Annotated in this window: 54 protein-coding genes and 1 pseudogene (2 of these 55 only partly in view); 29 read left to right on the top strand and 26 right to left on the bottom strand. The window is 70.9% G+C overall.

Annotated features, from left to right (window positions below; genetic code table 11):
* Positions 1-1,916: the start of a glycohydrolase toxin TNT-related protein gene (locus tag AHOG_RS28930; protein WP_157737041.1), read on the bottom strand. Its footprint begins 2,389 nt before the window's first position; only the first 1,916 of its 4,305 coding nucleotides appear in the window; its start codon is at positions 1,914-1,916; its stop codon lies off the left edge, out of view.
* Between the two features lie 65 nt (positions 1,917-1,981).
* Complete coding sequence (locus AHOG_RS25615) at positions 1,982-2,470, bottom strand: hypothetical protein (RefSeq protein WP_093943603.1); 489 nt, start codon at positions 2,468-2,470, stop codon at positions 1,982-1,984.
* Positions 2,471-2,587: 117 nt separating this feature from the next.
* Here AHOG_RS25615 and AHOG_RS25610 point away from each other — a divergent pair, with 117 nt between their 5' ends.
* The 4 genes from AHOG_RS25610 to AHOG_RS25595 are packed head-to-tail and all read left to right on the top strand — an operon-like array spanning position 2,588 to position 6,150.
* The gene (locus AHOG_RS25610; RefSeq protein ID WP_093943602.1) at positions 2,588-3,967 is read left to right on the top strand and encodes an MFS transporter; all 1,380 of its coding nucleotides are present in this window, start codon (positions 2,588-2,590) and stop codon (positions 3,965-3,967) included.
* Entirely contained in the window at positions 3,964-4,980 is a 1,017-nt protein-coding gene (locus tag AHOG_RS25605) for a DMT family transporter (protein ID WP_245856443.1), read from the top strand. Before AHOG_RS25610 ends, AHOG_RS25605 begins: the two co-directional genes overlap by 4 nt.
* A 25-nt stretch (positions 4,981-5,005) precedes the next feature.
* On the top strand, positions 5,006-5,863 hold the full coding sequence (locus tag AHOG_RS25600) for a bifunctional methylenetetrahydrofolate dehydrogenase/methenyltetrahydrofolate cyclohydrolase (RefSeq protein WP_184451135.1): 858 nt from the start codon (positions 5,006-5,008) through the stop codon (positions 5,861-5,863).
* Complete coding sequence (locus AHOG_RS25595; RefSeq protein ID WP_093943599.1) at positions 5,860-6,150, top strand: DUF3017 domain-containing protein; 291 nt, start codon at positions 5,860-5,862, stop codon at positions 6,148-6,150. The genes AHOG_RS25600 and AHOG_RS25595 overlap by 4 nt, the downstream gene beginning before the upstream one ends.
* Here AHOG_RS25595 and AHOG_RS25590 read toward each other — a convergent pair.
* Positions 6,109-6,699, bottom strand: coding sequence for a GNAT family N-acetyltransferase (locus AHOG_RS25590; RefSeq protein ID WP_093943598.1), 591 nt, complete (start codon positions 6,697-6,699; stop codon positions 6,109-6,111). The genes AHOG_RS25595 and AHOG_RS25590 overlap by 42 nt on opposite strands.
* Before the next feature lie 659 nt (positions 6,700-7,358).
* On the opposite strand from AHOG_RS25590, the gene AHOG_RS25585 reads away from it, so the two are divergent.
* Positions 7,359-8,315, top strand: a complete 957-nt coding sequence (locus AHOG_RS25585; RefSeq protein WP_093943597.1) for a malate dehydrogenase — start codon at positions 7,359-7,361, stop codon at positions 8,313-8,315.
* A 428-nt stretch (positions 8,316-8,743) separates the two neighbouring features.
* Here the strand turns inward: AHOG_RS25585 and AHOG_RS25580 are convergent, their stop codons facing one another.
* The gene (locus tag AHOG_RS25580; RefSeq protein ID WP_093943596.1) at positions 8,744-8,941 is read right to left on the bottom strand and encodes a DUF1918 domain-containing protein; all 198 of its coding nucleotides are present in this window, start codon (positions 8,939-8,941) and stop codon (positions 8,744-8,746) included.
* A gap of 152 nt (positions 8,942-9,093) precedes the next feature.
* Between AHOG_RS25580 and AHOG_RS25575 the strand changes: the two genes are divergently transcribed.
* Positions 9,094-10,047, top strand: coding sequence for an inositol monophosphatase family protein (locus tag AHOG_RS25575; protein ID WP_311770203.1), 954 nt, complete (start codon positions 9,094-9,096; stop codon positions 10,045-10,047).
* Between the two features lie 429 nt (positions 10,048-10,476).
* Here the strand turns inward: AHOG_RS25575 and AHOG_RS25570 are convergent, their stop codons facing one another.
* Positions 10,477-10,875 carry a bacteriophage spanin2 family protein gene (locus AHOG_RS25570; protein WP_093943595.1) on the bottom strand — a complete coding sequence of 133 codons (399 nt, stop codon included), beginning with the start codon at positions 10,873-10,875 and terminating at the stop codon, positions 10,477-10,479.
* 107 nt (positions 10,876-10,982) lie between these two features.
* Entirely contained in the window at positions 10,983-11,786 is an 804-nt protein-coding gene (locus AHOG_RS25565) for a metal-dependent hydrolase (RefSeq protein ID WP_093943594.1), read from the bottom strand.
* A 133-nt stretch (positions 11,787-11,919) separates the two neighbouring features.
* Between AHOG_RS25565 and AHOG_RS25560 the strand changes: the two genes are divergently transcribed.
* The 3 genes from AHOG_RS25560 to AHOG_RS25550 all read left to right on the top strand — a co-directional run bounded on the left by AHOG_RS25560 (position 11,920) and on the right by AHOG_RS25550 (position 14,403).
* The gene (locus AHOG_RS25560; RefSeq protein ID WP_093943593.1) at positions 11,920-13,137 is read left to right on the top strand and encodes an NADP-dependent isocitrate dehydrogenase; all 1,218 of its coding nucleotides are present in this window, start codon (positions 11,920-11,922) and stop codon (positions 13,135-13,137) included.
* 119 nt (positions 13,138-13,256) lie between these two features.
* Positions 13,257-13,877, top strand: coding sequence for a hypothetical protein (locus AHOG_RS25555; RefSeq protein WP_093943592.1), 621 nt, complete (start codon positions 13,257-13,259; stop codon positions 13,875-13,877).
* A 208-nt stretch (positions 13,878-14,085) separates the two neighbouring features.
* Positions 14,086-14,403, top strand: coding sequence for a hypothetical protein (locus AHOG_RS25550; protein WP_093943591.1), 318 nt, complete (start codon positions 14,086-14,088; stop codon positions 14,401-14,403).
* Positions 14,404-14,476: 73 nt separating this feature from the next.
* Here AHOG_RS25550 and AHOG_RS25545 read toward each other — a convergent pair whose 3' ends face one another.
* Positions 14,477-15,124, bottom strand: a complete 648-nt coding sequence (locus AHOG_RS25545) for a DUF1707 SHOCT-like domain-containing protein (RefSeq protein WP_093943590.1) — start codon at positions 15,122-15,124, stop codon at positions 14,477-14,479.
* 181 nt (positions 15,125-15,305) lie between these two features.
* On the opposite strand from AHOG_RS25545, the gene AHOG_RS25540 reads away from it, so the two are divergent.
* Positions 15,306-16,103: an exodeoxyribonuclease III gene (locus AHOG_RS25540; RefSeq protein ID WP_093943589.1), complete on the top strand. Its 798-nt coding sequence runs from the start codon at positions 15,306-15,308 to the stop codon at positions 16,101-16,103.
* A 145-nt stretch (positions 16,104-16,248) separates the two neighbouring features.
* Here the strand turns inward: AHOG_RS25540 and AHOG_RS25535 are convergent, their stop codons facing one another.
* Complete coding sequence (locus tag AHOG_RS25535) at positions 16,249-16,629, bottom strand: hypothetical protein (RefSeq protein ID WP_157737040.1); 381 nt, start codon at positions 16,627-16,629, stop codon at positions 16,249-16,251.
* A 568-nt stretch (positions 16,630-17,197) separates the two neighbouring features.
* On the opposite strand from AHOG_RS25535, the gene AHOG_RS25530 reads away from it, so the two are divergent.
* From AHOG_RS25530 to yhjD, 3 genes are all read left to right on the top strand, one after another.
* Positions 17,198-17,857, top strand: coding sequence for an RICIN domain-containing protein (locus AHOG_RS25530; protein ID WP_093943587.1), 660 nt, complete (start codon positions 17,198-17,200; stop codon positions 17,855-17,857).
* Between the two features lie 792 nt (positions 17,858-18,649).
* Positions 18,650-18,904: a hypothetical protein gene (locus tag AHOG_RS25520; protein ID WP_093943585.1), complete on the top strand. Its 255-nt coding sequence runs from the start codon at positions 18,650-18,652 to the stop codon at positions 18,902-18,904.
* 146 nt (positions 18,905-19,050) lie between these two features.
* Complete coding sequence (gene yhjD / locus AHOG_RS25515) at positions 19,051-20,139, top strand: inner membrane protein YhjD (RefSeq protein ID WP_093943584.1); 1,089 nt, start codon at positions 19,051-19,053, stop codon at positions 20,137-20,139.
* A gap of 112 nt (positions 20,140-20,251) precedes the next feature.
* On the opposite strand, the gene AHOG_RS25510 is transcribed toward yhjD, so the two are convergent.
* The 5 genes from AHOG_RS25510 to sdhC form a co-directional block, all read right to left on the bottom strand.
* Positions 20,252-21,598, bottom strand: a complete 1,347-nt coding sequence (locus tag AHOG_RS25510) for a D-alanyl-D-alanine carboxypeptidase family protein (RefSeq protein WP_184451136.1) — start codon at positions 21,596-21,598, stop codon at positions 20,252-20,254.
* 581 nt (positions 21,599-22,179) lie between these two features.
* The gene (locus AHOG_RS25505; protein WP_093943583.1) at positions 22,180-22,980 is read right to left on the bottom strand and encodes a succinate dehydrogenase iron-sulfur subunit; all 801 of its coding nucleotides are present in this window, start codon (positions 22,978-22,980) and stop codon (positions 22,180-22,182) included.
* Positions 22,980-24,761, bottom strand: coding sequence for a succinate dehydrogenase flavoprotein subunit (gene sdhA / locus AHOG_RS25500; RefSeq protein WP_093943582.1), 1,782 nt, complete (start codon positions 24,759-24,761; stop codon positions 22,980-22,982). Before sdhA ends, AHOG_RS25505 begins: the two co-directional genes overlap by 1 nt.
* Before the next feature lie 153 nt (positions 24,762-24,914).
* Positions 24,915-25,337 carry a succinate dehydrogenase/fumarate reductase transmembrane subunit gene (locus tag AHOG_RS25495; protein ID WP_093943581.1) on the bottom strand — a complete coding sequence of 141 codons (423 nt, stop codon included), beginning with the start codon at positions 25,335-25,337 and terminating at the stop codon, positions 24,915-24,917.
* 1 nt (position 25,338) lies between these two features.
* Positions 25,339-25,776 carry a succinate dehydrogenase, cytochrome b556 subunit gene (gene sdhC, locus AHOG_RS25490; protein WP_093943580.1) on the bottom strand — a complete coding sequence of 146 codons (438 nt, stop codon included), beginning with the start codon at positions 25,774-25,776 and terminating at the stop codon, positions 25,339-25,341.
* A 410-nt stretch (positions 25,777-26,186) separates the two neighbouring features.
* On the opposite strand from sdhC, the gene AHOG_RS25485 reads away from it, so the two are divergent.
* The 6 genes and pseudogenes from AHOG_RS25485 (at position 26,187) to AHOG_RS25460 (ending at position 33,971) form a co-directional block, all read left to right on the top strand.
* A complete protein-coding gene (locus AHOG_RS25485; protein ID WP_093943579.1) occupies positions 26,187-27,344 on the top strand; it encodes a BMP family lipoprotein in 1,158 nt (385 codons plus the stop codon).
* 385 nt (positions 27,345-27,729) lie between these two features.
* A complete protein-coding gene (locus AHOG_RS25480) occupies positions 27,730-29,331 on the top strand; it encodes an ABC transporter ATP-binding protein (RefSeq protein ID WP_093943578.1) in 1,602 nt (533 codons plus the stop codon).
* A pseudogene (locus tag AHOG_RS25475) lies at positions 29,331-30,380 on the top strand (ABC transporter permease); the annotation flags it as partial. The gene AHOG_RS25480 and the pseudogene AHOG_RS25475, both read left to right, overlap by 1 nt.
* A 287-nt stretch (positions 30,381-30,667) precedes the next feature.
* On the top strand, positions 30,668-31,960 hold the full coding sequence (locus tag AHOG_RS25470; RefSeq protein WP_093943577.1) for an ABC transporter permease: 1,293 nt from the start codon (positions 30,668-30,670) through the stop codon (positions 31,958-31,960).
* Between the two features lie 106 nt (positions 31,961-32,066).
* Entirely contained in the window at positions 32,067-32,480 is a 414-nt protein-coding gene (locus AHOG_RS25465; RefSeq protein ID WP_245856442.1) for a cytidine deaminase, read from the top strand.
* 180 nt (positions 32,481-32,660) lie between these two features.
* Positions 32,661-33,971: a thymidine phosphorylase gene (locus AHOG_RS25460; RefSeq protein ID WP_093943575.1), complete on the top strand. Its 1,311-nt coding sequence runs from the start codon at positions 32,661-32,663 to the stop codon at positions 33,969-33,971.
* Positions 33,972-34,258: 287 nt separating this feature from the next.
* Here the strand turns inward: AHOG_RS25460 and AHOG_RS25455 are convergent, their stop codons facing one another.
* The gene (locus AHOG_RS25455) at positions 34,259-35,458 is read right to left on the bottom strand and encodes a coiled-coil domain-containing protein (RefSeq protein ID WP_245856441.1); all 1,200 of its coding nucleotides are present in this window, start codon (positions 35,456-35,458) and stop codon (positions 34,259-34,261) included.
* A 359-nt stretch (positions 35,459-35,817) separates the two neighbouring features.
* On the opposite strand from AHOG_RS25455, the gene AHOG_RS25450 reads away from it, so the two are divergent.
* Both AHOG_RS25450 and AHOG_RS25445 read left to right on the top strand, forming a co-directional pair.
* Entirely contained in the window at positions 35,818-36,906 is a 1,089-nt protein-coding gene (locus AHOG_RS25450; protein WP_093943574.1) for an adenosine deaminase, read from the top strand.
* A gap of 142 nt (positions 36,907-37,048) precedes the next feature.
* Entirely contained in the window at positions 37,049-37,738 is a 690-nt protein-coding gene (locus tag AHOG_RS25445; protein WP_157737039.1) for a hypothetical protein, read from the top strand.
* Between the two features lie 60 nt (positions 37,739-37,798).
* Here the strand turns inward: AHOG_RS25445 and AHOG_RS25440 are convergent, their stop codons facing one another.
* On the bottom strand, positions 37,799-38,353 hold the full coding sequence (locus AHOG_RS25440) for a TetR/AcrR family transcriptional regulator (protein ID WP_093943572.1): 555 nt from the start codon (positions 38,351-38,353) through the stop codon (positions 37,799-37,801).
* A gap of 630 nt (positions 38,354-38,983) precedes the next feature.
* Positions 38,984-40,267, bottom strand: a complete 1,284-nt coding sequence (locus tag AHOG_RS25435; protein WP_093943571.1) for a primosomal protein — start codon at positions 40,265-40,267, stop codon at positions 38,984-38,986.
* Between the two features lie 197 nt (positions 40,268-40,464).
* On the opposite strand from AHOG_RS25435, the gene AHOG_RS25430 reads away from it, so the two are divergent.
* The gene (locus AHOG_RS25430) at positions 40,465-41,076 is read left to right on the top strand and encodes an SMI1/KNR4 family protein (RefSeq protein ID WP_157737038.1); all 612 of its coding nucleotides are present in this window, start codon (positions 40,465-40,467) and stop codon (positions 41,074-41,076) included.
* 69 nt (positions 41,077-41,145) lie between these two features.
* On the opposite strand, the gene AHOG_RS25425 is transcribed toward AHOG_RS25430, so the two are convergent.
* The 5 genes from AHOG_RS25425 to AHOG_RS25405 all read right to left on the bottom strand — a co-directional run bounded on the left by AHOG_RS25425 (position 41,146) and on the right by AHOG_RS25405 (position 44,853).
* A complete protein-coding gene (locus AHOG_RS25425) occupies positions 41,146-41,889 on the bottom strand; it encodes an ABC transporter permease (RefSeq protein WP_093943569.1) in 744 nt (247 codons plus the stop codon).
* Entirely contained in the window at positions 41,886-42,809 is a 924-nt protein-coding gene (locus AHOG_RS25420) for an ABC transporter ATP-binding protein (RefSeq protein ID WP_093943568.1), read from the bottom strand. Before AHOG_RS25420 ends, AHOG_RS25425 begins: the two co-directional genes overlap by 4 nt.
* On the bottom strand, positions 42,806-43,141 hold the full coding sequence (locus AHOG_RS25415) for a transcriptional regulator (protein WP_093943567.1): 336 nt from the start codon (positions 43,139-43,141) through the stop codon (positions 42,806-42,808). The genes AHOG_RS25420 and AHOG_RS25415 overlap by 4 nt, the downstream gene beginning before the upstream one ends.
* Positions 43,138-43,851: a hypothetical protein gene (locus tag AHOG_RS25410; protein WP_157737037.1), complete on the bottom strand. Its 714-nt coding sequence runs from the start codon at positions 43,849-43,851 to the stop codon at positions 43,138-43,140. Before AHOG_RS25410 ends, AHOG_RS25415 begins: the two co-directional genes overlap by 4 nt.
* A gap of 351 nt (positions 43,852-44,202) precedes the next feature.
* The gene (locus tag AHOG_RS25405) at positions 44,203-44,853 is read right to left on the bottom strand and encodes a TetR/AcrR family transcriptional regulator (RefSeq protein WP_093944807.1); all 651 of its coding nucleotides are present in this window, start codon (positions 44,851-44,853) and stop codon (positions 44,203-44,205) included.
* Positions 44,854-44,953: 100 nt separating this feature from the next.
* Between AHOG_RS25405 and AHOG_RS25400 the strand changes: the two genes are divergently transcribed.
* A complete protein-coding gene (locus AHOG_RS25400) occupies positions 44,954-45,580 on the top strand; it encodes an FMN-dependent NADH-azoreductase (protein WP_093943565.1) in 627 nt (208 codons plus the stop codon).
* Between the two features lie 20 nt (positions 45,581-45,600).
* Complete coding sequence (locus tag AHOG_RS25395) at positions 45,601-45,945, top strand: DMT family transporter (protein WP_093944806.1); 345 nt, start codon at positions 45,601-45,603, stop codon at positions 45,943-45,945.
* A 170-nt stretch (positions 45,946-46,115) separates the two neighbouring features.
* On the opposite strand, the gene AHOG_RS25390 is transcribed toward AHOG_RS25395, so the two are convergent.
* The 3 genes from AHOG_RS25390 to deoC are packed head-to-tail and all read right to left on the bottom strand — an operon-like array spanning position 46,116 to position 49,433.
* The gene (locus tag AHOG_RS25390) at positions 46,116-47,009 is read right to left on the bottom strand and encodes an aldehyde dehydrogenase family protein (RefSeq protein ID WP_093943564.1); all 894 of its coding nucleotides are present in this window, start codon (positions 47,007-47,009) and stop codon (positions 46,116-46,118) included.
* Positions 47,002-48,435, bottom strand: coding sequence for an aldehyde dehydrogenase family protein (locus AHOG_RS25385; protein ID WP_093943563.1), 1,434 nt, complete (start codon positions 48,433-48,435; stop codon positions 47,002-47,004). The genes AHOG_RS25390 and AHOG_RS25385 overlap by 8 nt, the downstream gene beginning before the upstream one ends.
* Before the next feature lie 8 nt (positions 48,436-48,443).
* Positions 48,444-49,433 (bottom strand): deoxyribose-phosphate aldolase, encoded by a 990-nt coding sequence (gene deoC / locus AHOG_RS25380; RefSeq protein ID WP_093943562.1) that lies wholly within the window; start codon positions 49,431-49,433, stop codon positions 48,444-48,446.
* Positions 49,434-49,756: 323 nt separating this feature from the next.
* Between deoC and AHOG_RS25375 the strand changes: the two genes are divergently transcribed.
* The 3 genes from AHOG_RS25375 (at position 49,757) to AHOG_RS25365 (ending at position 50,657) form a co-directional block, all read left to right on the top strand.
* A complete protein-coding gene (locus tag AHOG_RS25375) occupies positions 49,757-50,014 on the top strand; it encodes a hypothetical protein (RefSeq protein ID WP_093943561.1) in 258 nt (85 codons plus the stop codon).
* Positions 50,011-50,286 (top strand): hypothetical protein, encoded by a 276-nt coding sequence (locus AHOG_RS25370; protein ID WP_093943560.1) that lies wholly within the window; start codon positions 50,011-50,013, stop codon positions 50,284-50,286. The genes AHOG_RS25375 and AHOG_RS25370 overlap by 4 nt, the downstream gene beginning before the upstream one ends.
* Positions 50,287-50,471: 185 nt before the next feature.
* Positions 50,472-50,657, top strand: coding sequence for a hypothetical protein (locus AHOG_RS25365; RefSeq protein WP_093943559.1), 186 nt, complete (start codon positions 50,472-50,474; stop codon positions 50,655-50,657).
* Positions 50,658-50,798: 141 nt separating this feature from the next.
* Here the strand turns inward: AHOG_RS25365 and AHOG_RS25360 are convergent, their stop codons facing one another.
* On the bottom strand, positions 50,799-50,987 hold the full coding sequence (locus AHOG_RS25360; RefSeq protein WP_245856440.1) for a DUF397 domain-containing protein: 189 nt from the start codon (positions 50,985-50,987) through the stop codon (positions 50,799-50,801).
* Between the two features lie 453 nt (positions 50,988-51,440).
* On the opposite strand from AHOG_RS25360, the gene upp reads away from it, so the two are divergent.
* Together upp and AHOG_RS25350 are read left to right on the top strand one after the other, a co-directional pair.
* Entirely contained in the window at positions 51,441-52,064 is a 624-nt protein-coding gene (upp, locus tag AHOG_RS25355; RefSeq protein WP_093943557.1) for a uracil phosphoribosyltransferase, read from the top strand.
* Positions 52,065-53,234: 1,170 nt separating this feature from the next.
* Entirely contained in the window at positions 53,235-54,830 is a 1,596-nt protein-coding gene (locus tag AHOG_RS25350; protein WP_093943556.1) for a glycosyl hydrolase family 18 protein, read from the top strand.
* 119 nt (positions 54,831-54,949) lie between these two features.
* On the opposite strand, the gene AHOG_RS25345 is transcribed toward AHOG_RS25350, so the two are convergent.
* On the bottom strand, positions 54,950-55,312 hold the 3' portion of the coding sequence (locus AHOG_RS25345) for a TetR/AcrR family transcriptional regulator (protein WP_093944805.1). 243 nt of this gene lie beyond the right edge of the window; 363 of the gene's 606 nt are visible here — the last part of the coding sequence; the start codon falls outside the window, past its right edge — the gene reads right to left on this strand; its stop codon occupies positions 54,950-54,952.

Raw genomic sequence — 55,312 nt, 5'->3', positions numbered from 1 at the left:
ACGTGGTCGTCGGAGTATCGGTCGTGGTCGTCGGAGTACCCGCGCTCCCCGGCGTAGCCCTGGTCCGCCGAGTAGTCCGACTCTCCCGAGAGGCCCCGTTCGTCGGGGTAGTCCTGTTCCGTCGGGTAGCCCCGGCCTGCGGCGTAGCCGCGCTCTTCCGGATAGCCCTGTGCTTCGGGATAGCCCCGCTCGACAGGGTGATCCTGTTCCGCGGCGTAACCGGTCTCACCGTGCTGACCGAGATCGTCTGCGGCGGTGCGACCGGGACGGAGACCTCGGCCGTCGTGCGGGTCTCGAACGTCCGCCTCTCGCACGCCTGCCGCGTCGCCGATCGCAGTCCCGAAGCGGCCCTCCTCGGCGGACGTGTCCTGGTATCCGGGCCCGTCCTGGTAACCGGGCTCCTCCGGATATCCGGCTTCCTCCTGGTAGCCGGGCTGCTCGCGGTACCCCTCGTCGTAGTAGCCGTCGGAGTACGCCTGCCGGTCGTCGACGACGCCGAGGTCCTCGTGCACGTGGTCCTGCGACGGCGGGCAGCCCGCCCTGCCCTGCCGCGCGGACGCCTCGACGTCGGTGGATGCCCGGCCGGGCTCGTCGTCGAGGTCGACGGCGGCGGGAAGCACGCCCGTCACGTCGCTCGCCAGCGAGTCGTAGGGGTCCTCGACGTCCGGCTGCGGTACGGCGGCGGAGGCCTGCACGGCCGTGCCGTTCTGCCGCTCGCCGCGCGGGTCGGGGAGCACCTGATACAGCAGGTCCGTCGCGGCGTCCCGGGTCTCCTGGTGGACGCCGGGCAGCCGGAACTCCTGGGCCCTGATGTGCTCCACCAGTTCCGGCATCGGCGGGACGCCGTGTCTTGCCAGGTGGTATCCGACGGCGGCAGGCCAGATCCAGAATCCGTCCGTGTGCCAGCTGATCGGGACCGACGGCCTGCCCTCGCTCACGAACGGATCGGCGGCGAGGCCCTGCGAGGACAGCACGACGGGGGCGGTCCGCAGATAGCCGACGAGCTTCTCCCGCTCGCCCGGATCGACCGACGGCCGGTTGATCAGCGGCCTGCCGTCCTCACGGGTGCCGTCGAAGACCCTCGCGAGCTGGAAGTCGGGCGCGGCCTGCTGGTCGACGTCGTCATCGTCGGTGTAGTCGTAGTCGTTCTCGTCCAGATAGGACTCGGGCTGCGGCGGGAAGTCGCCGTCGAACTCCGGTGAGTACTGCTGCGCGGGATAGGACTCCTGGCCCGCGCCGTCGAAGCGGTCGGGGTGGAAGTCCGCGTCCTCGCCGGTCGCCCGGTCGAATTCGGCGCCGTTCGCGCCCGCGCCGCCGTGCCCGGGCACGGGGCCGTCCGAGGGCATCTCCGGCAGATAGTCCGTGTGCGCCTCGTCGTCGTGTCCCTGCCGTCGGATCGAGGGATCGGGTCGGGACGGCGTGGCGAACTGATCCTCCGGGAAGCCGCCCTCGCCCCGGTCGAAGTCGGCGGGCTGCCGCTCCGGCCTGCCCATCGCGTGCCAGAACCACGGGGGGATGCGCTTCTCCGGCCGGGGGTACCGGCTCAGCTCCTCCTCGAAGGCGGTCGGCGGCAGCGGCGGCTCCCACGGGACCTGCTTGTCGAGGTTGACGTCGATCCGGTAGTTCGACGGGCGCTCCACCACGTACAGCGCCGAGAGCCAGGTGCCCTTCTCGGGGTCGTACATGTTCTGGCGCAGTCGCTCGAAGAGCGGCCCACAGTCGGCGGGGGGCTCCCACGGGGACGACGAGCCGTCCTCGCTGATCACCTTGCCCACCGAGTCGGTGAAGCCGCCCATGGCTCGGTACTCCACACGGATCTGCTGCCACCCTGGCGGTGCGGCCTGCAGCAACGCCATGCCGATGTCACGAGCGAGTACTGCCTGATCTTCCGGACTGTTCGCCGTCGGACGGGACATGACCACATCCTCTCTGACGGACGTTGGATCGTGGGGACGGGGCGCGGGAAAACCGGTACCAGACACTACGCGGTGGAGATGCCGTCGAGCCGACGAACGCGCTGACTACGGGCGGTATCGCGCTGCTCACGGAGCCAGGGCGGCGTGTGTTCTTCCGACCTCGGGAAACGCTGGAGATCGAGGAGATAAGCCGAAGGGGGGATGGGGGTCCGCCAGGAAGGCGCGGAATTGTAATCAAACTCCATTGTGCAATTACCTGATCGGTTGATCACACAACTTGCCGTGAACCATGTTCCCTCCTTTGCCCGTCTCATCCCCTCCCGCAGGTGATCAAACAACATGACGCACTCGATCGGGTGATCCCAACGGATGACCTCGCCCGTGGTGGCGGTGGCCTCCAGGTCGGCTTCGCCGATCTCCACCGTGGCACGGTAGTGGAGTCTGATCTCCTGCCAGTCGGGTGGTGCCGACGCACGCAGCGCCCGGCCGATCTCCCGGACGATCTCCGCGTGTTCCGCGGAGTGCGACGTGGTGTTGGTGCGGTGTTCGGTCATGTCGTCCCCTCCTCGTCAGGGAGTGACGGTCGTCCGTGATCGAGCCTACGTGCCGGAGGTGAACCTCCGCCCGGCCGAGAACGTGAACAGCGCCGTCAATCGATCGGAAGTGTCGGCATGGACGGGCAGACTGTGCTGGTGTTCACGCCCTACCGTCTGCTCGCCTCCGTCGGGCGCCTGCCGACACTGCTCTTCTGGTCCCTGTTCGGGCGGCTGCACACCACCGCGACCGCGCTCGCGTTGACCTTCCTGGTGACCGACTGGACCGGTTCGTACACCCTCGCCGGGGTGGTCGCGGCCTCGTTGACCATCGGAACCGGCATCGCCGGCCCGCTGCGCGGCCGCGCGGCCGACCGGAAGTCGGTGACGAGACTGCTGGTGGTGACGGGGGTCTGCTACGGCGGCGGCCTCTTCCTGCTGGCGGCGCTGCCGGGCGGCCTGTGGCTCGCGGCGCCGGTGATCGCCTTCCTGACCGGACTGTCGATGCCGCCGGTCAGCCAGGTGAGCCGGTCGGTGTGGGCGAAGGTCGAGCCGGAGCCTGCGAGGAACGCCACCTACGCCGTCGAGGCGACGCTGACGGAGCTGCTGTTCATGGTCGGGCCGATGCTGGCCTCGCTGGCCGTGGCCTTCGTCAGCCCGCCTGCCGCCGTGGTGCTGTGCGGGCTGTTCGCGGTCACCGGCGCACTCGGCTTCGCCGCCGCCCTCGCGCGCTCCGAGCTGCGGCCGATGCCCGCGGAACACGAGCCGGCGCAGTCCCCCGAGACCGACCCGGCCGCCGAGACCGACACCAATGCCGACGCCGCCGCGACCGCCGCAGGCGCGACCGCGCGGGTCGCCGACGCCGCGGCCGGGCCGGGCGCCACGGCCGTCGCAGGCCCGTCGACGGTCCTGCGCACGGAGTTCGTGCTGCGTGCGCCGGGCGTGCTGCCCACCATCGTCATGGCGATGATGATCGTCGCCGCGCTGATCGCCGTGGACCTGGTCGTCATCGCCTGGGCCAGGGAACGGGGGACTCCCGAGCTGGCGGGGATCCTCGTCGCGGTGTGGGCGGCGGGCTCACTGGTGGGCGGCCTGATCGCCGGCGGGCTGCGCCGCAGGCCGAATCTTGTGCTGCGCATGGCACTGGTGACCCTCGGACTCAGCGCACTCATCCCCGTGCTCCCGCCGGTCTCGCCGGAGCCCTCGGTCTGGCTGGTCGGGCTCGTCCTCGCCGCGGGCGGCGCCGCGATCGCCCCGGCCTTCGGCGCCGCCAACAGCAGGCTCGGCGAACTCGCTCCCACGAACCGGCGGGCCGAGGCCTTCGGCTGGCTGGCCTCCGCCTCCACCGCGGGCTCCGCGCTGGCCGCCACCCTCATCGGCTGGGTGCTCGACGTCGGCTCGCTCGGCATGGCGGCGGGGGCGTCCTCGGTCTTCGGGGTCCTGGCGGTGTTAGTCGCGTTACAGATCCCGGCCAGGCCTGCTGCGTCGCCGTCCGGGGCGCAGGATGTCGTGACGTGACCGGACAGCGGAACCAGCCCGCCCCACCGCGGGGTCCCGACGAGCTAGCGAGCATCGCGGCCCGGCCCATGGCGGCCGTTCCCGCGTTGATCGCCGCCGTGGTCTCGGGCGGGGCCGTCGCGGCGCAGACGCGGATCAACGGCGAACTGGCCGACCGCGTCGGCAGCGGCTTCACCGCGGCCCTCATCTCCTTCGGCGTCGGCCTGGTCTTCGTCGGGCTCCTGGTCCTCGTGCTGCCGTCCGGGCGGCGGGGCATGCGTCGGATCGCCGCCGCGCTGCGTGCCCGCGACGAGTCGGCGGGACCCGTGCTCCGGCCCTGGCAGTGCCTCGGCGGTGCCTGCGGCGCGTTCCTCGTCCTCAGTCAGGGGCTCACGGCCGCCGCGATCGGCGTGTCCATGTTCACCGTCGCCGTGGTGGGCGGTCAGGTGGCCAGCGGCCTGCTGGTGGACCGGTTCGGCATCGGCCCCGGCGGGGTGCGTGCCATCACGAACCTGCGAATCGCCGGTGCCGTGGTCGCGGTGCTCGCCGTGCTGATCGCGGTGTCCGGCCGCATCGGTGATCCGCGGACGCTGATCCTCGCGGTGCTGCCCGCGCTGGCGGGTGTGGGCATCGCCTGGCAGCAGGCCGTGAACGGCCGGGTGCGCGCCGCGGCGGGCGCGTCGATGCCCGCGACGCTGGTGAACTTCGCGGTGGGCACGGTGATCCTGATCGTGGCCTTCCTGATCTCGACGCTCATCACGGGGCTGCCCGCCGAGCTGCCCCGCGAGCCGTGGCTGTATCTGGGCGGACTGATCGGCGTGCTGTTCATCGCCCTCGGCGCGATGGTGGTGGCCAGGATCGGCGTGCTGCTGCTCGGGCTGAGCTCCATCGCGGGCCAGCTCATCGGCGCCGTCCTGCTGGACCTCCTCGTGCCGTCCTCCGCAGCCGAGTTGACGGCGAGCACGCTGGTGGGAAGCGGACTGACCCTGGTGGCCGTGGTGCTCGCGATGCTGCCCGGCCGCCGACGCGCCTGACGGCCCGTCTGGGACGATGACATCCGTGACCGCGACCATTCTTGACGGCAAGGCCACCCGAGACGCGATCTACGACGACCTCCGCACGAGGGTCGCCGCGCTGGGTGACGCGGGCGTGCGACCTGGACTGGGCACCGTGCTCGTCGGCGCGGACCCCGGATCGGCGGCCTACGTCCGCGGCAAGCACCGAGACTGCGCGAAGGTGGGCATCACCTCGCTGCGTCGCGATCTGCCGGACGACGCGACGCAGGAGCAGGTCGCGGCGGCGATCGACGAGTTGAACGCCGACCCGGCCTGCCACGGCTACATCGTCCAGCTGCCGCTGCCGCGCGGCCTGGACACCGGCGCGCTGCTCGAACGCATGGACCCGAGCAAGGACGCCGACGGTCTGCACCCGGTGAACCTGGGCAGGCTCGTGCTCGGCGAGCAGGGCCCGCTGCCGTGCACGCCGCGCGGCATCGTCGAGCTGCTGCGCCGCTACGAGGTCGCCATCGACGGGGCCGAGGTGGTGGTGGTCGGACGAGGCGTCACCGTCGGCCGCCCGCTCGGCCTGCTGCTCACCCGGCGCAGCGAGAACGCGACCGTGACCCTGTGTCACACCGGGACGAAGGACCTGGCCGCACAGGTGCGGCGCGCCGACATCGTGGTCGCGGCGGCGGGCAGGCCGAGCCTGATCACCGCCGACATGGTCAAGCCCGGCGCGGCCGTCCTCGACGTCGGGATCACGCGCACCGAGCAGGGCCTGGTGGGAGACGTCGCGCCGGCGGCCCGCGAGGTCGCGGGCTTCGTGGCCCCGATGCCCGGCGGTGTCGGCCCGATGACCAGGGCGATGCTGCTGACCAATGTGGTCGAGGCCGCCGAGCGGGCGGTGCGTTCGGCGTGAACAGCCGAGGACGCGATCACGTCGGCACCTCCCAGCTCTCCTTCCTCCTGGTGCTGGCGATCGTCGTGTTCGGCTTCGTCCGCGTGACGATGGGCTACTGGCGGGAGGGCGCGGCGCTGGTCGGCTTCGCCCTCCTGCTCGCTGCGGGCCTGCGAGTCCTGCTGTCGGACGAGCAGGCCGGACTGCTGAAGATCCGAGGCTCCGGTGTCGACATGCTCTGCTACGGCGTGCTGGGCAGCCTGGTGCTATTCGTGGCGCTGACCATCGAGGGTGGTCCCTTCGGCTGACCTGCGTCGCCGGGGCGGCGTGCCGGGAGCGGGCTGCTCACGGGAGGCCGCGGCCATCATCATCCGCAGGATGGGGCTGTCGGAGCCGAGCCACGCGGAGCGCCGTTCCAGGTAGACCTGGCGCAGTCCGGGCACGTGTTCGACGGTCCTGGTCGGGGAGAAGCCCTTGCGTTCGTACAGGGCCAGGACCGGGGCGTTGGCCTCGGCGACGGTGACCATCGTCCGTCGTGGACGCTCGACGGCCTCCAGCGTGTCGAGGAGCGCTGTCGCGTAGCCCCGGCGGAAGGCGCTCGGTGAGACGACCAGCCTGCGGATGTCGAGTGTGCCGTCGAACGGGCGCGTCCAGGACACCGCCGCCGCGAGTCCGTCCTCGTTGTAAAGGCCGAGGAAGCTCTCCCCGCTGTTCTGGAGTTCCTCCAGCGTCTCGGTGCGCTGGGGGATGGCCTCGAAGCCGATCAGCTCGGCCTCGACCTGGTACGCGGCGCGCTGAATCTCGAGGATCGCCTGTGCCGTCTCGACATCGGCGAGGGTGAGAGCCCGGATGGACATCTTCGGAGGGTGCTTCGGCTGAGTCGTCTCCACGCGCGACACGGTAAACGTTCGCCCGTTCGGATGTCAGGCTCGGTCTGTCGTGACAGGGAGCCGTCACGGTCCTACTGCTGAGTCCCGAGTGGAGTGAGCTGGGCCATTCAGGTGATCTGGGTGTCGCGGAGTGGTGGTGTTGCCCGACGAGACCGACTCGCTCCGTGATCCGCAGGGGTCGTGAGCGTGGTTCGGGTCGGCGTCCTCGTGCCGCCGCCGGGACGACCGTCGCAGGTCAGCACGGCGATTCGGGCGACTGCGGCGGGATGGCTCGATCCGGTCGACTTCGGGGGTCGCCGCTCGATCGGTCGTACGCCTGCGATCGGCGACGGCTGCGGGCGGCCGCGCGGCGCGCCCCGCCCGCCCCCGACGGCGGCCGGGTCCGGCGACACGCAGGCGGCCTCGCGAGCCGTGCCGACGACGCCGACCGCGCCGGGAGAGAGCCTGCTCACCAGATGCGGTCGGGGAGCAGGCCGCCTTGATAACCTCGCCGCGTCGGGCAGCCGCCCGACGAAGCGGTCCCGGTGCCGTGGCCGTCGCCGACAGGTGATCTCCACGCTCCTGCCTTCTCCAGACCTTCGCCGCGCCCAGGACCATTCCGCCTGTGATCAGGGAGGACCCGTCCAGTGGCACGTTCCGGCAAGGTCGCCGTCGTCGGCGCCGGTTTCTACGGTTCGACCACCGCTCAGCGGCTGGCCGAGTACGACATCTTCGAGACCGTGGTGTTGACCGACATCATCGACGGAAAGGCCGAGGGGCTGGCTCTCGACCTGAACCAGTCGCGCCCGGTCGAGGGCTTCGAGACCACGGTCGTCGGCAAGACCACCGGCCTCGACGGCTCGGGCTACGAGGTCCTGGCGGGCTCCGAGATCGTCGTCATCACCGCGGGCCTGCCGCGCAAGCCCGGCATGAGCCGGATGGATCTCATCGAGACCAACGCGAAGATCGTTCGTCAGGTCGCGGAGAACGTCGCGAAGCACGCGCCCGAGGCCGTGGTCATCGTGGTGTCCAACCCGCTGGACGAGATGACCGCGCTCGCGCAGCTGGCGACGGGCTTCCCGAAGAACCGCGTTCTCGGCCAGGCGGGCATCCTGGACACCGCCCGCTTCACCAACTCGGTGGCCGAGGCGCTGTCGGTGCCCGTCTCGTCGGTCACCACGCTGACGCTCGGCTCGCACGGCGACACGATGGTCCCGGTGCCCTCGGCCTCGTCGGTGGACGGCAAGCCCCTGTCCGAGGTGCTGCCCGCCGAGAAGATCGACGAGCTGGTCACGCGCACCCGCAACGGCGGCGCCGAGGTCGTGGCGCTGCTGAAGACGGGTTCCGCGTACTACGCGCCGTCCGCGGCGGCCGCCCGGATGGCCAAGGCCGTGCATGAGGACGCGGGCACGGTGCTGCCGGTCTGCGCGTGGGTCGACGGCGAGTACGGCATCTCCGGCGTCTACCTGGGCGTCACGGCGGAGCTGGGGCGTGAGGGCATCCGCAAGGTCGTCGAGCGCGACCTCACCGACGCGGAGCTGACCGAGCTCAAGGCCGCCGCCGAGGCCGTCCGCGCGAAGCAGGCCGACGTCCAGAGCCTCTGAGCCCGCGGGGCCGTCTTCGGCCGCGCTCGGTACCGGAGGACCACGGCATGGCGCCGCCCGGATCGCCTCAGGCGATCCGGGCGGCACCGTCTCCGGGCAGCCGCCGCCTCCGTGGCACCGTCTCCCGCCGAGCGCCGTGCGGGACTGCCGGCCCCTGTGCCCGCCGCCTCCGAGACCGCTGTCCTTGCCACCGCTGCTGTCTCCCGGGCGGGCCCGACTGCCTGCGGGGCGCATCCCGGGACGAGTCGGAGCCGCATCGGAGCGCCAGCACGCTGCCCGGTGCATCGACGATCCGCGGCGGCCTCGGATCGTCGCGCCGGTCAGCCCCGACTCGCTCGAAGCCATTCCGCTCGGACCTGCCTCGGTCGGCGTCGCGACCCGCGGCGCGTCCGTTCTCGCGGCCTCGTTCGTCGGCCCGGCCGTGCGGTTCAGGCGGGCGTCGAGCCGCGCTGCTCGATCTCGCAGTCCGGCCCGGGGTACACGAGTGCCTCCGTGCCGTCCGGGTAGACCACCAGGTACGGCGGCTCGCCGTTCGAGCCGCGTACCTCTCGGATCTCGGCGAACCGGTCCGGCTGTCCGACGACCCGGCCGTGCAGATGAATCTGATCTCCGACTGCGGCGTGCATCGGCCTCACCTCCAACCCCTGGCTTATCCACCCGGCGCGTGGGGAAAACCTCTGGACGTGCCGATCGGTCCGGCCGCGCCCGGCCGGTCGTGCTCGACCACGTCGGTGCCGCCGGCTACGGTGCGCGGGTGGCCCCCGGGGAGAAGTCTGGTGTGAACAGGTCCATCGTGAACGAGTCCGGCAGGCAGGAGTCCGGCAGGCAGGAGTCCGGCACAGCGGAGCCGGGTACGGAGAGGTCGGGCGCGGAACGGCGGTCGGGCGGTCGTGCAGGCGGCTCGGCGCTGATCGACTGGCCGATACCGGAGCCCGCGTTGCCCGCGGCGGTGCACCCGGTGCTGGCCGACGCCGCTCGTGCGGCCTCGGCGGCCTACGGAGCGGCCCGACGGCGGCACACCCGTGCGGAGCTGGGCACCGAGGTCGCCATGGGCGCCGACGGCACCCCGACGATGCTCCTCGACCGGCTGGTGGAGGAAGCGGTGGCCGACGTCGCCCACAGACACGGCGTCAATCTCCTCAGCGAGGAGGCGGGATTCGTCGACAACTCCTCGGCGGTGACCATGGTGGTCGATCCGGTCGACGGTTCGAGCAATGCGGCCACCGGGGTCCCGTTGTCCTGTTTCGCGGGCGTCCTGGCGATCGATGGTGTCGGAACCGAGGCGGTGACCACGTGGCTGGACACCGGCCGAGCCTGGCACGCCGTGGCGGGCACGCCCACGCCCTTCCGGACCACCGGACGGACCAGCCTCACCGGGGCCGAGGTGTGTCTGCTGCGTCCCAGGCCCGAGACCGTGCGGACCTGGCAGCGGGTGGCGCTGCGGGCGGGCCGGGTCCGGGTGCTGTCCACGACCTGCCTGGAGGCGGTGCTGGTCGCCGAGGGGTCGATCGACGCCTTCGCCGATGTCGGCGCGGGGGTGCATCGGATCATGGACCTGGCCGCCGCGATGGTGATCGTGCCCGCCGCGGGCGGGGTGGTCGTCGATGCCCTCGGCAGACCGCTGGAGCTGAATCCGGACCTGAGCCTGCGCTGGTCGGGAATCGTCGCCGCGACGGAGGAGCTGGCGGGGGAGCTGATCGACGAGATCGGGGCGGCTGACACGACGGACTGACACCGGTGGTCGTGGCCCACGCCGGGGCCGAGGGCCGCCGGGCCGGGTCCCGTCGCCGGAGACGCCCATGCCCTGCCGGGGCAGGCCCGCTGCCAAGACGAGCGGTCGGGACGAGCTCCCCGCCGGGACCGGTCGACGGCGCCGTCCGAGTCCGCGCGGGCATCCGGGGGAACCCGGCGGCGTCCAGCGGAAGCGGCGGCATGCGGCGCACCCAGACCGATCGTCGATGAGTCTGAGACGGGGCCGGTCATCGATCTGCGAGTGGTCGGCGGGGCCGGTGAGCGTCGTGGCCGCTCGGTGGGCCGAGGCACGGCTCGGCGACGTCACTTGTCAGCGGGCCGGGCGACGGCGCGCACCCGTCGCCGGTCCGGCGGCACGCGGCGCGCCGGGCCCGAACCGCCCGAGACGGCGTCACCCGGCCTGGTCTCCTCAGGTGCAGATCTCCTGAAGCTCGGCCAGCCGGTCGGCCTGCTGCTGCGCCCAGCCCTCGACGTCTTCGGCGCTGATCTCCGTGTTCGCCACCGACTCCAGCGATGCGGCCATGTCCCGGAGACCCTGGGCGACGTCGGCGTCGGTGGTCTCGGTGGCGAGGCGCTCCAGCTCGTCGATCCGGTCCCGAGCGGCCTGGGCGGCCTCCTCGGCGGTCGGCACCTGCGGATTGAAGTCGGCGAGCCCGAGTGCCTCGGCGCAGACCTGTACCCGGTTCAGACCCTCACCCGCCTGGCCGAGTTCGTCACGGAGGTTCTCCGCCTCCGAGCACCCGGCGAGAAGCACGCACAGCGACGCCCCTGCCAGGGCGACACGCAGGGTGGATGGTCGAGTGGCCATCGTCGATCAGCTCCTCGCGGCAAGGGTGGGGATACCGGTCCATGCTACGGAGATGATCTTCCCGATGGGGATCACCCGATCGTGGAAAGCCGAGCCGGGCAGGCGGATCAGGAGATGAGACCGATCTCGGCCAGCCAGGGCGCGGCGCCGACCCGGTAGGCGACCACGGCCGAGAAGATCACCGCGGCCCCGGTCAGCAACGGCAGGAGGACCTTCATCTCGACCTTGCCGCCCGTGCTCATCCGCATGGCCTCAGGTGGGCGGATCGGATACCAGGTCTTGCCCGCGATCGGGATCGGCCAGAGCATCGAGCAGCCCTGCGAGGTGATCGCGTCGCCGAGGAAGTGGGCGACGCAGCCGATGATCACCGCGATGCCGAAGATCGCGGCGTTGTGCTCCTCGCCCCCGGCCCACCAGGTGCAGAGGACGGTCAGGACCAGCGAGGCACCCGCGATCAGCATCGCGTCGCGTTTGGGGCACCACTTGTGCATGATCCCGCGGATGGCCAGGCCCGCGTAGAAGAACATCACGACCGCCGTCGCGGTGCCGTTGCTGGCCTGCACGATCGCGGTGACGGCGAGGCCCATCAGCAGCGCGAAGACGATGGTGTGGGTGAATCCCCGGTGGCCGCCGTCGCGGTCGGAGTCCTTCTTCGTCCTGGTGAGCTTGTAGATGAAGGAGCTGAACGTCACGGCCGCCTTCGACAGCCCCTGGCTGATGGCGCCGAAGGTGCGGGTGACGGTGGAGCTGGGGTGATCGATGTCGGGCAGCAGCGCGGCTCCGGAGGCCAGCGTCGCGCCGATCACCCAGCTCTGCGGGGAGAGCTGTCCGACGGTTCCATCGCTGGCTAACGCGGTGACGGCGGCCCAGGCCGCCAGCCCACTGATCGCATGTGTCGGCCCTGTAGCCATACCGCCCCTCCAAGATCACTCGGAAGGAGGGTAGACCTTGCAAATCCGTGGGATGTGAGTGATCCCAAGTAGTTACCAGTACGCTTGTACCGCTTGCGTCCTCGCACGGATCGGGAGAGGAGTGCCCGCGATCATGGGCAAGATCAAGGTACAGGGCAAGGTCGTCGAGCTCGACGGCGACGAGATGACCAGGATCATCTGGCAGTTCATCAAGGACCGGCTGGTCCACCCCTATCTCGATGTGGACCTGGAGTACTACGACCTCGGCATCGAGAGCCGCGACGCCACGGACGACCAGATCACCATCGACGCGGCCAACGCGATCGCGAAGCACGGCGTCGGCGTGAAGTGCGCCACCATCACGCCGGACGAGGCCAGGGTCGAGGAGTTCGGCCTCAAGAAGATGTGGCGCAGCCCCAACGGCACCATCCGCAACATCCTCGGCGGCGTCGTCTTCCGCGAGCCGATCATCATCGAGAACATCCCTCGGCTCGTGCCCGGCTGGACCAAGCCGATCATCATCGGCAGGCACGCGCACGGTGACCAGTACAAGGCCAGCGACTTCAAGGTCCCCGGCCCGGGCACCGTGACGATCAGCTACACGCCTGCCGACGGCAGCGAGCCGCTGGAGCTGGAGGTCGCGCAGTTCCCCGAGGGCGGCGGCGTCGCCATCGGCATGTACAACTACCGGAAGTCGATCGAGGACTTCGCTCGGGCGTCGCTGGCCTACGGTCTCCAGCGCGGTTACCCGGTCTACATGTCCACCAAGAACACCATCCTCAAGGCCTACGACGGCATGTTCAAGGACGTGTTCGAGGAGATCTTCGAGAAGGAGTTCAAGGCCGAGTTCGACAAGCAGGGGCTCACCTACGAGCACCGGCTGATCGACGACATGGTCGCGGCCGCGCTCAAGTGGGAGGGCGGCTACGTCTGGGCCTGCAAGAACTACGACGGTGACGTGCAGTCCGACACCGTGGCGCAGGGCTTCGGCTCGCTGGGCCTGATGACCTCGGTGCTGATGACTCCGGACGGCCGCACGGTCGAGGCCGAGGCCGCGCACGGCACGGTCACCCGGCACTACCGGCAGCACCAGCAGGGCAGGCCGACGTCGACCAACCCGATCGCGTCGATCTTCGCGTGGAGCCGGGGTCTGGCGCACCGGGGCAAGCTCGACTCGACCCCCGAGGTGATCGGGTTCGCCCAGAGCCTGGAGCAGGTCGTCATCGAGACCGTCGAGAGCGGCAAGATGACCAAGGACCTCGCCCTGTTGGTCGGCAAGGACCAGGCCTTCCAGACCACCGAGGAGTTCCTCGCGAGCCTGGACGAGAATCTGGCGAAGAAGCTGGCCTAGGCCCACCGCCTGGCCGCGATCCTGTCGAGGGGCGCCCCGACGTCTGGCGGACGTCGGGGGCTCCTCGGCTGTTCTCGGGCGCGTCGGCCCCGAGACCTCGATCGACGCTGGGGGAGACGATGAGTGCGACGGTGCGGATCACCGATCCGAGAGGCCGAGAGTGGACGGTGCGCCGGATGCTCGGCGGCTGGCAGCCGGTGATCCGGCCCGTCGCCATCGCGGGCGCGCGGTTCGGAGGCGGCGGGGACCGCGTCGCGCCGCGAGAGGACTACCGCCGACGTCGGGACCGGCGTCGGGAGCGGCGCGAGCGCCGTCGAGGCGCGGGCGAGACGATCCTGGCAGGCGTCGGCACCGTGCTGCTGCTGCCCTTCCTGCTGGTCGCGGCCTGGATCGTCGAGTTCGTGTACGGCCTCGGTCTCCTGCTGCGGTTCCTCTTATGGCTCTGCTGCATGCCGCTCTATCTGGCCGAACGGCTGCTGCTGCTGATCACCATTCCGCTGTTTCAGGCGGCTCGACATCTCGGCTGGGCGCGATGGCCGGTCGAGATCGCGCACGTGGCGTCCCGCGACACCCGAGGACGGCGGTTCCGGGGTCGCTTCGACCGGGAGCGCTTCGTCCTGCGCACCCACGCCGACGTGGAGCTGTTCTTCCAGACCGTCGTTCCCGGCCTCGCCGAGGGATACGGGCTGCCCGCCGGGGCGGTCCGTGCGCGCCTGTCGGAGCGGTTCGCGTCGCGCTGAGCCCCACCGATCTCGCCCAGGCGCCGCCACGGCCACGCTGATGACTCGTCGTCGGCGTCCCGGCCCACGCCTCCCCCACATTGAGGTCGTTTGTCACCTGGCCGGGTGGTCTCGGGCGCTTCGGTTCTTCGTCTCCGCCCCTGCCGTTCTATATCTGGACTCGATTTCGGGATTACCAGGCGAGGCACGGACCGGGGGTGGACGGCGGATGCCGAAGCGAACTCTGATCATCATCGCGGCGGCGGTGATCGGCCTCGCCTATCTGGTCGACCGCCAGGAGCCGTCCGAGGCGGACGACGCGCCGAGAGCGCCCCTGTTCGGCACCCCGTGCGACTTCGAGGTGATCGATGCCGCGGTCCCGGTGCACGCGGGCCCCGCCGCGAATCACCCCGTGATCGGCGAACTCACGTCGGGGATGGTGATCGGCGCCCACCAGGTCGAGCAGGAGGGCTACCGGCAGCTGGGCAGGGACCGCTGGGTGCCCGCGGGCGCGCTTCGGCACATCTCTGGTGAACTCTGCCGCTGAGCCGTCCGCCGCCGAGGATCATCGGCACCGACCACGCGGATCGCCTGCCTTGTCGGGGGAGCGGCCGTGCGGATCAGCGGAACCAGCGGGAGTACCGGACGGTGACCGGGCCGTACTTGTTGGCGCCGGTGATCGCGACGTGCAGCGTCCGACCGGTGCGGACGGACGGGACCTTCAGCGACTGCCAGCCCCACCGGGAATGGAAGCCGTCCAGGTCGGCGGTCGCCTCCGCCGGAAGGATCACCTCGACACCGCCGTACTTGACGTCCAGCACCAGCTCGACCTCCGGGGTCGGGATGGTCGCCGCCGTCAGGTCGAGCTTGACCGAGCCGTACTTCGACTCGACGATCAGCCGCGCGGGCACCAGCCAGCTCCCGGTCCGTTCCAGCCCCATCGCGCTCGCCTGAAGACGGACCTCGGCGGGGCCCGTGACGTTCGGAGCGAGCGAGGCGGGCTGCGGGCGGGCGGGCAGTGCCTGACCCGCGACGGCGGGCGACCCGGCCGTGGGAGGCAGATCGGCGACGAGCGGCGTCAGCTCGTCGATCGTCTTGGCGGCGTAGGCGCGGGCAAGCCGCTCGTCGAGCTCGCCGACGTCGAGCCTGCCCTCCGCGAAGGCCTGTTGAAGGCGAACGGCGAAGGTCTCCCGCTCCGCGTTGGACGCGCGGATCGAGATGGGCTGACCCGCGTTCCCCGTTGCACTGCCTTCGGCGTTCGCATCCATGAGGGCAAGGGTAACGCCGGACCGCCCGTTCGAGTGAGCGAACCGACGCCGTCTCGACCACCGATGCCGTCGGTGACTTCGAGGCCGGACCTCGAGCCCGACTCCGACGGCGAGTGCTGTGAGAGCGACGACACAGCGCGGCCCGAGGGGGACCCCTGACCGGCGCGGTTAGGCTCGGGCCGTGCTCACCGTCTCCACCGTGAACGTCAACGGCCTGCGGGCCGCAGCGAAGAAGGGCTACGTCGAGTGGCTCGCCGCGACCTCGGCGGACGTGGTCTGTCTCCAGGAGGTCCGGGCAGAACCGGCGCAGCTGCCCGCCGCGCTGCGCGAGCCCGCGGGCTGGCACATCGTGTCGGCACCCAGCTCGCTCAAGGGCCGGGCAGGCGTCGCACTGCTGACCCGGGTGGAGCCGACGGCGGTGCGGGTGGGCTTCGGCGTCGAGGAGTTCGAGCAGTCCGGCCGGTACGTCGAGGTGGAACTGCCCGGGCTGGTCGTCGGCAGCCTCTACCTGCCCAGCGGGGACGTCGGCACCGAGCGGCAGGCGGAGAAGGAGCGCTTCATGGCGGCGTTCCTGCCTTATCTCGTCGAACTGCGGGCCAAGGCCGCCGCCGACGACCGTGAGGTGCTGATCTGCGGCGACTGGAACATCGCCCATCAGCGGATAGACCTGAAGAACTGGCGGGGCAACCAGAAGGAGGCGGGCTTCCTGCCGGAGGAGCGGGCCTGGCTCAGCCGGGTGTACGACGAGGCCGGTTACGTCGATGTGATGCGTGCCCTGCATCCGGAGGGCCCCGGGCCGTACTCCTGGTGGTCTTATCGGGGTCGGGCGTTCGACAACGACAGCGGCTGGCGGATCGACCTGGCGTGCGCGACGCCCGAGCTGGCTGCGACCGCGGTGTCGGCGGTGGTGGAGCGGGCGGAGACTCATGAGCAGCGCTGGTCGGACCACGCCCCGGTCACGGTCGTGTTCGACCGGTAGCGCGCCGGACATCGAGCCGGGGACGGTCGACCATGCGGCCCGAGCAGGCCGCGCCGCCGTCTCCCGTACCGTCGGAGCGCGCGGTGGTCGAGTCCTGCCCGCGGTCGCCGCGACGGGAGGCGCTGCGCGGCGGTTCGATCGGCCGCTATTCGACTGGTTTCGTTCTCGGCATCGGCTGCACGCTCATCCGTCGAAGACCGGATCGGAACACCGCCACCTCGTCCGGCGCTATCCGGTGCGCCACCATGCTCCACGGGACCTTGCCGCCGGTCGGCGAGAGTCGCATCCAGGCGAAATACTCGGTCGCCCCGACCGAATCGACCTCTGGATCGGCCGGCACAACCTCGTCGGGTTGTTCGTCGGCATCGCGATCGGGCGGCGAGGCCACCGTGTGAACGGGCCGCACGGACCGTTTTCCGATCAGTTCCGCCACGTCGACATCGACGCCTTCGGCGAGGAGTACCGTCTCTTCTCCGGTGCCGCCTCCGGTGGGAACGGCGATGTACACGTCGACCGGTGCGGGCATCGCGAACCTCTCTGCCTGACGACGCCGACGGCGCGGCGCACGCGGATCATGGCGGATCGTGTCGAGGTCCTCGGCGCCGGGGTGGTCGGTGTTGTCGAGGGTGAGCGCCGACCCGCCTCGGCTCGGTGCGGAGATCACCATGACGAGGATGTGCTCGGTATCTTGCCCACCATTCTCGAATCACGTGAATAGAGGACTTCGGGTTCGATGCGATCCGCCGAATGGTCTCAGGTCGCGGCAGGACGATGAAATCGTCGGCTACCGGAGGCGGCGTCGCGGTGGCGGTGGTGTCGGAGATAACCCGCTTGACCGGATTCGGCCTGCCCGGAATGATCTGGCGAGGTCGACATCCTCCGGCCGGCTGCCGCAGGCGGGAAATTCCGCCTGTACCGCCGCCGGAATTGTCAGTCCGGTCCGGTACAACTGTCTTCGCCGGTCGGCCGACAGGTGTACGACGCAATAGTTCGCCTTTTCCGTTCTCCCATCCGTCTCGTGGATCGATGGCGGGTCGCCGTGCGTTCTCGCCTGCGGCCTGTGTCGAGGCGCGGGCACCTCAAGGAGTGAATCAGTGAAGAACATCGCGCGACGCGCGGTTCGCGCCCTAGTCCTGGCGGCGACGGCGGTCATGCTCATGAGCACGGTTCCCGCCTCGGCGCAGGACGAGCCTGCGTTCGGCGACAAGGGTGCGGTCACGTTGAACGACGTCACCGCCGACGAGGTGGTCACCGCCGACGAGGTCGCCACGATGAGCGGCCCGTCGCCGCAGTACACCGTGCTGGTCCCGAAGCACACCGACCCCTGGTGGACGGGGAACTACGACGTCTCACGCTGCGCCGACCTGGCCAACGGCTCCACGGCCAACAACGCGCCGGTGATCCTGTGGAACTGCGCCGGGACGAACAACCAGCAGTGGTCCGAGATCGCCGTCGTCGACCCGGGCTATGTCGGCGCGTCCTACATGTTCGTGAACCGCCGGACCGGCAAGTGCATGGACCTCGCGGGCAGCTCCACGGCCAACGGGGCCCGTGTCATCCAGTACAACTGCCACAACGGCTGGAACCAGCAGTGGGAGGCGATCGAGGTCGGCGACTACCTGTACCAGTTCCGCAACCGGCGCACCGGCAAGTGCCTCGACGTCGCCAACGGCTCGACGGCCAACGGCTCGGCGCTGGTCCAGTGGACCTGCCACGGCGGGGCCAACCAGCAGTGGACCAGCTACATCGCCTGATGACGCGGCTCCGGCCGTGACGGCCGCGTCGGCGCGGGCCGCCGAGCGGCGTCCGGCCGGCTGATCGACGACGTGGCCTGCCCGCATCATGCGGGCAGGCCACGTGCGTCTCGCGGGTGGTCCCGTCGAACGTGGACGTCGCGGCGCTCCGCGTGACGGCCGGCGATCCCGAACGGGTCAGGCCGACGCCGTCGGGTGGTCTCGGGGCGGCCGGTGAGGTGGCCGCCGCTTCCGCAGGCCGGTCGGGCGGCCGGGCCCGCCGCGTCGGGTATGCCCGGGCGTCTGGAGACGGGCCGGCCGGGGACGAGCCTGCCGAGCCCGGTCGGCCGGAAGTCGGCGCGCCGCGCGCCGCCCGGCACGGCGCCGCACCGTCGGTCTGCCCCGCCCGGGCACCGAGGGCAAGGCGTCGCGGCGGGCGGACCCGCCGTCGGGTCGAACCGCCTCGCGGCGCATCCCGATGTGCCGATCACTGCCCGGGAACACCGCAAACGGTCACTATCCGCGAGCGATTCGCGGCCGATCTTCACCCACGGTGTGATTGAGCCGTGATGGGATACGTGATCGCGGCGCTGGGGTGTCGATGTTCCCGGGGTGCCTGCGTAGGCGGTGATGATGCCCACTAACCTATGCCCGTGCCGTCGCGGGTTCCCCGGTTCGGCTCCGAGGATGAAGCACGGAGGGTAGGTTTTTCCTACTCCGTTTCGACGTGATCATCCATTCGAGTGGCTTCGAGTGTGTCGGCGTAGGCCAACAGGGGCGTACCCGAGCGGCAACGGTTCAGGAGGCATCTTCGTGAGCACGGCGCGTGCGGTCTCGCGGACGGCGACGACACTGATCGCGACCCTCGGCCTCACGCTCTGCGCGGTCGGCGCGGCGAGCGCCGCCCCCGCCGCCGAAGACGCCGCCGCGGTGCCGGTGCAGGAGGCGTCCCTGAACCTCGGCATGGCCTACGGCGGGCCGGTCGGTCTCGTCACGGTCGCGTTGGGCCTCGGCGGCCTGATCGTCGGTGTGCTGCGCCGCAGGAGGGTCAGCCGCAAGCAGAGCTGACGTCCCGCCCGCCGGTCGGCCGGGTCGGCCCGGATTCTCGACCGCCCCTGCGGGCCCCGGGGTCTCTCGGGGCGCCCGGCGGCAGGCCGGGGCGGCAACCCGCCACACGTCCGGCAGGCACGACCCGCCGCGGTCAGACTGATCGGATGAACACCGCTGCGTCTCCGAGCCCGTCGGCGTCGGCATCCGAAGCCGAGCAGGACGATTCACGGCTTGCCCGACTACGGCGGCGACACCCGTGGGTCGATCACCTGCTGTGCGCGGTCGGCCGCTACCAGGACCGTCATGGAGACCACTACGCGGCGGCGATCACCTACTTCAGCGTCCTGGCACTGGTGCCGATCCTGATGGTCGCCTTCGCCGCGGCAGGCTTCGTGCTGTTCAACGACGCCGAGCTGCTGGGCAGGCTGGAGGACTCGATCGCCGGGGCGCTCCCCGGCGGTCTCGGCGAACTCGTCGGGACCACCATCGACCGCGCCGTCGAACAGCGTCAGGTCGTCGGCGCCCTCGGTCTCCTGACAGCGCTGTACTCGGGCCTGGGCTGGATGGCGAACCTGCGGGCCGCCATCACGGCACAGTGGAACGACACCAGGCAGGCGCCCGCACTGCACCGCAGACTGCTCGGCGACCTGGTCTCGCTGGCGGGCCTCGGCCTGGCGCTGCTGCTCTCCTTCGGACTCACCGCGCTCGGCGGCGGATTCGCCCACGGCGTCCTCGATCTGCTGGGCGTCGAACGGAGTCCGCTCGCCACCGTGCTGCTCATCGTGGTCGGCTCCGTGCTGGCGTTGACCGCGAACGGACTGGTCTTCCTGTGGGTGCTCGTCCGTCTGCCGCGCCGGACCGTGTCGGTGCGGGGCGCCTGGAAGGCGGCGCTGCTCGCCGCGATCGGCTTCGAACTCCTGAAGCGGGTCGGCGCCTTCTATCTGACGCTGATCGGCGACTCGCCCGCGGGCGTCGCCTTCGGATCGGTGATCGGCCTGCTGGTGTTCGTCAACCTGGTGTCCCGATTCCTGCTCCTGGTCACGGCCTGGACGGCGACGGCGCCGGAGAACCGGGACCGACGGCCGACGAGTCCGCCCGCGCCCGCGGTGATCAGCCCCGCCGTGACCGTGCACGCCGGGCCGGGTCCGCGTTCGGCGGCGATGCTCGTCGGGGCGGGCGCGGTGACGGCGATGGTGACCACGCGGCTGCTGCGCGGTCGCTGCGCCCCGACCCGGAGCAGACCTCGACGTTGACCCGTCCGCCGGAGGGGGCCCGGCCGTGTCATCCGTCGGTACGGCGAACGGCCCCCGCGAACCGTTCATCGGTTCCGCAGGGGCCGTCCGAGAGCGACCGAGACCGCTGCCCTCAGGCGCGGCCGTCCTTCGGCCACAGCCAGTCCTCGGTGGCGCGTTGCGCCTCCTCCTGCTCCTTGGCCGCTCGGCGTGCGGCCGCGACCTTGCGGGCCCGCCGGTCCCGCAGCGTCAGGAAGGCGAAGAAGAGGATCGCCGCGCCCGCGAGCCCGGTGAGGGGCAGCCCGATGGTGCCGAACATGGAGGCGTCGGGGGCGGCCTGTGCCGCGGCCTCCTCCGTGCCCGTCTCGCCGTCGTCGCCCGCGCCCGGCGTGGCGCCGCCGGGCTCCTCGTCGCCTGCCTGCTCGGAACCCGCGGCGTCGTCGGTCTCCTCGGGGCCGTCGGCGATGACGAGACTGCCGACCGGGTCCGTCTCGCCCGCGAAGGAGAAGCCGTAGTCCAGCAGCGTCGCGGCCTGCTGTGCGATGCCGGTCTCCCCGGTGGCACGCAGCAGCGAGACGACCAGCCTGCGGCCGTCCCGCTCGGCGGCGCCCACGAAGGTGAAGAGGGACTCCTCCGTGCTGCCGCCCAGGCCGCCGAGCGTGCCGTCGTAGGCGCCCAGCAGCTCGCTGGCGTTGATCACCACGCCGCCGGGGACGCCAGGGAGGTCGAGCTGTGCGTTGCGTGCCGCCTCGGCGAACTCCGGTTCCTGAAGCGCGGTGCGGAAGAACAGCGCCGCGTCGAAGGCGGAGATGCTGGCGTCGGGGTGGTGCAGGCCGGACTCGGTGCCCGCGCGGGTGTCGAGGGCGCCGACCTCCTGGGCCACGCCGTTCATCGCACCGAGCGCCTCTCCGCCGCCGCCCAGCTGACGGGACAGGGCGTGCGCCGCGTCGTTGCCGGAGCCCATCACGAGGGCCTGCACCAGCTGTCGGACGGTGTACTCCGTGCCGGGGGCGAGGTTGACCTTGACGCCGACCTGGTCGATGTCCTCCTGGGTGGCCACGACCATGTCGTCGAGGTTCAGCTCTCGAAGCGCCGTCAGCGCGGTGAGGACCTTGATCGTCGTCGCGGGGTAGTGCCTGGCGTGCGGGTCGCGGGCCGCGAGCACCGCGCCGGTGTCCAGGTCGGCGATCACCCACGCTTCGGCGGTCACACCGGGGGGAGGCGCCTCGACGTTCTCGGGCAGCACGTCGCCGCACTCGCCGAGACGAGTTCCGCCGGGCGGGGACTCCGGCACCGGCAGCGGCGCGGCGGTCTCACCGCCCGATGGCGGTGGTGCCTCGCGATAGGGGCAGTCCTGCCCCTGCGCGGGTAGTGGATGCCATTGCCCAGGAACGGCGGCGTGACCGACGCCCACCCCTGAAAGGATGACACCCAGAGCGGTGGTGAGAGCGACCGTGAATCGACGGACCGACACAGACACGAGCCTCAGGCTAGCCACCCCGCCGCGAGCGTCCTCATCCGACACCACCGGGAACCTCCGAGATCCTCATGTCGACACAGAACGAATGCCCGGCCGGTCTCTCGCGAGCCGGGCGTGGATCGATCACTCCGGGCAGCCGCGGCCTCGGTCGCGTGCGTCCGCGGACGAGCGGGCACGCTCGACGGCCGACGCTGGATGGCGAACCGACCGGGGCTTCCCGCGCGGCCGCCGTGCCACACCGCGTCATCGACCACACAGGTGATCTACGGATACGTGATCGGACAGGGGGCGAGCGGTGTCACGGTTCGCCGTGACGCCGCGCCGGCTCCGTCGCCGACACGGCCATCGTGGCCCGAGCCGACGGGGTCCGCGCGATCGACGTCCGCACCGCATGCCTTCGGGCGACACCGACACCGCCGCCGTGTCGCGGACCGTATGCGGCGTGTCGCGTCGAACGGCTCATGGCCGACCGGTCCGGCCGGACCGCGCTCGATCAGGCCGCGCTAGTCGAGCGCACTCGGCCGGCCGTGCTCGGCCCGCCCCACTCGGGCTGGAGTCGGGGCGGACCGTCGAGCGACGGATCAGACCCGGCGGAACAGCAGCGCCCGCTTGACCTCTTGGATCGCCTTGGTCACCTGGATGCCGCGAGGGCAGGCGTCGGTGCAGTTGAACGTCGTGCGACACCGCCAGACGCCCTCGGCGTCGTTCAGGATGTCCAACCGGTCCTCGGCGGCCTCGTCCCGGCTGTCGAAGATGAAGCGGTGGGCGTTGACGATGGCCGCGGGGCCGAAGTAGGCGTCGTCCGTCCAGTACACCGGGCACGACGAGGTGCAGGCGGCGCACAGGATGCACTTGGTCGTGTCGTCGAACCGCGCGCGGTCGGCGACGGACTGCACTCGCTCCCTGGTCGGCTCGTTGCCGCTGGTGATCAGGTACGGCTTGATCGCCCGGAACGCCTCGAAGAACGGCTCCATGTCGACGATCAGGTCCTTCTCGACCTTCAGGCCCTTGATGGCCTCCACGGTGATCGTGGTCTTGCCCTTGGACGAGGCCAAGTCCTTGACCAGCACCTTGCAGGCGAGCCGGTTGACACCGTTGATCCGCATGGCGTCGGACCCGCAGATGCCGTGGGCGCAGGAACGTCGGAAGGCCAGCGTGCCGTCCTGGTACCACTTCACGTGGTGAAGCAGGTTCAACACCCGGTCGGTGGGCAGCGCCGGGACGTCGAAGGACTCCCAGCGCGGCTCGTCGTCCAGCTCCGGGTTGAAGCGCATGATCTTGACCGTGACGATGGTCGAGCCCTCCGGAGCAGGCGGCGGGGCGCCCGGATCCCGCTGCTCCGGCTCGGTGGCTTCCGGGGTGCTCGTGGTGGGGGCAGACATCAGTACTTGCGCTCCATCGGCTGGTAGCGGGTGAGGACGACCGGCTTGTAGTCGAGCCGGATCTCGGCGGTCAGCCCGTCGAGTACGGCGGTCTCGGCACCCTGATCCGTCGGCTGCCGGTAGGCCATCGTGTGCCGGAGGAAGTTGACGTCGTCGCGACTGGTGTAGTCCTCGCGAGCGTGCCCGCCCCTGGACTCCTTGCGGTTGATCGCGCCCACCACCAGCACCTCGGCCAGCTCCAGCAGGAAGCCCAGCTCGATGGCCTCCAGCAGGTCGGTGTTGAACCGCAGCCCGGCGTCCTGGATGGACACCCTGGCGTAGCGCTCCTTGAGCGCCTGGACGTCGTGCAACGCCTGCTTCAGCGTCTCCTCGGTCCGATACACCGAGGCGTTGGCGTCCATCGTCGCCTGCAGCTCGGTGCGGATGTTGGCGACCCGCTCCCGCCCGTCGGCGGCGTGCAGGCGTTCCACCATCGCCGCCACGGGCGCGGCGGGGTTCTCCGGCATCTCGACGAACTCGCGGCCCGCGACGTACTCGGCGGCGGCGATGCCCGCCCGACGGCCGAAGACGTTGATGTCGAGCAGGGAGTTGGTGCCGAGCCGGTTCGCGCCGTGGACCGAGACGCAGGCGCACTCGCCCGCGGCGTAGAGGCCGGGAACGACGTTCTCGGAGTCCCGCAGCACCTCGCCGGTGATGTTGGTCGGGATGCCGCCCATCGCGTAGTGCGCCGTCGGGTACACCGGCACCGGCTCGTCGACCGGGTCGATGCCCAGGTAGGTGCGCGCGAACTCGGTGATGTCCGGAAGCTTCGCCTCCAGGACGTCGGCGCCGAGGTGGGTGAGGTCGAGCAGCACGTAGTCCTTGTGGGGGCCCGCGCCGCGTCCCTCCCGGACCTCGGTCGACATCGCCCGAGACACCACGTCCCTGGCTGCGAGGTCCTTCATGGTGGGCGCGTAGCGCTCCATGAACCGCTCGCCGGAGTCGTTGCGCAGGATGCCGCCCTCGGCCCTGGCGCCCTCGGTGAGCAGGATGCCCAGTCCGGCGAGGCCGGTCGGGTGGAACTGGTAGAACTCCATGTCCTCCAGCGGCAGGCCCTTGCGGAAGACGATCGCCATGCCGTCGCCGGTGAGGGTGTGCGCGTTGGAGGTGGTCTTGAAGACCTTGCCGAAGCCGCCGGTGGCGAACACCACGGCCTTGGCCTGGAAGACGTGCAGTTCGCCGGTGGACAGCTCGTAGGCGATCGCCCCGGTGCAGACCGGGCCGTCCTCGGTCTCGGTCATGACGACGTCGAGGACGTAGAACTCGTTGTAGAACTCCACGCCGTGCTTGATGCAGTTCTGGTACAGCGTCTGAAGGATCATGTGACCGGTGCGGTCGGCGGCGTAGCAGGCGCGGCGGACCGCGGCCTCACCGTGGTTGCGGGTGTGCCCGCCGAACCGGCGCTGGTCGATCTTGCCGTCGGGCGTCCGGTTGAACGGCAGCCCCATCTTCTCCAGGTCGAGGACCGCGTCCACGGCCTCCTTGGCCATCACCTCGGCCGCGTCCTGGTCGACGAGGTAGTCGCCGCCCTTGATGGTGTCGTAGGTGTGCCACTCCCAGTTGTCCTCTTCGACGTTGGCCAGGGCGGCACACATGCCGCCCTGGGCCGCGCCGGTGTGGGACCGGGTCGGGTAGAGCTTGGTGAGCACCGCGGTACGGGTCCGCTGGCCAGACTCGATGGCAGCCCGCATCCCGGCGCCGCCTGCGCCGACGATGACCACGTCGTACTTGTGGAACTGCATGAGCGCTTCTCCATCATGTCGGGACCGACCCGGTGCGCCGGACCCTGTCGTTCGTCGAACCCCCGACTCGGGCTGTCACCGCCCTGGTGAGAACGCGGGTCTTGCGGTCAGGCCCGGGGCCGGACCTTCGGTGGGAGCAGGTCTCGGGTGGTGTCAGTTGCCGATGTTCGGGTCGAAGGTGAACAGCACGAACGTGCCGAGGCCGATGATCAGCACCATCGAGGCGGTCAGCAGCATCTTCAGCCAGAAGCGCGTCGCGTCCTTGCGTGCGTAGTCGTCGATCACGGTCCGCAGGCCGTTGGCGCCGTGGAGACCGGCCAGCCAGAGCATCGTCAGGTCCCAGAACTGCCAGAACGGCGAGGCCCATCGACCCGCGACGAATGCGAAGTTGATCCGCTGAACACCGTCGTCGAGGAACAGCATGATGGTGAGGTGGCCGAGCACGAGCACGATCAGCAGCAGGCCGGACAGCCGCATGAACAGCCAGCTGTAGAGCTCGAAGTTGCTGCGTCGCGCGGCGGGCCTGCGTGGCGAACGCGGCGAGGCGATCGTGGTCGGGGTTCCGGTCGCGGTCATGTCAGCTTCCCCCGAAGAGTTCTGCGATGCCCTTGCTGAGCAGGTAGTAGGAACCGGGGATCATGACGAGAAGCCAGATGCCGACGATGGTCCACAGCATGGGGCGCTGGTACTTGATCCCCTTGGCCCAGAAGTCGACGAGCATCACCCGGACGCCGTTGAGTGCGTGGTACAGGACCGCGCCGACCAGACCGAGTTCGAACAGGATCATGATCGGGCTCTTGTACGTCGCGATGACCTCGTCATACGCGTGCGGCGAGACTCGCACCAGAGCGGTGTCGAGCACGTGCACGAACAGGAAGAAGAAGACGAGCACGCCGGTGATGCGGTGGGCGACCCACGACCACATCCCGGGGTCGCCCCGATACAAGGTGCCCCCGAGTCGGGCCTTGCCGGCCCGGTCCGCGGCTCCCGCCTCAGCGGCGGTGGTGCTGGCCATGACGGACGGCCTCCAACATCTCTGGTGGACTCGGCTGGTCGCCGCTCGAACTCTGGCGGTGGTGACCACCGCCGAACCGACGCGCTGACGAAGCCTTGACATTTCGGATGCTAGACCGCCGGGAATGTCCGAGCACAGCCGGCGGTACCTGCTGTGATCGACCGAACAGGAACACCGAGCCCGCTCGGCGTGTCCGCCGCCCCGGCGAGTCGACGTCGTGGCGGTGCCCGGGAGCTACCACGGACCGTCGACGTCCGCCCGGCGTCGTCGTGAACTCGGCTCAACGATTCGGTTACGCGCGACACGACCGCTACCAACCCTGTCCGACCAGCGGGTACGGTTCGGCGTCTCACATCGTGGCGTCCATATCGTGGACAGCCCTTGACGTGCTTCGGGGAAGGAGCTCGACCATGCGCCGACCGCGTGGTGCCGCAATCGCGGCCATCGCCCTCACAGGCGCGCTGGCGCTCGCAGGTTGTGCGAGGGACAGCAGCTCAGGAGGCGGGGACGGCGGCGGCGACTCCGCCGCAGGTGCAGGCGGCTGTGAGCTGGCCGAGGCCCCGGTGGCCGACGCCGCCGTGGAGCCGAGCGAGGTCCCGATCGAGGACGTCGACGCCAGCGACCTGCGGGTCGGCCTCGCCTACGACATCGGCGGCCGAGGCGACGCCTCGTTCAACGACGCCGCGGCGGCGGGCCTGGACCGCGCCGTCGAGGAGCTGGGCGTCTCGCCGGACAACATCCGTGAGCTGACCGCGGGCGCGAACGAGTCCGAGGACGCCAAGCAGACCCGGCTGCGGCAGCTGGCCGAGGACGGGTTCGACCCGATCATCGGCGTCGGCTTCGCCTACGCGGAGTCCTTCAACGTCGTCGCCGCCGAGTTCCCGGACGTCGAGTTCGCGCTGGTCGACGCGCCTGCCGACCCGGAGAACGTCACGGCGCTGCTCTTCGCGGAGCACGAGGGCTCGTTCCTGGCGGGCGTCGCGGCCGCCTACGAGTCGGAGAACTGCCACGTCGGCTTCGTCGGCGGCGTGGAGAACCCGCTGATCCAGAAGTTCGAGGCGGGCTTCCTCGCGGGCGCCCAGGCGGCCGCGCCGGACATCACCATCGAGAACACCTACCTGACCTCCGGCAGCGACATCACCGGATTCCAGGACGCGGCGCGGGGCAACGAGGCCGCGCTGGGTCAGATCGAGGCCGGTGCCGACGTGATCTACCACGCCTCCGGCGCCTCCGGCCAGGGTGTCTTCGAGGCGGCCTTCTCGCAGGACGTCAAGGCGATCGGCGTCGACTCCGACCAGTACAACCAGGAGATCGTCGGCGAGGCCCACGAGGTCATCGTCACCTCGATGCTCAAGCGCGTCGACGTCGCGGTCTTCGACTTCCTGGCGGCCGTCGCGCAGGACGACCTCTCGGTCATGCCCGCCAACTTCGACCTCAGCGTCGACGGCGTGGGCTACTCCACCTCGGGCGATCTGCTCGACGCCGAGACCATCGAGGCCCTGGAGGGCTACCGGAGCGAGATCATCTCCGGTGCGATCGAGGTACCGGACACGCCCACGGGCAACTGAGTCGGGCGGACTCTCTCGGCGGGCGGCACGTACTCGGTGCCGCCCGCCGACCCGTAGGCCGGCCCGAGGATCGGCGGCGGCATCGCCCGCCGGATCCGGCCGGCGGCCGGCTCGGCAGGCAGTACCGGGGCCGAGTCCCTAGGCGTCCACCGGTGCCGGGCCCCCGCAGAGATCAACTCGCGAACACCATCGAGTGCTGTCGGACGCCGCCGAGCCGACTTGCGGCCAGGCAGGCAGCCGGCCTCGATCGTGGAGGAACTACCGTGGCCCGCCGTGCGGCCCACGGCGCGCACCACCCGGCGGCGCCGGGGCCCGAGAGGGCACCCCAGGATTCATTCGCACCATCTCGGCAGGTCGACGTGACAACCACTGAGAGAAGAGATCGATGACGAGTTCCGGGCAGGCGCCCGAGGCCGCCGACGGGCGGGCGCCCAGCGCCGTGGTGCTCTCCGGGATCACCAAGAGGTTCCCCGGGGTGGTGGCCAACTCGGATGTCGAGCTGGTCGTCGAGCAGGGCGAGGTGCACGCGCTCTGCGGTGAGAACGGCGCGGGCAAGTCCACGCTGATGAAGATCCTCTACGGCATGCAGCAGCCGGACGAGGGCACCATCGAGATCAACGGCGAGCAGGTCAGGTTCAAGTCGCCCTCCGACGCGATCGCGGCGGGCATCGGCATGGTCCACCAGCACTTCATGCTCGCCGACAACCTGACCGTGCTGGAGAACGTGGTCCTCGGCGCGGAGGGACTGCACGGCATCGGCCGGAAGGCCAGGGCGCGGATCAACGAGCTGGCGGGCCAGACCGGTCTGCACGTCGACCTGTCGCTGCCGGTCGAGCTGCTGGGCGTCGCCGATCGGCAGCGGGTGGAGATCCTCAAGGTCCTCTATCGAGGTGCGCGGATCGTCATCCTGGACGAGCCGACGGCGGTCCTCGTGCCGCAGGAGGTCGACGAGCTCTTCGCGACGCTGCGCGGGATGCAGCGCCAAGGCTTCACGTTCCTCTTCATCTCCCACAAGCTCGACGAGGTCAGGGCCATCGCCGACACCGTCACGGTGATCCGGCGCGGCACCACCGTCGGGCGGGCCGACCCGAAGACCATCAGCTCGCGGCAGCTCGCCGAGCTGATGGTCGGCAGTCAGCTGCCCAGCCCCGAGAGCCGCGAGTCCACCGTCACGGACCGCGAGGTGCTCCGCGTCGTCGGCCTGAACCTGCGCGACGAGCGCAGCGATCGAATGCTGCTCGCCGACCTCGACCTGACGGTGCGTGCGGGCGAGGTCCTCGGCATCGCGGGCGTCGAGGGCAACGGACAGGTCGAGCTGGTCGAGACGCTGATGGGCGTCCGCAAGGCGACGTCGGGGCAGGTCCTGCTCGGCGAGCGCGACCTCACTGGCGAGGACACCCTGACCCGGCGTGCGGCGGGCATCGGCTACGTCCCGGAGGACCGCACCCGGCATGGCCTGCTGCTCGGTGAGCCGCTGTGGGCCAACCGCATCCTCGGGCATCAGACCCGGCGGCCGGTCACGCGCGGCCCGTGGCTGGACATCGACGGCGCCAGGAAGGACACGGAGCGCATCGTCGGCCAGTTCGACGTCCGCACGCCGAACATCGACGTCGCCGTGGCGGCGCTCTCCGGGGGCAATCAGCAGAAGCTCGTCGTCGGCCGCGAACTGTCCGGCGACCCGGTGCTGCTGATCGCCTCGCACCCGACCCGGGGCGTCGACGTCGGAGCGCAGGCCGGCATCTGGGAGCACATCAAGCAGGCCCGCGGCCAGGGGCTCGCGGTGCTGTTGATCTCGGCCGACCTGGATGAGCTGATCGGCCTGTCCGACACGATCAAGGTCATGCTGCGCGGCAGGCTTGTCGCCGACGCCGACCCGAGGGACGTCACGCCGGAGGACCTGGGCGCCGCGATGACCGGGGCGGGCACCGAGAGCGGGCAGGACGACGGCCGGACGGCGGCCGAGGACGACGAGGACAGGGAACGGTGATGGGCTCGTTTCGTGCCAGGCTGCTGCCGCCCGCACTGGCCATCGGCTTCGCCGTGGTGCTGTGCGGCCTGACGCTGCTGATCTCGGGCAGCAATCCGTTCCAGGCGCTGGGCGTCATGATCGGCCAGGTCGGCCAGGGGTCGACGGCGGTGGACATCGTCAACACGGCGGCGTCCTACTACTTCGTCGCGCTGGCCGCCGCCATCGGCTTCCAGATGAACCTGCTCAACATCGGCATCGAGGGCCAGTACCGCCTCGCCGCCTGTGTCGCCGCCATCGTCGGCGGCTCCATCGTCCTGCCGCCCGGCCTGCACTCGATCGTCGTCATCGTGGTCGCCGCGCTGGTCGGCGCCGCGTGGGTGGGAATCGCGGCCGTCCTCAAGGTCTACCGGGGCGTGTCCGAGGTCATCTCGACGATCATGCTCAACGCGATCTCGCTGGGCGTCATCGCCTACCTCATCCGCAGCGACATGTTCGGCGAGCTGCGCGGCAACAACATCGGCACCGCGCACATCCCCGAATCCGGGCAGATCCCCGGCATCTCCTTCGGCAGCTCCGGCACCGTCTTCGGACTGGTCTTCCTGGCCGCCGCGCTCGGCGTCGGCTACTGGTTCCTGATGAACCGCACCCGGTTCGGCTTCGAGCTGCGGGCCTCCGGGATGTCGCCGACGGCCGCGACGGCAGGCGGCGTGAACGCCAAGAAGATGATCCTGATGGCGATGCTCATCTCGGGCGCCGTCGCGGGGCTGGCCGGCCTGCCCGAACTGCTCGGCCGGGACCACACCTTCACCCTGAACTTCCCGGCGGGCTACGGCTTCACCGGCCTGGCCGTCGCGCTCCTCGGCCGCAATCATCCCGTCGGCATCGCCTTCGGCGCACTGCTGTGGGCGTTCCTGGACAAGAGCGCCCTGGCCTTGGACAACGTCGGCGTCCCGCGCGAGATCGTCACGATCATGCAGGGCGCGATCGTCCTGTCCGTCGTGGTGGCCTACGAGCTGGTCCGACGGCGCGAGCTGCGCGCCCAGCAACGGCAGGTCGGCCGCCAGACCGGGCGGATCGACGACGCCGGTGAGTCGGCGGAGGCCGTGCCCGCCGCCGCGCAGGCAGCCGCGTCGCGGGAGACGTCGAAGGGCGTCACCGGCGGAGTCGGGCCCGCGTCGGCCGCCGGCGAACCCGGTGCGGCGACGGGAGACGATCCCCCGCGTCCCGACACGCCGGACGGGCCGCGTTCCGCGACTCACGATGACCCGTCGCGTCCCGCGACTCACGATGACCCGTCGCGTCCCGCGACCGACGGTGACCCGTCGCGTCCCTCGACCGATGACGGAGGTGCCTCATGACCACGAGCGTCTCACCACTGTCGGGCGACGCGAATCCCTCGGCAGGACCGCTGGGCAGGCCGGGGCCCACCCGAGGACGGCGGGTGCCCGCCTGGGCCTCGGCGGCGCTGTGGGTGGCGGCGATCATCGTCGTGCTCTCCACCACCTCGTATCTGACGGGGCTGACCCAGCTCACCGCGTCGGGGACCATCGAGTCCACCGTGCGGCTCGCGCTGCCGATCCTGCTCGCCGCCCTCGGCGGCCTCTGGGCCGAACGAGCTGGCGTGATCAACATCGGCCTTGAGGGCATGATGGTGCTGGGCACCTGGGGTGCGGCCTGGGCGGGCTTCCACTGGGGCCCGTGGGCGGGTCTGGTCGCCGCGGCGGTCTTCGGCGCCCTCGGCGGCGCGCTGCACGCCCTGGCCACCGTGACCTTCGGCGTCAACCACATCGTCTCCGGTGTGGCGATCAACCTGCTGGGCCTCGGCGTCACCAAGTACCTCTCGACGCTCATCTTCGCCCCCATCTCGAACAATCCGAGGGCCTCGCCGCCGGTCGACAAGTTCGAGACCTATTCGGCGCAGCCGCTGTCGGACTGGCTCGGCGAGTTGGAGGCGATGGACCGCGTCTTCCTGTCCGACGTGGCAGGCATCCTGCGCGGCCTGGTCACCGGGGTGTCGCCGCTGGTCATGTTGGGCGTGCTGCTCGTTCCGGTGAGCTATCTGGTGCTGTGGCGCAGCCGGTTCGGGCTGCGGCTGCGGTCCTGTGGGGAGAACCCGGTCGCGGCCGAGTCCCTCGGAGTGAACGTCTACCTGTACAAGTACTCGGCCATGTTGATGTCCGGCGCGCTGGCGGGCATCGGCGGCGCCGCCCTGGTGCTCAACCCCGGCCAGCCCGGCTACGCGGAGAACCAGGTCAACGGTCGCGGCTTCATCGGTCTGGCCGCCATGATCTTCGGCAACTGGCGGCCCACCGGCCTGCTCGGCGGCTCCGCGCTCTTCGGCTACGCCGACGGACTGCGACTGCGGCAGGGCGAGATCACCGTGCACGCGCTGCTCTACGGCGCGGCACTGCTGATCATCGGCATCGCCGTCGTGCAGCTGCTGCGACGTCGGTGGATCGTCGCGGCGGCCTCGATGATCGGGGCGGGCGTCCTCTACGCCCTGTACTGGTCGACCGAGGAGCTGCCCAGGGAACTGCTGGCCTACGCGCCGCATCTGGTGACGCTGTTGGTCCTCGCCTTCGCCGCGCAGAAACTCAGACCACCGGCGGCGAACGGGGTGACCTACCGAAGAGGCGAGGGCGACTGACCGGGTCCTGACCGATCCGGCGGCCCTTTCCGGACCACCGGCCGTTCGTCCAGCACCCCCGCCGTGACGGACCGACCGCGTCGACGTGATGAGGAGAGCAACGAGAGTGGACACGCGGATCGATCCCGCCGCGATCGACTGGGCGGCCCTGCGCGCTGCCGCCGTCACGGCCGCAGGCCTCGCCTACTGCCCGTACTCCGGACTACAGGTCGGGGTGGCCGCCTACTGCGACGACGGCCGGATGATCACCGGCTGCAACGTCGAGAACGCCTCCTACGGGTTGGGGCTCTGCGCCGAGTGCACCATGGTGGGTCAGCTGCGGCTCACCGGCGGCGGCCGGTTGACGGCGGTGGCCTGCCGCGGTGGAAGCGGCGAGCTGCTGATGCCGTGCGGCCGGTGCAGGCAGCTGTTGTACGAGTTCGGCGGCCCGGACTGCCTGGTGGACACCCCGAGCGGGCTGCTGCCGATGAGCCGCGTCCTGCCGGACGCATTCGGTCCGGCGGACCTGCCCGGCCGCTGACGACGACGCCCGCCGTCGTCGCTCGCGGCGCGGCGGACCTGCCCTGCCGCCGGAACGCGGACGGCGGCAGGGCGGCGGCGACCCGGCCCGAGCGCCGGCCGTCCTCTGGTGCACCCTCGGCACAGTCCGTCCGATCCGCCACCAGCCCCGCCTCGTCGCGGGAACCGAAGGGGACACACGATGACCGGCAGACATGACGCCGTCGACGTCATCCGCACCAAGCGGGACGGCGGCAGACTCTCCGACAGCCAGATCGACTGGGTGATCGACGCCTACACCAGGGGCGTCGTCGCGGACGAGCAGATGTCGGCCCTGGCGATGGCGATCCTGCTCAACGGGATGGACGGCGCGGAGACGGCCCGTTGGACACGGGCGATGGTGAACTCCGGTGAACGCCTCGACCTCACCGGAGTGGAGCGGCCCACCGTCGACAAGCACTCGACGGGAGGCGTCGGCGACAAGATCACGCTGCCGCTGGCGCCGCTGGTGGCGACGTGCGGCGCCGCCGTCCCGCAGCTCTCCGGCCGCGGTCTCGGGCACACCGGCGGCACGCTGGACAAGCTGGAGTCGATTCCCGGCTGGCGGGCGGCCTTGTCGCCGGCCGAGATCCGCGCCCAGCTCAACAGCGTCGGCGCGGTGATCTGCGCGCCCACGGACGGCCTCGCGCCCGCCGACCGGAAGCTCTACGCGCTGCGCGACGTCACCGGCACCGTGGAATCCGTGCCGCTGATCGCGGGCTCCATCATGGGCAAGAAGATCGCCGAGGGTGTCGACGCGCTCGTGCTCGACGTGAAGTCGGGCTCCGGGGCGTTCATGAAGACCGAGTCGGCCGCCCGCGAGCTGGCGAGGGCGCTGGTGGAGATCGGCGATCAGCACGGGCTGCGGACGACCGCGCTGCTCACGGACATGAGCACGCCGCTGGGCCGCACGGTCGGCAACGCCGTCGAGGTCGCCGAGTCCGTCGAGGTGCTGCGCGGCGGCGGCCCCGCCGACGTGGTGACGTTGACCGTGGAGCTGGCCAGGGAGATGCTGCGGCTGGTCGGCGTCGACGTCGAGGGCGCCGCCGACCCTGCCGAGGTGCTCGCGTCGGGGCGTGCCTACGAGACGTGGTGCCGGATGATCCGAAGCCAGGGCGGCGATCCCGACGCACCGCTGCCGACGGCGGCGCACCGGCAGGAGGTCGTGTCCGAGACGGCGGGGACCGTGCTGCGGATGGACGCCTATCAGGTCGGTGTCGCGGCCTGGCGGCTCGGCGCGGGTCGCGCCCGCAAGGAGGACGCGGTGTCGCCGGGCGCGGGCGTGCGCCTGCTCGCCGTCCCCGGTGAGACCGTCGCGGCGGGCCAGCCGCTGTTCGAGCTGTACACCGACGATCTCGATCTGCTGCCCGGGGCGCGTTCGGCCCTCGCCGTCGCCGTCGAGGTCGGGGAGCCGGTGGCGCCGACGACGACGCCCGCCCTGGTCACCGACGTGATCCGCGGGTCGACGGGCTGATCGGCGCGGTCCCGTGCCCGGTCGAGAGCAGCAGAGGCGGGAACAGTCGTCGAAGCGCAGGGCGTCGGCGTTGTCGACCGCGTTCGTCATCGGCGGTCGCCGACCTGCTCCCGGATCCGCGGCCTTCGGGACCGTGGTGGAGCGGCCGCCTAGCGCGGGACGGCTGGGCCTCGCCCCAGCCCATCCCGCGTAAGCCCGCCGACGCACACGACGAGGCGGGCCGAGGATCGCTCCTCGGCCCGCCTCGGGTGTCGTCCTGATCGGTCTCCTCGCCCGCTGCGCGGGACTCAGGCGCTCTCGATGGCGTTGTCCAGGTCGTCGTCCTTGTCGGCGTCCCTGTTCTTGCCCGGCTTGCCCCGGCCCGCCCTGCGCTGCTGACGCGGCAGGGGAGTGGGCGCGGGCGGCGCGCTGGGTGCCCCGCCGCCGAGGATCAGTTCCGCGAAGGTCGCCATCGCCTCGTCGAGCTGGCCCGCGTTGCGGCGCTCCGAGTCCTCGTTGGCGCTGCGCACCATGGTGTTCAGGGCCTCGGCGTTCGGCCGCTCGGCGAGGGTGCCGTCGATACGGTTGAGGTGCTCCTCCACCGCCTGGTTGACCTCGGCGATCCGGGTGACCACGTCCTGGTCGACCTCGCGCAGCCTGCTCTCGACGGCCTGGTCGAGCTCGCCGATCCGGTTGGTCAGGCCGGCGTCGACCTGGTCGACGCGGCCGGTGACGTCCCGGAGGCGGGCGGTGATCTGCTCCAGCCGCTCCGCGAGGGCGTCGAGCTTCTCGGTCGGATCGACCGCGGGCCTGCTCATCAGGTCGTCGAGCTTGGCGTGGACCGACGCCCTGGTGTCGTCGATGCGGCCCTGCACCGCGTCCCGGCTGCTCTCCACGCTGCTGCGCAGGCCCTCCGTGGCCTCGATCACCGAACGCGCGAGGGAGTCCTTGGTGCCGTCGAGGTGTTCGTGCACTCCCTCGTCCACCTCGTCGATGCGGGAGCGCAGCGACAGTTCGAGGACGTCCATCCGCTCGCGGACCGGGCCGTGCACCGAGGCGGGCAGCGCCTCGATTCGGCCGTCCTGGCGCTCCAGGTGTTGACCGAGCTCCTCAAGTCGCTTGTGGACGCCCGCCAGCCGGTCCTCCATGCCCTCCATCCGGCCCGAGACGCCGTCGATGCGTCCGTCGAGCTGGGTGTACGGCTTGGAGAGCTTGTCGACCAGTCCGTCGACGGCCTGGAGGAGGCCGGCGATCGCGGTGTCCTGGGACTCCAGTCTCGCGAGCGTCTCGTCGAGGCGCTCGGCCAGGACGCTGACCTCGGTGCGGTCGGGCAGCTCGGAGATGCGCTTGCGCACCGAGCCGAGCGACTCCAGCGGGGAGAGCCTCGCGTGAATCTCGTCCAACGCGTCGAAGACTTGCTGCTGTTCGCTGTCGCGGATCTCCGCGGCACGCGTGAGCATGCTGCGCATTCGATCGAACGACAACGCAGCGTGGTTGTTCTCGTTCACGGCGGGGGTGACCTTCGTCGAGGGGATGGGGCGACCATGCCGAGCCTAGCCAGTTCGGGCGAGGCGCGAAACCACCCCCCGCGTCAGCGTGATTACCAGGCGTGCGGTGGGTGGCGCGGCTCCAGACGGACCGGAGACGTCGGCGATCTTCGATTATCGAACGAGTGTAGGAATTGCTCCCCCGACTGATGTACCCACTCACCCCGGACCGTGATCACTCCGTCGGCAGCATGCTGACCGGTAGAGGGAGATCGTCCAGCCTGTGGAGTGAGATCCTCTCGACAGGCTTGATCATATCGCCGTCCATGGGCATCGGCGGCGTAGCCGACCACACTCGGCGTGGCGATAAGTTAGCCCCCATGTCGACCCCGGTGACCTTGGAAGCGATTCGGCGCGCGCCGAAGGTGTTGTTGCACGACCATCTCGACGGCGGGCTCCGGCCTCGCACCGTGATCGAGCTCGCCGAGGAGCTCGGCTACGCGGGCCTGCCGAGCACCGAGGAGGACGCCCTCGGGGTGTGGTTCCGCGAAGCGGCGGACTCGGGTTCGCTGGAGCGTTATCTGGAGACCTTCGCGCACACCGTCGGGGTCATGCAGACGAAGGAGGCGCTGGCCAGGGTGGCCGCCGAATGCGTGGTGGACCTCGCCGCGGACGGCATCGTCTACGCCGAGGTGCGGTACGCGCCGGAGCAGTTCCAGCAGCGTGGTCTGAGCCTCGACGACGTCGTCCACGCCGTCACGGAGGGATTCGAACGCGGGACGGCCGAGGCGGCGTCGGCGGGTCGTCGCATCCGCGTCGGCACGCTGTTGTGTGCGATGCGACAGAACGCCCGTTCCCTGGAGATCGCGGAGCTGGCCGTGCGGCATCGCGACGCGGGCGTCGTCGGCTTCGACATCGCGGGGCCGGAGGCAGGCTTCCCGCCCAGCCGCAACCTCGACGCCTTCGAGTACCTGCGGCAGAGCAACGCGCACTTCACGATTCACGCCGGCGAGGCCTTCGGGCTGCCCTCGATCTGGGAGGCGGTCCAGCACTGCGGTGCGGAGCGGCTCGGCCACGGCGTGCGGATCGCCGACGACATCACGGTGTCCGACGACGGGACCGCGACCCTGGGCAGGCTCGCCGCCTATGTCCGCGATCGTCGCATCCCGCTGGAGATGTGCCCCTCCTCCAATCTCCAGACCGGCGCCGCCGAGTCGATCGAGTCGCACCCCTTCGGTCTGCTGGCGGAGCTGAACTTCCGCGTCACGGTGAACACGGACAACCGGTTGATGAGCCACTGCTCGGTGTCGGGCGAGTTCGAGAAGCTGGCCGCGGCCTTCGACTACGGCTGGGACGACCTGCGGCGGTTCACGCTGAACGCGATGAAGTCCGCGTTCATCGGATACGACGAGCGGCTCGCGCTGATCGACGACCTGATCAAGCCGGGTTACGCCGCGCTGCTCGACTGACCCCCGCCGCGGACTCCGACCCGGTCCGTCACCCCTTCGGGGGTGATGTGCCGAAGAATGTACGGATTCGGGGCGCCCGCTGCTCTTCCTCGTGACGCGGCGAACCCGTCGCGTCACGGGAAGGAAGCGAAGGGACACCGAGATGAGTTCGCTGCATGCGTCCACGAGGGGGCGGCTCCGAGCGGCGGCCGTGGTCATCGCGCTGGCGGCGCTCGTCGCGCTCTGGCCGGGAGCGGGGCAGGCGGCCGCAGGCGCGACGGGGCCGCGGGAACGATCGATCGTGGTCGCCGAGCCGACGCAGCCCACGCGGCGGCACGAATCGGCGCCGTATCACCGGGCGAGAGCGGAGGCCGTTGCCATGGACACGTGTCAGGTCGGAGACGTCTCCTCCGACATCCGGGATGCGAGGGTGGACCAGGAGACCGGCGAGGGGCGGGCGGTGCTCGTCATCTCGGCGCGGTGGGCCGCCGTCCGCTGCCTCGTCGGCGCCCGGCCGGACCGGGTGGCCTTCGTCGACGCCGACGGAGCGGCGCTGCGCACCAGCGTGACGCTCCTCGATGCGGCGGGCGGCGTGGCGGGCGTCGACCACGAACCGCCGGGCGTCGTCGCCGACGCCGAGCCGGTCATTCTGGACGTCGAGCACCCGCTGGCCGTCGATCTGCGCTGGTACGGGCTGGACATCGGCTCGGCACAGGGCAGTCCCGCCGTCCGCCCCGCCTTCCTCCACGTGTGGCTGCCCGGCCTCGCGGGGCCGGTGGGCGGTCGATGGGAGCACGGGCCGGTCTACAACACGGGCGTCATCGAGCTGGGTCCGGTCCGGCCGACGGGGTAGGCGACCCGCGGCGGGCTGCCGTCGGTCACCCGGGTCCGTGCGTCGACCTCGGACGGCCGCTCAGTGCCAGATGCCGTCGAGGGCGATCCGGATCAGGCGGCGGGCCGTGGTCGGATCGTCCTCGGTGGCCAGTGACACGGCGGTGGCCAGGGACAACAGGTCGTCGGTGGAGATCTCGGGGCGGATGACGGCCGCCGCGAGCGCGCGGTCCACCAGCGCCGCCATCGACTCGCGCACGACGTCGTGGCAGCTGTCGCCGTTCGTCGGGGCGGCTGTCCCCGTGTCCAGCGCGGCGGCCAGGCCGCGGGTCGCCGAGGCGGACGACGTCAGCTCCTCCAACCAGGTCACGAGTCCCGTTCGGGGATCGCCGCAGGCCAGTTCGGCCGCTCGACGGCGCAGGCGTTCGACGACGTCCTGAAAGACCTCTTCGAGCAACGCGCGGCGGGAGGCGAAGTGTCGATGCAGGGTCGCGGAGCCCACGCCCGCTTCCCGGGCGACCTTCTCCAGGGAGACCTGTTCTCCGTCGCGGGCGATGAGCGTGGCGGCCACCGCGAGAAGACGATCATGGTTGCGCCGCCAGTCCGAACGCTGCGGTCTGGCCTCGTCGTCCGGCACGGACAGGACCTTTCCTCTAGGCAAGCGGAGGGTCGCTCCGAATTGTAGCCCCGGGCCGCCCTCGCCTGGGCTGTTCCGGCGCCGAGTTCGATGCGGCGGCCGTCCGCCCGGGGTCTTGCCCGGCCGCACGGGACCGGCGTTCGCGTGCCGCTGTCGCTCGTCGGACGGTGCGGCGCGGAGTCGCTCCCGCGAATCTCGTGCGGCTTCGAGGGGAGGCACAGGAGCAGCGGAGGCGGCGGCGTCGCTGGTTCGGGGAGGGGGAGCTCCCGGTGACGAACGACCAGACCCGAGCGACGTCGACCCGCGGTCGACCGCGATCCCGCCCGGTCGGCCTGGACGAGGCCTTGGGCGTGCCGAAGGGGGTTGCGAGAACGTCGACGTGCCTGGACAACCCGACGAGTGAGCGCCGGCGGGTCCGGAAGTGCCGATGGAGGTGGGGACGCCGACGGGACAGAGGGACCGACGAAGCCGGGGACATCGGCGGGTCCGGGCGTGCCGGCGGGATCGGGAACACCGGCGGGACAGAGAACGCCGACGGAGGTGGAGCAGGCCGACGCGGTCGCCGAAACGCCGACGGGGCAGCCGGCCCGGTCGGCCCACTGCCCCGTCGACGGCGGTGCGTGCCGTCGTCTAGTCGCGGCTCTTCTTGTCCAGGCGCTTCTCGAAGTCGGTCAGCAGAGCGCTCCAGCTCTTCTGCTCCTCGTCGTACGGCGCGCTGGGCGCCATCCGGGTCGGATCGGGACGCAGTACGAACGAGACCAGCCAGCCCAGGCTCTCCGAGGACTGGAGGGCGTCGTGGACGCTGTCGTCCTCCGCCCAGTCGGCCGCGTCGGTGAGCAGTTCGACGGCGAGTTCGAGCTGGTTGGGGTCGATGCCTTCCGGGCCCTTGGCCAGGTCCTCGGCGATACCGATCAGGTGGTAGGTGTTGTCGGTCTCGACCTCGACCTCGAGTTCACCCGCCGTCGCCCGGTCCAGCACCTCGGTCCAGGTCGACACCTCGGCCAGCTCGTTGCGCTCGGCCTCGCCGTCGTCCTCGCCCGCCTCGTGGCGCTCGGCGGCGGCGACGAGGAACGCGGTCAGATCGGCCAGGCTGTCGTAGACGTCGATGCGGCCGTCGGCGCCGAGGAACACCGGGTCGTCGTCCAGGTAGCAGCGCAGCGTGTAGTAGTCGCCGCTCTCCATGACGAGGCGGATCGGGTCGATGCCGACCTCGCGCCAGAAGCCGGGCTCCTCGTCCTCGTCCTCGTCGTCGGAGTCTTCTGAGCCGGCCGTCTTGGCGGCCGCCGTGCCGGGCTCCGAGTCCTCGTCGTCCTCGCCGGGCTCGGGAAGCTCCGCGGCGGCGGCGGCCACCGCGGCCTCGGAGACGTCCGGCACGGTCATCACGTCGTCGACGGCGTCCAGGACGTCGTCCCAGCGCTCGGCCACGACGGTGGACATCTCGGTCCACAGGCGTCCGCCGTCTCGGCCGCTGAAGGGAAGCGTGCCCTGGTCCAGCATCGCGAAGCCGGTGGCCGAGTCCAGCACCTCCCGTACCACGTCGAGGTCGCAGACGTCGGCGAGCGCCCGGAGGATCGCGACGATGTCGGACAGCTCACCGACGGTCCAGGTGTCCGGCTCCTCCGCGAGCAGTTCCGGCACGCCGACCAGGTCGAACTGGTGATCGGTGTCCGGGATCAGCTCAGGGGCGGCGAGTTCGGGGACCAGCGACCACGCCGGGTGGTCGATCAGGTCGTGCTCGCGTGCGGTGCGGATGAACGCCACCAGGTGTGCCACGTCGGGGAATCCGTAGAGGTCGTCCTCATGCCCGAGGAACGCCTCCCACTCCTCGCCGTCCTCCCGCCACCGAGGGGCCCAGAGGGTGACCACGTCGCCCTCGGTCAGCCCCAGTTCGATCGGGACGATGTCCTGCGCCATCGTTAGTACCTCCGGTGCCGCTCGCCCAGGGCGTGGCACGCCCGGCCGGGATGATCTGCCACGGCGCAGCCTACGGGCTGACCGGTCCGGTGGGATCACCGGTCAGCATCGGATTACCCCTACCGCCACGCCGACAAGCCTTGATCATCGGTCCGTTGGCGGTACCGCCGAACGGCGTGAGTCGACATCGTGATGCCATGGAAGTCCTCACACAGTGGAACCGGATTCTTCAGTGGTCGGCGCGGTATGCGCCGGGCACGCACGCACAGCTCGCCGACGGCGCGTCCGGCGCCGACATCGACGCGGCGGAACGCGAGTTCGGCTTCGAGGTCAATCCGGAGCTGCGTTCCTGGTGGTCGGTGTGCGGCGGCACCAGGGAACTGCGGTTCGCCGAGGTGTTCCCGCCGTTCTACACGCCCTGCGGTCCTGCGGAGTCGGCGCGATCGTGGCTGGTCAGCAAGCAGGTCTGGCGGGAGAGCTGGGAGCAGCCGGACGCGGGACGGCTCGCGGGCTCGCGGGCCCACGGCTACCACCCGAGGTTCGTGCCCATCGCCTTCGACGGGATGGGCGATCACCTGGTGGTGGACCTGCGGCCGGGTCCGCTGCGGGGCGCGGTGGCGGAGTGGGATCACGAGCTGTGTCACGTCGAGGAGCCTCGCTGGCCGAGTCTGGCCGCGTTGTTCGCCGACGTCGCGGAGGCATTGGAGACGGGGTCGGTGATCGACCACAGCCGGGCCTGGGTGGATCCGGACGGTCAGATCGACTGGCAGATCGGCAACTGGACCGAGACGGGGAGCGCGGGACGATGAGCCCCGCCCGCGATCCGCGCCCGTGGGCGGGACGGATCGACGAGGCGGGGCTGACGGTGACCCGTGTCCTCAGCGGTAGCGCCGACCTTCGTCGCGCCGGAAGGCGAAGGCCGCGAAGCAGGCCAGCAGCACGGTCCAGGCCAGCAGCACGGCCGGCATCATCATCGACAGCGGCGTGCCGGTCAGCACGGAGATCACCACTTCGCGACCCGCTCGGGTCGGCAGCGCCTGCGAGAAGGCGTCGAGCCAGCCCGGGAACAGTTCCGGGGGGACGAACAGTCCGCCCGCGAACGCCAGGGGGAACACGAGGAGCTGCACGACGACGTAGACCGCCTTCGAGGACAGCAGATAACCGATGCCGAGCCCCAGCAGCAGGAACGGCACGCCGATGGCGAGCAGCGCGAGCACGGCCAGCAGGATGCGTGCCGCCGACGCGGTGGCGCTGGTGAAGACGGCCGCCGTCGCGATCACCGGGATGAGCCCGAGCAGCGCGAAGAACAGGCCGTTGAGTACACGGCCGCCCAGTCGGGGTCCCGCGCCTGCGGGCAGGGTGCGCAGGTAGCCGTCCCACGGCCTGCCGCGTTCTTCCGCGACCTGGGCGCCGAAGGTGTAGAGGCAGACGTTGACGATGGAGAAGAGCGCGAGCTGTCCCGCCGCGTTCGTCGAGGCCACCGGATCGCCGGAGACCGCCTCCATCGGCACCACGAAGAAGAACATCATCAGCGACGGGAAGACGAGGAATCCGACGACGGCGATCGGGACCCTGGCGTTCTCCAGGACCTGGTATCGGGCGTGCAGCAGCGTCTGTCTCATCGGGCGTCTCCGGCCGGGGTCGGGTGTCTCCGCGTCGAGCCGGGCCGGCTGGTCAGCGCGACGAAGGCCTCCTGGAGGGAGGCGGTGGTGATCTGCAGGTCCTCGAAGGGCGCGCCGGAGAGCACGAGGTCGCGCACCAGCTGGTCGGGGTCCTGGGTGTACAGCCGTCCCCGGCCGTCGGTCTGTTCGCCGCGCAGCACGCCGGGCAGCGCGGTGACGGCGTCGAAGTCTGACGTGCGCAGGTCGACTCGGGTGGTCGGAACCTGGGCGCGGATGGCCTGCAGGGTGTCGTCGGCGAGCACCCGGCCCCGGTCGATGACGACGACCCGCTCGGCCAGCGCCTCGACCTCCTCCAGGTAGTGGCTGGTGAGCACCAGCGTTCCGCCGGTGGCGTGGTAGTGCCGCAGCGCCTCCCACAGCGCGTGTCGGGCCTCGACGTCCAACCCGGTGGTCGGCTCGTCGAGCACGACCAGTCGTGGCCTGCCGACGAAGGCCAGCGCCACGGTCAGTTTGCGCTGCTGTCCGCCGGACAGCGCTCCGGTCTGCTTCGTCGCCGAGTCGGCGAGTCCGAACTGGTCCAGCAGCTCGCCGGTCGGGCGCGGATCGGCGAAGTGGCCTGCCACGAAGTCGACGACCTCCCGCACGCGCAGCGTCTCCGGCAGCCCGGTCTGCTGGGGCGTGGTGCCGAGGCCTGTTCGGTTGGCGGGCCTCCTCGGGTCGCCGCCGAGGAGTTCGACGCGGCCGGAGGTCGGCTTCCGCACACCCGTGAGCAGGCTGATCAGAGTGGTCTTGCCCGCCCCGTTGGGGCCGAGCAGTCCGACGAGCTGCCCGGCGGGGATGTCCAGGTCGACGGAGTCCAGGGCGATCACGTCGCCGTAGCGCTTGGAGGCGTTCACCGCCCTGGCGAGATGTTCGGTCATGGTCTCGTTCCTTCGGGATCGGATGCGTCCTCGGGGCCGACGGCGGGTTCGAGCAGTGAGCGCAGGGTGCTCACGTACTCCTCGAACGCGCTGCGGCCGCGCGTGGTCAAGGTGAGGTAGGTGGCCGATCCCCGCTTCACGCTGGTGATGTATTCGCTGGTCTCCAGCTTGCGAAGGTGGGTGATCAGGTTGCCGGGTGTCATGTCGAGCAGCTTCTGCAACCGGGTGAAGGCGATCTGATCGCCCGCGCTGAGAGAGGCGAGGGTGCTCACGACTCGGAGTCGTGCCTGGGCGTGGATGACCGGGTCCAGCTCGCCTGCCCGCGGGGTCATGCCGGGCCGCCCGCCTGCCGAGCCGCCCGGTCCGCGCGTCGTTCGGCCCGGAGCTGGAACACACCGAACACGATGAGCCCGCCGCCGCCCGCCAGCGACATCACCAGGTAGTGATGCGGGATGCCCGCGAAGGCGCTGGCGGCGGTGCTCACGACGATCCACAGTCCCAGGCCGTACTGCCAGATGTCGGAGAACACCGCGCCGCCGGAGAGAAGCAGCATCCCGGCCATCAGCCCCGGTGCGGCCGACCACAGGAGATCGGCCGCACCGGGGCTCACCCCCAGCGGCATGACGGCGGCGAGGACGGCCGCGATCCCGACCATTCCGACCATCCAGGAGATCCCGTACATCGCGGCGGACTGCTGCGAGGCGCCGCGCAGCCCCCGACTGCTGCGCGCCACCACGAACCAGGTGCAGACGCTCGCCAGGCCGAGCAGCACGAAGTAGATCGACAGTGCCGGGCCCTGCCCGATCGGCAGCAGTGGTTCGGGCCGGATGGTCAGAAACAGCACGGCGTAGCCGAGAAGCCAGGCGGCCCCGAAGCTCAGCGGTATCACGGTGAATCCGCTGAAGAGCTGGTTCTCGGTGCGGCGCTGCTGCTGCCGGATGAGTGCCAGCATCGCGGCCGGGTCCGTGCCCTCGGCGGGTTCGGCGTGCCGTCGTGTCGTGTCGTCCTGCATCAGATCCACCGCCGTCCACCTACTTTGCATCACAAAGTCACCGTCCCCGCACTTTGTATCGCAAAGTCGAGGTCGAGGCAAGCCGGGGGTGGTCGGGCGGGGTCCGGACGCGAGGAGGCGCTCGGTCTCGGAACGGGCGGCAGGCCGTGCCGGGTGGGCCCCGCCTCCGTCGCGGACCCTCGAAGGGCGCGATCCGCTCAGATCGACGCCGGGGTTTCGACCGGCCCGCCGCGGTGGGCGAAGTGCTTGACGATCACCGCGGACGTGGACGTGGAGCAGGGGATCTCGCCGTGTCTCGCCTACGAGTATGGCCGACCGTGCTCGATCCCCCCGGGGTCTGGGCGGTGATCGCTCAGGCGGCCGGGCTGTCTCGGCGCAGGTTCACCGTCGGGGCCGTGGTGAAGAGCGATCGCCCCGGGTCAGAGACTGGGCAAGGGCGGCGAGGCCGTGGGCGATGTCGTGGCGATCGCGCTCCTGATCTTCGGACCAGTGGCGGACCTGCTCCGCCGACAACGCCGCCAACAGCACGTCCGCGCGCAGCTCTGGATCGGGAGCGCCCGCGTCCTCGAGCAGGATGCGGCAGTGCGAGAACCAGAGCGCGTAGGCGCCGGTGCGGAACCGCGCGCCCGAGGCGTTGGTCTCCGACATCTCCAGCAGGTCGATGTTGTCCAGTACCAGGTGGAGGTAGGCCTCGGCGAATGCGGCCAGGCGCTCGGCGGGGTCTGCTCCCGGCCCCAGTGGCGGCGGGCCGGAAAGCATCCGTTCTTGAAATTCGCGCTCGCGTTCGTCCAGCAAGGCGTTGGCCAGTCCGCCCTTGTCGCCGAACCGGCGATACAGGGTGCCCTTGCCCAGTCCTGCCTCGGCCGCGATGTCGTCCATCGTGACCCCGGCGACGCCTCGGGCGGCGAACAGCAGGCTCGCGGCCTCCAATGCCCGCGCACGGTTTCGCACCGCATCGGCCCGTTCGGTCGGCTGTCCGGGGGTGGTGATCGTCACCGGGACGGGGTCGGACCTCGATGGACGCCGTGCCATGGTCACACCCTCCTAGAAAAGCGGACTCAAGTCCGCTAGGTTGAAACGGACTTGAGTCCGATTTTGTCAGGCGCTTCAGTCGCTCGTGGAAGGACACGCTATGGCCGACCTGCTGCACATCTCCGCCTCCCCCCGTGGCGGGGCATCACGATCCCTCGCGCTGGCCTCGGGCTTCACCGAGGCGTACCAGGACGCGCACCCCGACGCTCACGTCCTGCGATGGGACCTCTGGGACGGCAGCCTGCCGGAGTTCGGACCGGCTGCGGCGCACGCGAAGATGGCGAACCTCGCAGGAGATCCGCTCACCCCCGACCAGGAGTCCGCCTACCAGAAGGTGAGAGACGCGTTCGCTCGATTCGACGCGGTGGACCGGTACCTGTTCAGCGTGCCGATGTGGAACGGGACCGTGCCCTACATCCTCAAGCAGTTCATCGACGTCGTCTCCCAGCCGGGGCTGGTCTTCGAGTTCGATCCCGAGACCGGCTACACCGGCCTGCTCACCGGTAAGAAAGCCGTCGTCCTCTACACCAGCGCGGTGTGGGCGCCCGGCAGGCCGCCTGCGTTCGGTTCGGACTTCCAACAGCCCTACGTCGAGAACTGGCTGCGCTGGGCGGGAGTCAGTGAACTCGCCTCGATTCGTCTGCCCGCCGCCGCCGGCACGGACGATCCGGACGTCCTGCTGCGCCGAGCGCACGCCGAACTCGCCGCCGCCGCCGTCGCGCTGTGATCTCGGGAACGGACCGACGCATGAATTCCGGATGGATCGCCGTCATCGCTGCCGGAGTGCTCGAGATCGCCTGGGCACACAGCATCCGGCTCACCGACGGCTTCACCAGGCTCCTGCCCACCCTCGTCTGCGGGGTGCTGACCGTCGCAGTGCTCCTCGTGCTGAACTTCGCCATGCTCACCCTCCCGGTCGGCACCGCCTACGCCGTCTTCGTCGGCATCGGTGCCACCGGCACCGCCCTTGCCGGGATGCTCTGGCTCAGAGAACCGGTAGACCTGGTGCGGATCGCCGCCCTCGCCCTCATCGTGGGCGGCGTGGTCCTGCTGCACGTCGCGGACCGCGCACCCGCGGCAGCCGCGGGCTGAGCACAGCTCCGCACGACGCCGGTGGCCTCGCCGCCCGTCGCCTGAGCGGGTAGGCGGCACGACCGCGACGACGGCGCTCCTCCGACGAGGCGGACGACACGGTTGAGCGGCGTGCCTCGGGCATCGCGACGAGTCCGGCCCGCCCGGAACTCGCCGCGAACGCCCCGGCGTCACACCCCCACGGGATGCCAGACGGTCTTGTGTTCGATGAAGGTGCGCAGCCTGCGTAGTTCCGGGCGCTGCGTCCAGTCGGGCTCGGTGCCGGGCGCGTGCAGCACGCGCTTGACGGTGCTCGCCGCCGCGCGTTCCAGCTCCGGCTGAAGGATCTCCGGTGCGCCGGTGAGGTCGAGGCCGTTGACGTCGGCGTGCGAGGCCAGCCAGGGAGCCAGTTCGACGGGGCTGCCGGTGAGGATGTTGACCACGCCGGCGGGCAGGTCGGACGTGGCGAGCACCTCGGCGAGCGTCATCGCGGACAGCGGCCGGGCGCGGCTGCTGACCAGGACGGCCGTGTTGCCGGTGGCGATGACCGGGGCCAGCACGCTGACCAGTCCGAGGAGCGAGGACTCCTGCGGCGCGAGGATGCCGATCACGCCGCTGGGCTCGGGCACGGTGAAGGAGAAGTACGGCCCGGCCACCGGATTCGACGCCCCGAGGACGGTGGCGATCTTGTCGGTCCAGCCCGCGTACCAGACCCAGCGGTCGATGGTCTGCTCCACGAGGGCCGTCGCCCGCTTGATCGGCAGGCCCTCCTGCGCCATGACCTCGGCGACGAACTGCTCGCGCCTGCCCTCCAGCATCTCCGCGACCCGGTACAGCACCTGGCCACGGTTGTAGGCGGTCGCGCCGGACCAGCCCGCGAAGCCCTTCCGCGCCGCGACGACGGCGTCTCGGACGTCCTTGCGGGAGGCGTGCGCCGCGTTGGCCAGGAAGGCGCCCTTGGAGTCGGCGACCTCGTAGACCCGGCCGGACTCGGAGCGGGGGAACGCCCCGCCGATGTAGAGCTTGTAGGTCTTGTTCACCGACAGCCGGGGGGCTGCGGTGCCCGACACCAGTCGATTAGACATCGAGGTAGGCCTCCAGACCTGCGCGTCCGCCTTCGCGGCCGAAGCCGGACTCCCGGTAGCCGCCGAACGGGGCGGTGGGATCGAAACGATTGAAGGTGTTGGCCCACACGACGCCTGCCCGGAGGCGCTGCGCCGCCCAGAGGATGCGCGAGCCCTTCTCCGTCCAGACCCCGGCGGACAGCCCGTAGGGCGTGTTGTTGGCCTTGGCGACGGCCTCGTCCGGCGTGCGGAAGGTCAGCACGGACAGCACCGGGCCGAAGATCTCCTCCTTGGCGATCCGCATGGACTGCTGGACCTCGGAGAACACCGTCGGGGCGAAGAACAGGCCTCGGTCGGGCAGCGGACAGGGGCTGGTCCACCGCTGGGCGCCCTCGGCGTCGCCCGCGTCGCTGAGCTCGACGATCTTGTCGAGCTGCTCGCGGGAGTTGATCGCGCCGACGTCGGTGTTCTTGTCCAGCGGGTCGCCGACGCGCAATGTGGCGATCCTGGTGTGCAGCTTGGCCAGCAGCTCCTCGGCCACGGACTCCTGCACGAGCAGACGGGAGCCCGCGCAGCACACGTGCCCCTGGTTGAAGAAGATGCCGTTGACGATCCCCTCCACCGCCTGGTCCAGCGGGGCGTCGTCGAAGACGATGTTGGCGGCCTTGCCGCCGAGTTCCAGGGTGAGGCGCCTGCCGGTGCCCGCCAGCGTCCTGGTGATCTCCTTGCCGACCTCGGTGGAGCCGGTGAAGGCCACCTTGTCGACGTCCGGGTGGGCCACGAGCGCGGCGCCGATGTCGCCCGCGCCGGGCAGGATGTTGACCACGCCCGGCGGCAGCTCCGCCTGTCGGCAGATGTCGGCGAACACCAACGCGGTGAGCGGCGTCGTCTCGGCGGGCTTGAGGACCACGGTGTTCCCGCAGGCCAGCGCGGGCGCGATCTTCCACGCCAGCATCAGCAGCGGGAAGTTCCACGGGATGACCTGCGCGGCGACGCCCAGCGGACGCGGCTCGGGCCCGTAGCCCGCGTAGTCGAGCTTGTCCGCCCAGCCCGCGTGGTGGAAGAAGTGCGCGGCGGCCGTGGGAACGTCGGTGTCCCGCGCCTCCTTGATCGGCTTGCCGTTGTCCAGACTCTCCAGCACGGCCAGTTCCCGGGAGCGTTCCTGGATCAGCCGGGCGATCCGGAACAGGTACTTCCCGCGTTCGGCGCCGGGCATCCGGCCCCACACCCGGTCGTAGGCGCGGCGGGCCGCCCGGACGGCCAGGTCGACGTCGTCCGGCGACGCGGTGGCGACCTCGGCCAGCACCTCCTCGGTGGCCGGGTTGACGGTCTTGAGCGGCCTGCCCGTGCCGTCGACGAACTTCCCGTCGACGAACATCTGATAGGAGGGCCGCAGGTTCGCCAGGTCCCGGGACTCCGGCGCGGGCGCGTATTCGAAGGTAGGCATGGCGCTTCTCAGTCCACCGTCACATAGTCGGGGCCGCTGTAGTGGCCGTTGCGTTGGGCTCGGCGCTGCATGAGCAGGTCGGTGAGCAGGCTGGACGCGCCGATGCGGAACAGGTCCGGGGTCAGCCAGTCCGGTCCGGCGACCTCGTGGACGGCCACCAGGTGCCGGATCGCGTCCTTGGTGGTCCGGATGCCGCCCGCGGGCTTGACGCCGCGAAGCTGCCCGGTGCGGTCGTGCCAGTCCCGCACGGTCTGCAACATCAACTGGGTGACGGGCAGCGTCGCTGCCGGGGAGACCTTGCCGGTGGAGGTCTTGATGAAGTCGCCGCCCGCCAGCAGCGCCAGCCACGAGGCGCGCCGCACGTTGTCGTAGGTGGCCAGCTCGCCCGTCTCCAGGATGACCTTGAGGTGCGCGGAGCCGCAGGCCTGCTTGACGGCCTGGATCTCCTCGAAGACCTGTCCGTAGCGCCCGGTGAGGAAGGCGCCCCGGTCGATCACCATGTCGATCTCGGTGGCGCCCGCGGCGACGGCGTGCCGGGTGTCGGCCAGCTTGACATCACGGTGGGCGCGGCCGGACGGGAAGGCGGTCGCCACGCTCGCGACGCCGATGTCGGTGCCGCGCACCGCGTCGACAGCCACCTCGACGAGGTCGGGGTACACGCACAGCGCGGCGACCCGCGGGACGTCCGGGTGGTCGGAGTCGGGCCGCCGGGCCTTCGCGGCCAGCGACCGCACCTTGCCGGGGGTGTCGGCGCCCTCCAGGGTCGTGAGGTCGACCATGCTGATGGCGGTGTCGATCGCCCACAGCTTGGCGGCCTTCTTGATGCTGCGAGTGGCCAGACCGGCGGAGCGCTGTTCCAGCCCGACCTGGTCCACGCCGGGCAGCCCGTGCAGGAAGCGACGCAGTGCGGCGTCGTCGCGGACGGCGTCGGACAGGTCGCCGGGTAGCGCGCTCACTGTCCGATCGGATGCCTCGGTCGTCGTCGACGGGGAAGCCATACCGGCAGTCTAAGTGCCTGGCAGCAGATCATCTTCCGCCCGACGAGCGTCGTGAACACTCGCCGCGGCGGGGTGGTGCTCGTCGGCCGTCGACGAGTCGCCCGGCCCGAGGCCGGCCGCAGACGCGCGGGCCGGCGCGGTGACGGATCGGCGCGGCGCTGGACGCCCGCCGCCGCGAGCGCCGACGACGTCGCGGCGTGATCGGCATGATGTCAGTGCGGGGGGCGGCTCGTCTCGCGGCCGAGGGATTCACGCGATCCTTTGTGTCGGGTCCGTCGTTCCCGGCACGATGTGATCGACGCCCGGCGTGATGAGGAGCAGGCGTGGACGAGCAGCAGACGGATCTGGCCGGACTCGCCCGCAGACTTCCGATCGAGGACATCGTCCTCGGCAGGGACGAGGCGGCCAGGGTGGCCGCCGAACTTCGGAGACTGTGGGCCGGATCGCTCGACGGGCGGGCCGAGTCCGCCGTGCATCATCTCGTCGTCGGCGGCTGGAAACTCGACGGAGTGCTCGCCAGACTGCACCGCTGCGCCGACCTCATCCGCACGGAGGCCGCCCGCCGATCGGCCGAGTCATGACCTCCGTCGGAGAGGTCGCCGCCCGGCTGCGTGCCGCCGTCGACCGGCTGCCCGCCGGAGCGTTACGCGACGCCCGCACGCTGCTCATCGAGGAGATCGAGCCGCTGCTGCACCGCGCCAGCCAGGGCGACGAGGACTTCGCCCTCCTCGACGCGCTGGGCCTGCTCGCCGCGGCGGTCGACGACCTCGCCGACGTCGCCGCCTACTTCGACCACGCCCGCGCCCTGGCCGACGAGTACGCGGCGGAGCACGGGGGAGCGGGCGGAAGTTGAGGCCGGGGGAGGTGGCGCGGTGATGTCGGATCGTGCGGTGGTCCGGGTCGCTCTCAGCGTGGACTGGCAGGCCGGGCCGTTCTGGCTGTGGCGAGGTGACGTACTCCCGGAGGAGTCCGACTGCGCGGACGCGGGTCAGCCGCTCGGGTTGCCGCCGAGGCTGATCACAGGAATCACCGAGTGGGATGCCGGGCTATCAGTCGAAATGGCCGCTGCTGATGGCGGATCAGCCGATCTTCGCGACAGAGAAGGATCGGAATCGGTTTCTGGCGTGGGGCCTGGAGTTGGCGCGGCGGGTGCGGGCGGAGTGTCCGCCGGAGGTGACGGTGACGTACTCCGGCGACGGCTCGCTGGACGAGCTGATCCGCTGAGGCGGCGTTGCGGCGAGCCGGGTTCCGTAGTCGGCTGAGGCGCATGGCGTCACGACGACCGGCGGCGGTGCCGGGCGATGCGGCCACCGGATTTCGGCCTGCCTTTATCGGGCCGGGTGGTCGGAAGCCGGTGGCCGCGGGTCAGCGGAGTCTGTCGTCCTTGACGGTGTCGAGGAAGTCGACGAAGTCGGCGTGACTGACGACGAGGGCCCCGCCGTCGCGGTTCTTGGTGTCGCGGATGCCGACGACGCCGGGCGCTTCTCCGACCTCGATGCAGTTGCCGCCGTTCTCTGACCGAGTCGATTTCCGCCGGCTGGTCAAGCTGTTCACGAGAGCTGTTCCTCCTAGCGTTCGGCGTCCGCAGCCGACAGGCGAACGGACGAGAAGCAACGGACGGGCGGTGTCCTGTGAACACATCACTCGACACCGTCCGTCGATGCAGCGGCCAGCGGAGCCTGTCAGTCTTGATCGCGTCGAGGAAGCTGCCGAAGACGGCGCGGTTGACGACGAGGGTTCCGCCGTCGCGGTTCTTCGGAGCAGTCGACCGGCCGCGGCGGTCAGGTTCGTGCGGGCACCGAGTTCGCGCGGCCACGCGCCGACTGCGGCCACGATGCGAGACCGGGCGGGCGGCGTCGCGTGTGTGTGGGGAGTAGAGGCACAAGCCTGCGTGCCGTCGTCTCGGGCGGCCGGCGCCGCGACGGACCCGGCGGACACGCCGGACGTGACGCTCGCCGCCTTCTCGCTCGCCCGATCGGGTGGCGCGGGCGGTTACCGTATCCGGTCATGGACCTGCTCGTCGTGGATCATCCGCTGGCCAAGGCCAGGCTCAGCACCATGCGGGATGCCCGCACCGACAGCCCCACCTTCCGGGCGGCACTGCATGAGCTGACCCTCATGCTGGTGTACGAGGCCACCAGGAACGCCCCGGTGGTCACCGAGCGGATGCACACCCCGGTCGCCCGCACGGACGGCTACCGGCTGAAGAACCCGCCGCTGCTGGTGCCGGTGCTCCGCGCGGGCCTCGGCATGGCCGACCAGGCACACCAGCTGATCCCGGACGCGCAGATGGGCTTCGTCGGGCTCGCCAGGGACGAGGAGACCCTCCAGCCGACTCCCTACCTGGAGTCGCTGCCCGCCGACCTTTCCGGCCGCCCGGTGTTCGTGCTCGACCCGATGCTGGCCACCGGCGGATCGATGGAGTACACGATCCGGCTGCTCGCCGATCGGGGCGCCACCGACGTCACGGCGCTGTGCGCGCTGGCCGCGCCGGAGGGCATCGAACGGCTCCGTGCCATGGCGGCGCCGCCCCGGATCGTGACCGCCAGCATCGACGAACGTCTCAACGAGTCGGGCTTCATCGTCCCGGGCCTCGGCGACGCGGGAGACCGGCAGTACGGCGCGGTCTGACCAGCTGATCCCACACCGCACCGGTGCGACACGCTTCTCGGCCACCGGCACGGCCGCTGTCGGCGACGGTCCAGGGCCACGGCCGGTCGCGATCCGGCGGGCCGTCACGTCGGCATCGTCTGCCGGTGGACACCGACTGCCGCGCACGGCCTGCTGACCGGAGGTTCCGACAGGGCCGTCCTACCGCCCTCCCGGTGGCCACGGGCGCCGAGTGGGCACGTGAGCGTCCGGGACCTTCGTGGCCGCGCGTCGTAGCGGTCCGCGTCCGCCCTGTCGGGCGCGTGGTGCCGCCGAGCCGCACGGCGCCACGGCGGCGACGGCCGAACCGGCTGCCTCGCCGTCGCACCGGGCGGTGACCACTCTGACGACGGCCGGTGCCCCTCGTGCGTGCCGTCGTCATTCCGGACGAGGTCGCCGGGCCGTGGGAGGTCGCCGGGCCGTGGGAGGTCGCCGGGCCGTCGAGGTTTGCCGATCCATGGGAGTTCGGCGATCCGTCCGAGACCGCCGATCCATCCGAGACCCTGGGCCGCCCCGGACCCTGGGCCGTCCGAGATCGCCGGCGTCGCGGGCGCCCAGGCCGCCTGCTGTGGCCGCGACGTCGAAACTGCCGAACCACGTCGAATCACGACGGACCGTGCGACGGGCCGACGTCGAGCCACGACGGGCCGTGCGACGGGCAGGCATCCCGCCACGATGAGCCGGAACAAGCCACGACGCGCCGCGCGACGGGCCGACGTCGGGCCACATCGACTCACGTCGAGCCACGATGAGCCGGTATCGAGCCGCGCCGAGCCGAGCCGAGCCGAGCCGAGCCGAGCCGCGCCGCGCCGAGTCGAGCCGCGCCGGGCCGTGCCCGCGGCGATGCTGCGCCGTTCGCACGCCGGGCCGGCCGGTGTCCGGCCGATCCTGTTGGGCTGTTCGAGTGAGGCAAGTGGTCTAGACCTTGACAGGAAGTGGTCTGGACCAGATGGTCATTCCATCGATCGAGAGTCAGTGCACTTCCCGGAGCCTCCTTGGTCGAGCGGTGACATCACGCTCGGCGCGCCACACCGCCTTCCCGGCACCTGATTCCCCGCCTTCCACCGACCGAGCCCGGCTCCCCGCGACGCGCATCGTCGCCGGGCCCGGCGTCGCACCGGTCGGTCCGGTCCCGAATCACTTGGAGTGTCCATGTCCAGACAACGACGTCGATGGCAGTTACCCGTCCTGGCCGCCGCCGCCCTGCTGATGGCGGGCGTCGCCACCGTCCCCGCGACGGCGCAGGACCGCGCCGCCGAGCCCGCGACCCAGACTTCGGACTCAGCCCTCGACCAGGACGGCTACCGCAAGGTCGGCTACTTCACCCAGTGGGGCGTCTACGACCGGAACTACCTGGTCAAGAACATCGACACCTCCGGGGCGGCCGAGTCGCTGACCCACATCAACTACGCCTTCGGCAACATCACCGAACAGGGCGAGTGCTTCCAGGCCAACCAGCTCGGCCAGGGCGACGCCTGGGCGGACTACCAGCGTCGCTACACCGCCGATCAGAGCGTCAGCGGCGTCGCGGACACCTACGACCAGCCGCTCGCAGGGAACCTCAACCAGCTCCGCCAGCTCAAGGAGAAGTACCCGCACCTGCGGGTCCACATCTCCTTCGGCGGCTGGACGTGGTCCAGGTACTTCTCCAACGCGGCGGCCACCGCCGAGTCCCGCCGTGCCCACGTCGAGTCCTGCATCGACATGTGGATTCGCGGTGACCTGCCCGTCATCGGCGGCGACCCGCAGGGCGGCCCCGGCGCCGCGCTCGGCGTCTTCGACGGCATCGACCTCGACTGGGAGTGGCCCGGCTCCGAGGGCGCCGAGGGCAACGTGATCCGGCCGGAGGACAAGGAGAACTTCACCCTCCTGCTCCAGGAGTGGCGCAGCCAGCTCGACGCGGTCGGCGCCGAGCACGACAAGGAGTACGAGCTCACCGCGTTCCTGCCCGCCGACCCGGAGAAGGTCGACCTCGGCTACGACGTGCCCGCCGTGTTCGACGAGCTCACCTTCGCCACGCTCCAGGGCTACGACTACCACGGCGGCTGGGAGAACACGACCAACCACCAGTCGGCCCTCCGGCTCGGCGAGAACGAGCCGGGACCGCTGTTCGTCTCCGGTGAGGTGGTCGTCGACAAGTGGCTCGACGAGGGCGCACCCGCCGACAAGCTCGTCCTCGGCGTCCCGTTCTACAGCCGAGGCTGGACCGGCGTGACCGGCGGCGGCGACGGCCTGCACCAGCCTGCGGCGGGGCCCGCGCCCGGCCGTTACGAGGCGGGCATCAACGACTACAAGCTGATCAAGGAGCAGGCAGGCTCCTCCACCCTGCACCGTGACGAGGCCACCGGCCAGGCCTGGCTGTTCGACGGCAACACCTTCTGGACCTACGACGACCCGACCGAGATGGTGCGCAAGGCCGAGTACGTGCGGGAGCGCGGTCTGTCCGGCGCGATGGTCTGGTCGCTGGACGGCGACACCGCGAACGGCGAGCTGATGGCCGCCCTCCACGGCGAACTGCCCAGCGCGCCGAACCCGCCCGGCGAGCCCGGCGAGCCCGGCGAACCGCCGGAGGAGCCCGGCGAGCCGGGCGACTGCGCGGCGGCGGCCTGGAACCCGGCCACCGCCTACACCGGAGGCGCGATCGTCTCCTACGGGGGCCACGAGTGGCGGGCGAAGTGGTGGACCCAGGGCGAGACGCCGGGCACCACGGGTGAATGGGGCGTCTGGGAAGACCTGGGAGCCTGCTAGGCAGGAACCCGACCCCCGACGGGCGGCCTGCGCCCGGCAGGGTCTCGGGCGTGAAGGGCACCGGTCAGCACCCGGTGCCCTTCACGTGACCGGCGAGCGGCCTCCGGCCGTGCGCGCGATCAGGCCGCGGGCGTCCGGAGCCAGCCCCGGATGTTCGCGGCGAGCGCCGCCCGGCAGCTGCCTGCCGAGACGTTCACCGCGGCGAGGCAGCCGTCCAACTCCAGCGAGACCAGGCCGTGGACCATCGCCCAGCAGGCATAGGCGATGTCGTGCGCGGGGAGGTCGGCGAGCAGGCCGCCCTGGATGCCGCGTTCCACGGTCTCCACGAGCGGCCGCATCGCCGCCGTCGCCGCCTCGGTCGCCACCTCGTCGGCCTCCAACGCCGTCGAGCCCGAGCGCTGGAACATCACCGCGTACAGATGCGGATCGGCCAGCGCGCTGCCGTGATAGGCCATGCCGAGTTCCAGCAGGTCCCCGGCCGG

Origin of the sequence: Actinoalloteichus hoggarensis, assembly GCF_002234535.1 — a bacterium.
GTDB classification, from domain to species: Bacteria; Actinomycetota; Actinomycetes; order Mycobacteriales; family Pseudonocardiaceae; genus Actinoalloteichus_A; species Actinoalloteichus_A hoggarensis.
The sequence above is the reverse complement of the archived record's forward strand: the minus strand, read 5'-3'. Positions and strand labels throughout refer to the sequence as shown.

What these genes read in the sequence shown, in the direction of transcription:
- AHOG_RS25615 (WP_093943603.1), bottom strand. Translation starts at nt 2,470, where the DNA reads ATGACCGAACACCGCACCAACACCACGTCGCACTCCGCGGAACACGCG.
- AHOG_RS25610 (WP_093943602.1), top strand. Translation starts at nt 2,588, where the DNA reads ATGGACGGGCAGACTGTGCTGGTGTTCACGCCCTACCGTCTGCTCGCC.
- AHOG_RS25590 (WP_093943598.1), bottom strand. Translation starts at nt 6,699, where the DNA reads ATGTCCATCCGGGCTCTCACCCTCGCCGATGTCGAGACGGCACAGGCG.
- AHOG_RS25580 (WP_093943596.1), bottom strand. Translation starts at nt 8,941, where the DNA reads ATGCACGCCGCAGTCGGAGATCAGATTCATCTGCACGGCCGGGTCGTC.
- AHOG_RS25570 (WP_093943595.1), bottom strand. Translation starts at nt 10,875, where the DNA reads ATGGCCACTCGACCATCCACCCTGCGTGTCGCCCTGGCAGGGGCGTCG.
- AHOG_RS25565 (WP_093943594.1), bottom strand. Translation starts at nt 11,786, where the DNA reads ATGGCTACAGGGCCGACACATGCGATCAGTGGGCTGGCGGCCTGGGCC.
- AHOG_RS25560 (WP_093943593.1), top strand. Translation starts at nt 11,920, where the DNA reads ATGGGCAAGATCAAGGTACAGGGCAAGGTCGTCGAGCTCGACGGCGAC.
- AHOG_RS25555 (WP_093943592.1), top strand. Translation starts at nt 13,257, where the DNA reads ATGAGTGCGACGGTGCGGATCACCGATCCGAGAGGCCGAGAGTGGACG.
- AHOG_RS25550 (WP_093943591.1), top strand. Translation starts at nt 14,086, where the DNA reads ATGCCGAAGCGAACTCTGATCATCATCGCGGCGGCGGTGATCGGCCTC.
- AHOG_RS25545 (WP_093943590.1), bottom strand. Translation starts at nt 15,124, where the DNA reads ATGGATGCGAACGCCGAAGGCAGTGCAACGGGGAACGCGGGTCAGCCC.
- AHOG_RS25535 (WP_157737040.1), bottom strand. Translation starts at nt 16,629, where the DNA reads ATGCCCGCACCGGTCGACGTGTACATCGCCGTTCCCACCGGAGGCGGC.
- yhjD (WP_093943584.1), top strand. Translation starts at nt 19,051, where the DNA reads ATGAACACCGCTGCGTCTCCGAGCCCGTCGGCGTCGGCATCCGAAGCC.
- AHOG_RS25505 (WP_093943583.1), bottom strand. Translation starts at nt 22,980, where the DNA reads ATGTCTGCCCCCACCACGAGCACCCCGGAAGCCACCGAGCCGGAGCAG.
- sdhA (WP_093943582.1), bottom strand. Translation starts at nt 24,761, where the DNA reads ATGCAGTTCCACAAGTACGACGTGGTCATCGTCGGCGCAGGCGGCGCC.
- AHOG_RS25495 (WP_093943581.1), bottom strand. Translation starts at nt 25,337, where the DNA reads ATGACCGCGACCGGAACCCCGACCACGATCGCCTCGCCGCGTTCGCCA.
- sdhC (WP_093943580.1), bottom strand. Translation starts at nt 25,776, where the DNA reads ATGGCCAGCACCACCGCCGCTGAGGCGGGAGCCGCGGACCGGGCCGGC.
- AHOG_RS25485 (WP_093943579.1), top strand. Translation starts at nt 26,187, where the DNA reads ATGCGCCGACCGCGTGGTGCCGCAATCGCGGCCATCGCCCTCACAGGC.
- AHOG_RS25480 (WP_093943578.1), top strand. Translation starts at nt 27,730, where the DNA reads ATGACGAGTTCCGGGCAGGCGCCCGAGGCCGCCGACGGGCGGGCGCCC.
- AHOG_RS25470 (WP_093943577.1), top strand. Translation starts at nt 30,668, where the DNA reads ATGACCACGAGCGTCTCACCACTGTCGGGCGACGCGAATCCCTCGGCA.
- AHOG_RS25460 (WP_093943575.1), top strand. Translation starts at nt 32,661, where the DNA reads ATGACCGGCAGACATGACGCCGTCGACGTCATCCGCACCAAGCGGGAC.
- AHOG_RS25450 (WP_093943574.1), top strand. Translation starts at nt 35,818, where the DNA reads ATGTCGACCCCGGTGACCTTGGAAGCGATTCGGCGCGCGCCGAAGGTG.
- AHOG_RS25445 (WP_157737039.1), top strand. Translation starts at nt 37,049, where the DNA reads ATGAGTTCGCTGCATGCGTCCACGAGGGGGCGGCTCCGAGCGGCGGCC.
- AHOG_RS25435 (WP_093943571.1), bottom strand. Translation starts at nt 40,267, where the DNA reads ATGGCGCAGGACATCGTCCCGATCGAACTGGGGCTGACCGAGGGCGAC.
- AHOG_RS25430 (WP_157737038.1), top strand. Translation starts at nt 40,465, where the DNA reads ATGGAAGTCCTCACACAGTGGAACCGGATTCTTCAGTGGTCGGCGCGG.
- AHOG_RS25425 (WP_093943569.1), bottom strand. Translation starts at nt 41,889, where the DNA reads ATGAGACAGACGCTGCTGCACGCCCGATACCAGGTCCTGGAGAACGCC.
- AHOG_RS25420 (WP_093943568.1), bottom strand. Translation starts at nt 42,809, where the DNA reads ATGACCGAACATCTCGCCAGGGCGGTGAACGCCTCCAAGCGCTACGGC.
- AHOG_RS25415 (WP_093943567.1), bottom strand. Translation starts at nt 43,141, where the DNA reads ATGACCCCGCGGGCAGGCGAGCTGGACCCGGTCATCCACGCCCAGGCA.
- AHOG_RS25410 (WP_157737037.1), bottom strand. Translation starts at nt 43,851, where the DNA reads ATGCAAAGTAGGTGGACGGCGGTGGATCTGATGCAGGACGACACGACA.
- AHOG_RS25405 (WP_093944807.1), bottom strand. Translation starts at nt 44,853, where the DNA reads ATGGCACGGCGTCCATCGAGGTCCGACCCCGTCCCGGTGACGATCACC.
- AHOG_RS25400 (WP_093943565.1), top strand. Translation starts at nt 44,954, where the DNA reads ATGGCCGACCTGCTGCACATCTCCGCCTCCCCCCGTGGCGGGGCATCA.
- AHOG_RS25395 (WP_093944806.1), top strand. Translation starts at nt 45,601, where the DNA reads ATGAATTCCGGATGGATCGCCGTCATCGCTGCCGGAGTGCTCGAGATC.
- AHOG_RS25390 (WP_093943564.1), bottom strand. Translation starts at nt 47,009, where the DNA reads ATGTCTAATCGACTGGTGTCGGGCACCGCAGCCCCCCGGCTGTCGGTG.
- AHOG_RS25385 (WP_093943563.1), bottom strand. Translation starts at nt 48,435, where the DNA reads ATGCCTACCTTCGAATACGCGCCCGCGCCGGAGTCCCGGGACCTGGCG.
- deoC (WP_093943562.1), bottom strand. Translation starts at nt 49,433, where the DNA reads ATGGCTTCCCCGTCGACGACGACCGAGGCATCCGATCGGACAGTGAGC.
- AHOG_RS25370 (WP_093943560.1), top strand. Translation starts at nt 50,011, where the DNA reads ATGACCTCCGTCGGAGAGGTCGCCGCCCGGCTGCGTGCCGCCGTCGAC.
- AHOG_RS25365 (WP_093943559.1), top strand. Translation starts at nt 50,472, where the DNA reads ATGCCGGGCTATCAGTCGAAATGGCCGCTGCTGATGGCGGATCAGCCG.
- upp (WP_093943557.1), top strand. Translation starts at nt 51,441, where the DNA reads ATGGACCTGCTCGTCGTGGATCATCCGCTGGCCAAGGCCAGGCTCAGC.
- AHOG_RS25350 (WP_093943556.1), top strand. Translation starts at nt 53,235, where the DNA reads ATGTCCAGACAACGACGTCGATGGCAGTTACCCGTCCTGGCCGCCGCC.